The sequence below is a fragment of the Ensifer sp. 22521 genome (genome assembly GCF_052044795.1).
Taxonomy (GTDB): domain Bacteria; phylum Pseudomonadota; class Alphaproteobacteria; order Rhizobiales; family Rhizobiaceae; genus Ensifer.
Genome location: NZ_JBQENM010000018.1, coordinates 1 through 56,192 on the forward strand (window position 1 = coordinate 1; position 56,192 = coordinate 56,192).

At 63.6% G+C, this 56,192-nt stretch carries 53 protein-coding genes; 20 read left to right on the plus strand and 33 right to left on the minus strand.

Annotation, left to right across the window (positions count from 1 at the left end):
- The 5 genes from ACTJKE_RS24340 to ACTJKE_RS24360 form a co-directional block, all read left to right on the plus strand.
- On the plus strand, positions 1-1,974 hold a 1,974-nt coding region (locus ACTJKE_RS24340), incomplete at its 5' end, for an amidohydrolase (RefSeq protein WP_440692136.1).
- Between the two features lie 20 nt (positions 1,975-1,994).
- Complete coding sequence (locus ACTJKE_RS24345; protein ID WP_058327347.1) at positions 1,995-2,207, plus strand: hypothetical protein; 213 nt, start codon at positions 1,995-1,997, stop codon at positions 2,205-2,207.
- A 50-nt stretch (positions 2,208-2,257) separates the two neighbouring features.
- Positions 2,258-2,716, plus strand: a complete 459-nt coding sequence (locus tag ACTJKE_RS24350) for a DoxX family protein (protein WP_082663513.1) — start codon at positions 2,258-2,260, stop codon at positions 2,714-2,716.
- Positions 2,713-4,311 carry an MFS transporter gene (locus ACTJKE_RS24355; RefSeq protein WP_058327346.1) on the plus strand — a complete coding sequence of 533 codons (1,599 nt, stop codon included), beginning with the start codon at positions 2,713-2,715 and terminating at the stop codon, positions 4,309-4,311. Before ACTJKE_RS24350 ends, ACTJKE_RS24355 begins: the two co-directional genes overlap by 4 nt.
- Before the next feature lie 89 nt (positions 4,312-4,400).
- Positions 4,401-5,231, plus strand: a complete 831-nt coding sequence (locus ACTJKE_RS24360) for an alpha/beta fold hydrolase (RefSeq protein ID WP_058327345.1) — start codon at positions 4,401-4,403, stop codon at positions 5,229-5,231.
- Between the two features lie 97 nt (positions 5,232-5,328).
- Here ACTJKE_RS24360 and ACTJKE_RS24365 read toward each other — a convergent pair whose 3' ends face one another.
- Entirely contained in the window at positions 5,329-6,222 is an 894-nt protein-coding gene (locus tag ACTJKE_RS24365; protein WP_058327344.1) for a LysR family transcriptional regulator, read from the minus strand.
- 103 nt (positions 6,223-6,325) lie between these two features.
- On the opposite strand from ACTJKE_RS24365, the gene ACTJKE_RS24370 reads away from it, so the two are divergent.
- Positions 6,326-7,519, plus strand: a complete 1,194-nt coding sequence (locus ACTJKE_RS24370; protein WP_058327343.1) for an MFS transporter — start codon at positions 6,326-6,328, stop codon at positions 7,517-7,519.
- A 9-nt stretch (positions 7,520-7,528) separates the two neighbouring features.
- On the opposite strand, the gene ACTJKE_RS24375 is transcribed toward ACTJKE_RS24370, so the two are convergent.
- Both ACTJKE_RS24375 and ACTJKE_RS24380 read right to left on the minus strand, forming a co-directional pair.
- Positions 7,529-8,173, minus strand: a complete 645-nt coding sequence (locus ACTJKE_RS24375; RefSeq protein ID WP_058327342.1) for a Vgb family protein — start codon at positions 8,171-8,173, stop codon at positions 7,529-7,531.
- A 9-nt stretch (positions 8,174-8,182) separates the two neighbouring features.
- Positions 8,183-9,403 carry a hypothetical protein gene (locus ACTJKE_RS24380; protein WP_058327341.1) on the minus strand — a complete coding sequence of 407 codons (1,221 nt, stop codon included), beginning with the start codon at positions 9,401-9,403 and terminating at the stop codon, positions 8,183-8,185.
- A 325-nt stretch (positions 9,404-9,728) separates the two neighbouring features.
- On the opposite strand from ACTJKE_RS24380, the gene ACTJKE_RS24385 reads away from it, so the two are divergent.
- On the plus strand, positions 9,729-10,943 hold the full coding sequence (locus ACTJKE_RS24385; protein WP_058327340.1) for an MFS transporter: 1,215 nt from the start codon (positions 9,729-9,731) through the stop codon (positions 10,941-10,943).
- 90 nt (positions 10,944-11,033) lie between these two features.
- On the opposite strand, the gene ACTJKE_RS24390 is transcribed toward ACTJKE_RS24385, so the two are convergent.
- The 11 genes from ACTJKE_RS24390 to ACTJKE_RS24440 all read right to left on the minus strand — a co-directional run bounded on the left by ACTJKE_RS24390 (position 11,034) and on the right by ACTJKE_RS24440 (position 25,790).
- The gene (locus ACTJKE_RS24390) at positions 11,034-12,338 is read right to left on the minus strand and encodes a CynX/NimT family MFS transporter (RefSeq protein ID WP_058327339.1); all 1,305 of its coding nucleotides are present in this window, start codon (positions 12,336-12,338) and stop codon (positions 11,034-11,036) included.
- A complete protein-coding gene (locus ACTJKE_RS24395; protein ID WP_058327338.1) occupies positions 12,335-13,012 on the minus strand; it encodes a FadR/GntR family transcriptional regulator in 678 nt (225 codons plus the stop codon). The genes ACTJKE_RS24390 and ACTJKE_RS24395 overlap by 4 nt, the downstream gene beginning before the upstream one ends.
- Before the next feature lie 321 nt (positions 13,013-13,333).
- The gene (locus ACTJKE_RS24400; protein WP_058327337.1) at positions 13,334-13,675 is read right to left on the minus strand and encodes a slr1659 superfamily regulator; all 342 of its coding nucleotides are present in this window, start codon (positions 13,673-13,675) and stop codon (positions 13,334-13,336) included.
- Positions 13,676-13,688: 13 nt separating this feature from the next.
- On the minus strand, positions 13,689-14,249 hold the full coding sequence (locus ACTJKE_RS24405; RefSeq protein ID WP_057255453.1) for a slr1658 superfamily regulator: 561 nt from the start codon (positions 14,247-14,249) through the stop codon (positions 13,689-13,691).
- A 4-nt stretch (positions 14,250-14,253) separates the two neighbouring features.
- On the minus strand, positions 14,254-16,614 hold the full coding sequence (locus ACTJKE_RS24410; RefSeq protein WP_058327336.1) for a SpoIIE family protein phosphatase: 2,361 nt from the start codon (positions 16,612-16,614) through the stop codon (positions 14,254-14,256).
- Positions 16,611-17,786 (minus strand): class I SAM-dependent methyltransferase, encoded by a 1,176-nt coding sequence (locus ACTJKE_RS24415; protein ID WP_057255455.1) that lies wholly within the window; start codon positions 17,784-17,786, stop codon positions 16,611-16,613. The genes ACTJKE_RS24410 and ACTJKE_RS24415 overlap by 4 nt, the downstream gene beginning before the upstream one ends.
- Positions 17,783-18,307: a hypothetical protein gene (locus ACTJKE_RS24420; RefSeq protein ID WP_057255456.1), complete on the minus strand. Its 525-nt coding sequence runs from the start codon at positions 18,305-18,307 to the stop codon at positions 17,783-17,785. Before ACTJKE_RS24420 ends, ACTJKE_RS24415 begins: the two co-directional genes overlap by 4 nt.
- Positions 18,308-18,451: 144 nt before the next feature.
- Entirely contained in the window at positions 18,452-20,128 is a 1,677-nt protein-coding gene (locus ACTJKE_RS24425) for a putative bifunctional diguanylate cyclase/phosphodiesterase (RefSeq protein ID WP_440692683.1), read from the minus strand.
- A gap of 531 nt (positions 20,129-20,659) precedes the next feature.
- Entirely contained in the window at positions 20,660-22,456 is a 1,797-nt protein-coding gene (gene ade / locus ACTJKE_RS24430) for an adenine deaminase (protein ID WP_440638278.1), read from the minus strand.
- A 73-nt stretch (positions 22,457-22,529) separates the two neighbouring features.
- Positions 22,530-23,930, minus strand: a complete 1,401-nt coding sequence (locus ACTJKE_RS24435; protein ID WP_058327334.1) for an NCS2 family permease — start codon at positions 23,928-23,930, stop codon at positions 22,530-22,532.
- 60 nt (positions 23,931-23,990) lie between these two features.
- Positions 23,991-25,790 carry an adenine deaminase gene (locus ACTJKE_RS24440; protein ID WP_058327333.1) on the minus strand — a complete coding sequence of 600 codons (1,800 nt, stop codon included), beginning with the start codon at positions 25,788-25,790 and terminating at the stop codon, positions 23,991-23,993.
- A 111-nt stretch (positions 25,791-25,901) separates the two neighbouring features.
- On the opposite strand from ACTJKE_RS24440, the gene ACTJKE_RS24445 reads away from it, so the two are divergent.
- The gene (locus ACTJKE_RS24445) at positions 25,902-26,843 is read left to right on the plus strand and encodes a LysR substrate-binding domain-containing protein (protein WP_440638281.1); all 942 of its coding nucleotides are present in this window, start codon (positions 25,902-25,904) and stop codon (positions 26,841-26,843) included.
- A 13-nt stretch (positions 26,844-26,856) separates the two neighbouring features.
- Here the strand turns inward: ACTJKE_RS24445 and ACTJKE_RS24450 are convergent, their stop codons facing one another.
- The 7 genes from ACTJKE_RS24450 to ACTJKE_RS24480 all read right to left on the minus strand — a co-directional run bounded on the left by ACTJKE_RS24450 (position 26,857) and on the right by ACTJKE_RS24480 (position 32,273).
- Positions 26,857-27,819, minus strand: a complete 963-nt coding sequence (locus tag ACTJKE_RS24450; RefSeq protein WP_113514791.1) for a pyridoxal-phosphate dependent enzyme — start codon at positions 27,817-27,819, stop codon at positions 26,857-26,859.
- On the minus strand, positions 27,816-28,793 hold the full coding sequence (locus tag ACTJKE_RS24455) for an ornithine cyclodeaminase family protein (protein ID WP_162764808.1): 978 nt from the start codon (positions 28,791-28,793) through the stop codon (positions 27,816-27,818). The genes ACTJKE_RS24450 and ACTJKE_RS24455 overlap by 4 nt, the downstream gene beginning before the upstream one ends.
- Positions 28,790-29,401: a helix-turn-helix transcriptional regulator gene (locus tag ACTJKE_RS24460; RefSeq protein WP_245296101.1), complete on the minus strand. Its 612-nt coding sequence runs from the start codon at positions 29,399-29,401 to the stop codon at positions 28,790-28,792. Before ACTJKE_RS24460 ends, ACTJKE_RS24455 begins: the two co-directional genes overlap by 4 nt.
- A gap of 192 nt (positions 29,402-29,593) precedes the next feature.
- A complete protein-coding gene (locus ACTJKE_RS24465) occupies positions 29,594-30,106 on the minus strand; it encodes a DoxX family protein (protein ID WP_440692685.1) in 513 nt (170 codons plus the stop codon).
- Between the two features lie 7 nt (positions 30,107-30,113).
- A complete protein-coding gene (locus ACTJKE_RS24470; RefSeq protein ID WP_058327328.1) occupies positions 30,114-30,917 on the minus strand; it encodes an HvfC/BufC N-terminal domain-containing protein in 804 nt (267 codons plus the stop codon).
- Entirely contained in the window at positions 30,904-31,830 is a 927-nt protein-coding gene (bufB, locus tag ACTJKE_RS24475; protein WP_058327327.1) for an MNIO family bufferin maturase, read from the minus strand. Before bufB ends, ACTJKE_RS24470 begins: the two co-directional genes overlap by 14 nt.
- A 119-nt stretch (positions 31,831-31,949) precedes the next feature.
- Positions 31,950-32,273, minus strand: coding sequence for a BufA1 family periplasmic bufferin-type metallophore (locus ACTJKE_RS24480; RefSeq protein ID WP_440692687.1), 324 nt, complete (start codon positions 32,271-32,273; stop codon positions 31,950-31,952).
- A 225-nt stretch (positions 32,274-32,498) separates the two neighbouring features.
- Here ACTJKE_RS24480 and ACTJKE_RS24485 point away from each other — a divergent pair, with 225 nt between their 5' ends.
- From ACTJKE_RS24485 to ACTJKE_RS24505, 5 genes are all read left to right on the plus strand, one after another.
- Positions 32,499-33,035, plus strand: coding sequence for a sigma-70 family RNA polymerase sigma factor (locus ACTJKE_RS24485; protein ID WP_058327326.1), 537 nt, complete (start codon positions 32,499-32,501; stop codon positions 33,033-33,035).
- A gap of 1 nt (position 33,036) precedes the next feature.
- Complete coding sequence (locus ACTJKE_RS24490; RefSeq protein ID WP_058327325.1) at positions 33,037-33,675, plus strand: NrsF family protein; 639 nt, start codon at positions 33,037-33,039, stop codon at positions 33,673-33,675.
- Positions 33,676-33,955: 280 nt separating this feature from the next.
- Positions 33,956-34,135 (plus strand): hypothetical protein, encoded by a 180-nt coding sequence (locus ACTJKE_RS24495; protein ID WP_176907510.1) that lies wholly within the window; start codon positions 33,956-33,958, stop codon positions 34,133-34,135.
- 12 nt (positions 34,136-34,147) lie between these two features.
- Positions 34,148-34,270 (plus strand): hypothetical protein, encoded by a 123-nt coding sequence (locus tag ACTJKE_RS24500; RefSeq protein WP_440692689.1) that lies wholly within the window; start codon positions 34,148-34,150, stop codon positions 34,268-34,270.
- A 462-nt stretch (positions 34,271-34,732) separates the two neighbouring features.
- Positions 34,733-36,547, plus strand: a complete 1,815-nt coding sequence (locus ACTJKE_RS24505; RefSeq protein ID WP_058327323.1) for an ABC transporter ATP-binding protein — start codon at positions 34,733-34,735, stop codon at positions 36,545-36,547.
- Between the two features lie 71 nt (positions 36,548-36,618).
- On the opposite strand, the gene ACTJKE_RS24510 is transcribed toward ACTJKE_RS24505, so the two are convergent.
- From ACTJKE_RS24510 to ACTJKE_RS24525, 4 genes are all read right to left on the minus strand, one after another.
- Positions 36,619-37,827: a TIGR03862 family flavoprotein gene (locus ACTJKE_RS24510; RefSeq protein WP_440692691.1), complete on the minus strand. Its 1,209-nt coding sequence runs from the start codon at positions 37,825-37,827 to the stop codon at positions 36,619-36,621.
- An 80-nt stretch (positions 37,828-37,907) separates the two neighbouring features.
- On the minus strand, positions 37,908-38,981 hold the full coding sequence (locus ACTJKE_RS24515) for an amino acid ABC transporter permease (RefSeq protein ID WP_058327321.1): 1,074 nt from the start codon (positions 38,979-38,981) through the stop codon (positions 37,908-37,910).
- Complete coding sequence (locus ACTJKE_RS24520; RefSeq protein WP_058327354.1) at positions 38,978-40,168, minus strand: amino acid ABC transporter permease; 1,191 nt, start codon at positions 40,166-40,168, stop codon at positions 38,978-38,980. The genes ACTJKE_RS24515 and ACTJKE_RS24520 overlap by 4 nt, the downstream gene beginning before the upstream one ends.
- A gap of 20 nt (positions 40,169-40,188) precedes the next feature.
- Positions 40,189-41,232, minus strand: a complete 1,044-nt coding sequence (locus tag ACTJKE_RS24525; RefSeq protein ID WP_058327320.1) for an amino acid ABC transporter substrate-binding protein — start codon at positions 41,230-41,232, stop codon at positions 40,189-40,191.
- Between the two features lie 322 nt (positions 41,233-41,554).
- Between ACTJKE_RS24525 and ACTJKE_RS24530 the strand changes: the two genes are divergently transcribed.
- Complete coding sequence (locus tag ACTJKE_RS24530) at positions 41,555-42,658, plus strand: DUF930 domain-containing protein (protein WP_063893349.1); 1,104 nt, start codon at positions 41,555-41,557, stop codon at positions 42,656-42,658.
- 103 nt (positions 42,659-42,761) lie between these two features.
- Here ACTJKE_RS24530 and ACTJKE_RS24535 read toward each other — a convergent pair whose 3' ends face one another.
- Positions 42,762-43,964, minus strand: coding sequence for an MFS transporter (locus ACTJKE_RS24535; protein ID WP_058327318.1), 1,203 nt, complete (start codon positions 43,962-43,964; stop codon positions 42,762-42,764).
- Between the two features lie 108 nt (positions 43,965-44,072).
- Here ACTJKE_RS24535 and ACTJKE_RS24540 point away from each other — a divergent pair, with 108 nt between their 5' ends.
- The 3 genes from ACTJKE_RS24540 (at position 44,073) to ACTJKE_RS24550 (ending at position 47,214) form a co-directional block, all read left to right on the plus strand.
- Complete coding sequence (locus tag ACTJKE_RS24540) at positions 44,073-45,011, plus strand: AraC family transcriptional regulator (RefSeq protein ID WP_057255476.1); 939 nt, start codon at positions 44,073-44,075, stop codon at positions 45,009-45,011.
- A gap of 204 nt (positions 45,012-45,215) precedes the next feature.
- Positions 45,216-46,274, plus strand: coding sequence for a DmpA family aminopeptidase (locus tag ACTJKE_RS24545; RefSeq protein ID WP_058327317.1), 1,059 nt, complete (start codon positions 45,216-45,218; stop codon positions 46,272-46,274).
- Between the two features lie 73 nt (positions 46,275-46,347).
- Positions 46,348-47,214, plus strand: a complete 867-nt coding sequence (locus tag ACTJKE_RS24550) for a D-amino-acid transaminase (RefSeq protein ID WP_058327316.1) — start codon at positions 46,348-46,350, stop codon at positions 47,212-47,214.
- A gap of 23 nt (positions 47,215-47,237) precedes the next feature.
- On the opposite strand, the gene ACTJKE_RS24555 is transcribed toward ACTJKE_RS24550, so the two are convergent.
- Entirely contained in the window at positions 47,238-48,137 is a 900-nt protein-coding gene (locus ACTJKE_RS24555; RefSeq protein ID WP_058327315.1) for a LysR family transcriptional regulator, read from the minus strand.
- A gap of 88 nt (positions 48,138-48,225) precedes the next feature.
- Positions 48,226-49,746, minus strand: a complete 1,521-nt coding sequence (locus ACTJKE_RS24560) for a serine hydrolase domain-containing protein (RefSeq protein ID WP_058327314.1) — start codon at positions 49,744-49,746, stop codon at positions 48,226-48,228.
- Positions 49,747-49,990: 244 nt separating this feature from the next.
- Between ACTJKE_RS24560 and ACTJKE_RS24565 the strand changes: the two genes are divergently transcribed.
- Positions 49,991-51,031: a dipeptidase gene (locus ACTJKE_RS24565; RefSeq protein ID WP_440692693.1), complete on the plus strand. Its 1,041-nt coding sequence runs from the start codon at positions 49,991-49,993 to the stop codon at positions 51,029-51,031.
- A gap of 53 nt (positions 51,032-51,084) precedes the next feature.
- On the opposite strand, the gene ACTJKE_RS24570 is transcribed toward ACTJKE_RS24565, so the two are convergent.
- Positions 51,085-51,954: a LysR family transcriptional regulator gene (locus tag ACTJKE_RS24570; protein WP_058323140.1), complete on the minus strand. Its 870-nt coding sequence runs from the start codon at positions 51,952-51,954 to the stop codon at positions 51,085-51,087.
- Positions 51,955-52,137: 183 nt separating this feature from the next.
- Between ACTJKE_RS24570 and ACTJKE_RS24575 the strand changes: the two genes are divergently transcribed.
- Positions 52,138-53,109 (plus strand): quinone oxidoreductase family protein, encoded by a 972-nt coding sequence (locus ACTJKE_RS24575; protein WP_440638295.1) that lies wholly within the window; start codon positions 52,138-52,140, stop codon positions 53,107-53,109.
- A 44-nt stretch (positions 53,110-53,153) separates the two neighbouring features.
- Here ACTJKE_RS24575 and ACTJKE_RS24580 read toward each other — a convergent pair whose 3' ends face one another.
- The 4 genes from ACTJKE_RS24580 to ACTJKE_RS24595 form a co-directional block, all read right to left on the minus strand.
- The gene (locus ACTJKE_RS24580; protein ID WP_063893347.1) at positions 53,154-53,831 is read right to left on the minus strand and encodes a helix-turn-helix domain-containing protein; all 678 of its coding nucleotides are present in this window, start codon (positions 53,829-53,831) and stop codon (positions 53,154-53,156) included.
- A gap of 170 nt (positions 53,832-54,001) precedes the next feature.
- The gene (locus tag ACTJKE_RS24585; protein ID WP_058327312.1) at positions 54,002-54,250 is read right to left on the minus strand and encodes a DUF2798 domain-containing protein; all 249 of its coding nucleotides are present in this window, start codon (positions 54,248-54,250) and stop codon (positions 54,002-54,004) included.
- Between the two features lie 58 nt (positions 54,251-54,308).
- A complete protein-coding gene (locus ACTJKE_RS24590) occupies positions 54,309-54,917 on the minus strand; it encodes an NmrA family NAD(P)-binding protein (RefSeq protein ID WP_280938107.1) in 609 nt (202 codons plus the stop codon).
- Positions 54,833-55,171, minus strand: coding sequence for an NmrA family NAD(P)-binding protein (locus ACTJKE_RS24595; RefSeq protein ID WP_280938106.1), 339 nt, complete (start codon positions 55,169-55,171; stop codon positions 54,833-54,835). Before ACTJKE_RS24595 ends, ACTJKE_RS24590 begins: the two co-directional genes overlap by 85 nt.
- Before the next feature lie 113 nt (positions 55,172-55,284).
- Between ACTJKE_RS24595 and ACTJKE_RS24600 the strand changes: the two genes are divergently transcribed.
- Positions 55,285-56,178 (plus strand): LysR family transcriptional regulator, encoded by an 894-nt coding sequence (locus ACTJKE_RS24600; RefSeq protein ID WP_058327311.1) that lies wholly within the window; start codon positions 55,285-55,287, stop codon positions 56,176-56,178.
- Positions 56,179-56,192 lie beyond the last annotated feature (14 nt).

A 56,192-nucleotide genomic window follows, 5' to 3' on the forward strand; every position in this document is an offset into this window, starting at 1 on the left:
ATGCCGACACGACGCTCGTTTCTCGGTGCAACCGCCGCCGCCCTAGCCTTGGGTAGGGCAACCGCGACACACGCCCAACAGACTGGAGACACCTCGATGACGCCCGACCTGATCCTGCACAACGGCCTTGTCACCACGCTCGACCGCGCCAACCCGACGGCAAGCGCCGTTGCCATCAAGGACGGAAAGTTCCTGGCCGTCGGCGACGAGCGGACGATCATGGTGCTGGCCGGCCCGGGCACACAGGTGATCGACCTCAAGGGCAAGCGCGTGCTGCCGGGCCTCAACGACAACCACACCCACGTCGTGCGCGGCGGCCTCAACTTCAACATGGAACTGCGCTGGGACGGCGTGCGTTCGCTCGCCGATGCGATGGCGATGCTGAAGCGCCAGGTGGCGATCACGCCGGCGCCGCAATGGGTGCGCGTCGTCGGCGGCTTTACCGAACACCAGTTTATCGAAAAGCGGCTGCCGACCATCGACGAGATCAATGCGGTCGCCCCGGAGACGCCGGTGTTCCTGTTGCATCTCTATGACCGGGCGCTCTTGAACGGCGCCGCCCTCAGGGCGGTCGGCTATGGCAGGGACACGCCCAACCCGCCGGGCGGCGAGATCACCCGCGATGCCAACGGCAACCCGACCGGGCTGCTGTTGGCCAAGCCCAATGCCGGCATCCTCTATTCGACCTTGGCCAAGGGACCGAAACTGCCCTTCGACTACCAGGTCAACTCCACCCGCCACTTCATGCGCGAGCTCAACCGGCTCGGCGTCACCAGCGTCATCGACGCCGGCGGCGGCTTCCAGAACTATCCGGACGACTACGCCGTCATCCAGAAACTGTCGGACGACGATCAGCTGACCGTTCGCCTGGCCTACAATCTCTTCACCCAGAAACCGAAGGAAGAGAAGCAAGACTTTCTGAACTGGACCTCATCGGTCAAATACAAGCAGGGCAACGACTACTTCCGCCACAATGGCGCCGGCGAGATGCTGGTGTTTTCGGCCGCCGACTTCGAGGACTTCCGCCAGCCGCGCCCGGAGATGGCGCCGGAGATGGAGGGCGAACTCGAAGAGGTCGTGCGGGTGCTGGCCGAGAACCGCTGGCCCTGGCGGCTGCATGCGACCTATGACGAAACCATCAGCCGCGCGCTCGACGTGTTCGAGAAGGTCGACAAGGATATCCCGCTCGACGGCCTGAACTGGTTCTTCGACCATGCCGAGACGATTTCCGACCGGTCGATCGACCGGATCGCCGCGCTTGGCGGCGGCATCGCCACCCAGCACCGCATGGCCTACCAGGGCGAATATTTCGTCGAGCGCTACGGCCACGGCGTGGCCGAAGCGACGCCGCCGATCAGGCGCATGCTGGAGAAGGGCGTCAACGTGTCCGCCGGCACCGATGCCACCCGCGTCGCCTCCTATAACCCTTGGGTCTCGCTGTCGTGGATGGTGACCGGCAAGACCATCGGCGGCCTGCAGCTCTATCCGCGCGCCAACTGCCTCGATCGCGAGACGGCGCTGAGGATGTGGACCGAGAAGGTGCAGTGGTTCTCCAACGAGGAGGGCAAGAAGGGCCGGATCGAGACGGGACAGTTTGCCGACCTGATCGTGCCGAACAAGGATTACTTCACTTGTTCCGAGGACGAGATCTCGTTCCTGACCTCGGAGCTGACGATGGTCGGCGGCAAGGTCGTCTATGCGGCCGGCGACTTCGCTTCCCACGACGAGAATCCGGTGCCGCCGGCGATGCCCGACTGGTCGCCGGTTCGCACCTTCGGCGGCTATGCCGCCTGGGGCGAGCCCGATGGTGCCGGCAAGAACTCGCTCCGCCGCACGGCGATCACCGCGTGCGGCTGCGCCAGCAATTGCGGCGTGCATGGACACGACCATGCCGGCGCCTGGACGTCAAAGCTGCCGATCGCCGATCTCAAGGGCTTCTTCGGCGCACTCGGCTGCTCCTGCTGGGCCGTGTGACGATAGCGGAAGGGCGCAAAATGAAAACGATCGTCGGCGCCGCCGCATTGGCAGCCTCCATCCTGATCACTTCGTCGGCCGCACTCGGCGACGATGGTGCACCCGCAAAGGATAACAAGCGACCCTCCTGGGCGAAGGTCGTGGTGAACCAATCGCCGCCGAAGGCGGGTGCCTATTACAAGGGCATTTCGCGGACCGCGTTCAGTAATTCGAAATGGCCGCAGACCCGATGAAGGCGGCCAAGCCGCCCGTTAAGTCGAAGACCGTCTAACAAGGAAACAAAATGCTGAGCCTGTCTTCTCTCGAAAAACATCTCGCTGCCCGCCTGCGGCCAAGCCACGCCGGGCGATGGATCGTCTTCGTCGGCCTGTTGGCGCTTTGCTCGGCCTATATCCAGGGGCCGCTGACGAAGATCTTCGACTTTCCGGGTGCGCTTGCCGAGATGGATCACTTCGGCCTGCATCCGGCGCCGCTCTTTGCCGTCGGGGTCATCGTTTTCGAGCTTCTGATGTCGGCCCTCATTCTCATAGGTTTCTATCGCTGGGCGGCTGCCAGCGCGCTTGCGGCTTTCACGCTTGCCGCCACCTTCCTCGCGTTTCGCTTCTGGGAATTTCCGCCCGGCATGGAGCGTGCGATGGCGACGAACGGCTTCTTCGAGCATCTCGGCCTCAGCGGTGCCTTCCTGCTCGTCGCCTGCTACGATCTTCGTGAACGGGCATCCGCAGGAAAGGCTGGGCAATGACGGCAGCGAAAGAGGGCGCAGGGACGTTTGCGCCGTTGCGGCAGAAGGTCTTTGCGGTCCTGTGGGTGGCGACGATCATCGGCAATACCGGCAGTTTCATCCGTGATGTCGCCAGCTCCTGGCTCGTTACGGACCTGTCGGCGTCGCCGGCCGCCGTTTCCATGGTCCAGGCGGCGGCGACGCTGCCGATCTTCCTGCTCGCCATTCCTGCAGGGGTTCTCTCGGATATTCTCGATCGGCGCAAATTCCTGATCCTGGTGCAGTTTCTGCTAGCTTTGACGAGCCTCTGCCTGCTGTTTCTCTCCGCCACGGGCCTGCAGTCCGTGAGCTCGCTGATCGCGCTGACCTTCGTCGGCGGCATAGGGGCGGCCCTGGTCGCCCCCACCTGGCAGGCGATCGTGCCAGAGCTCGTCTCGAGGCAGGACGTCAAGGGCGCCGTGGCGCTGAATTCGCTCGGCATCAACATCGCCCGCGCGATCGGTCCGGCGTTTGGCGGCCTGCTGCTCGCCTGGTCCGGAGCAGCCGTCACCTATGGCGTCGATGTCATCAGCTATGTCTTCGTGATCGCGGCGCTCCTGTGGTGGCGGCGCGGTGTATCGGAGGACGATGTTCTCGCGGAACGCTTCTTTGGCGCCTTCCGGGCGGGGTTGCGCTACGCACGCGCCAGTCGCGAGCTGCACGTGGTCTTGCTGCGTGCCGCCGTGTTCTTCGCATTTTCGAGCGCGATCTGGGCCCTGCTGCCGTTGGTCGCCCGCCAGCTTCTCGGCGGTGGCGCCAGCTTCTACGGCATCCTGCTCGGTGCCGTCGGCGCGGGTGCAATCGGCGGCGCGCTGGTGATGCCGCGCCTGCGTGCCCGGATGGATGCCGACGGGCTGCTTTTGCTTTCCGCGGTGCTCACGGCCGCCGTGATGGGCGTGCTCTCCTTCGCGCCGGCGCAATGGGTGGCGGTTGTCGCGTTGCTCGTTTGCGGCGCCGCCTGGATCACCGCACTGACGACGCTCAACAGCACCGCGCAGGCGATCCTGCCGAACTGGGTGCGAGGGCGCACGCTCGCCGTCTATCTTACCGTCTTCAACGGGGCGATGACCGGCGGCAGCCTTGCCTGGGGCGCCATCGGGGAGGCCATCGGCATCCCGTTCACTCTGACGGTGGCGGCTATCGGCCTGCTCTGCGTCGGGCTCGCCTTCCATGCCATGAAACTGCCGAAGGGCGAGGCGGATCTCATCCCTTCCAACCATTGGCCGGAGCCGTTGACCAGCGAGCTCGTCGAACACGACAGAGGCCCCGTCCTCGTGCTGATCGAGTACACGGTCGACAAGGCGGACCGCTCCGAGTTCCTGAAGGCGCTCGCCCGCCTGTCGCATGAGCGCCGCCGTGATGGCGCCTATGGTTGGGGCGTCACCGAGGACGCGGCTGACACCGGCCGCATGGTTGAGTGGTTCATGGTCGAATCCTGGGCCGAACATCTGCGCCAGCACAAGCGCGTGTCCAAAGCCGATGCCGATGTCCAGGAAGATGTTCGTCGTTTTCACAAAGGGCCGGCGGCGCCGGTCGTACACCACCTTCTCGCGATCAACCGGCCGCAGCTCGGTTGACGTGGGTTGCGTTCCATGGCGTCCATCCGGTGCCGCGGAACGTGCCAGGAAGACACAAACACTAGAACCCAAGCAAAGGAACCGTTCCCATGACCGAAAACTTCGTCAGGACTGAAGACGGCGTCGATATCTTCTACAAGGATTGGGGCTCGGGCCAGCCAATCGTCTTTCACCATGGCTGGCCGTTGTCGGCAGACGATTGGGACGCGCAGATGCTCTATTTCGTCAACAAGGGCTATCGCGTCATTGCTCACGACCGCCGCGGTCATGGGCGCTCGGCACAGGTGAGCGAAGGTCATGATATCGCGCACTATGCGAAGGACGTCGCGGCACTGGTCCTCAAGCTCGAACTCAGTGATGCCATCCACATCGGTCACTCCACGGGTGGCGGCGAGGCGGCGGCTTACGTTGCACGCCACGGTGCGGGACGGGTCGCCAAGCTGATCATGGTCGGTGCCGTTCCGCCGATCATGGTGAGGACCGCGAACAATCCCGGTGGCCTGCCGATCGAGGTATTCGATGGCTTCCGTTCCGCGCTTGCCGCCAATCGCGCTCAGTTCTTCCGCGATGTTCCGGCGGGTCCCTTCTACGGATTCAACCGACCGGGGACTGAAACATCCGAAGGCGTCATCCAGAACTGGTGGCGGCAGGGTATGATGGGCAGCGCCAAGGCGCATTACGAGGGCATCAAGGCTTTCTCGGAAACCGACTTCACCGAGGACCTCAAGGCGATCGACGTGCCGACGCTGGTCATGCATGGCGACGACGATCAGATCGTTCCGATCGACGATTCGGCGCGGCTTGCCGTCAAGCTCCTGAAGAACGGCACGCTAAAGGTCTATGAAGGGTATCCACATGGAATGCTGACGACCCATGCCGATGTCATCAATCCTGACCTGCTTGCCTTCATCAAGGCCTAAAGCGCTGGCATGATCCGCGGCGTCTCGGTTACCGCGGACCGTGCCGGGACAAATCTTGGTGCCCGCACCGTGTTGATCGCGGTGCGGGTTCTGTCGTTCAAGCGTTTCCCTTTGCGGTTTTGCCAAGTGCCCCCATCAACCGGTCGATGAAGACGCGTACCTTGGGTGCGACAAGCTTCGTCGTCGGGTAGACGGCCCAGATCGCCAATGTCTCGGGCGCCGCATCTTCGAGGCGAATGCGTATCAGCCGACCTGCATCGAGATCGTCGGCGATATTCCAGTCGGAGAGCAGGGTGATGCCTGCACCGGCGAGGCAGGCCGCATGGCATCCTTCGATGCTTGTCGACGAAAAGCGGCTCTGCAGCCGCACATGCCTCTCGACCCCGGCGCTCAGAAAGGTCCAATGGCTTACACCGTGCAGCGGCAGGCATTGATGATTGATGAGATCGCCACTGGTGCGCGGGCTCCCATGCTTTTCGACATAGGATGGCGAGGCGACGAGGGAACGCGGGTTTTCGGCCAGTTTTTTGGCGATCAAACTGCTATCTTTCAAACGCGCGACGCGGATCGCCAAATCAATGCCCCATGCCACCAGGTCAGGCATTGTGTCGCTCATATCGAGCGAGACCTTGAGCCCCGGGTGATCATCAAGCAGCGAAGGCAGGAGCGGAGCAATCAGCTTGATCGAGAAGGCAACCGGCGCCGAGACGCGCAGGAGACCGGTCGCTCCGTCCCCGTCACCTCTCAGGAGCGTTCGCGCCTGCTGTTCGGTTTCGAGCAGACCCTGGGCATAGGGCAGAAAGGTTTCGCCCTCTGGCGTCAGCGACAGTGAGCGGGTCGTGCGGTGCATCAGCCGGACGCCAAGCACCTGCTCCAAGGAGGCGAGCCGCCGGGTTGCGATCATGGGGGTGATGCCAAGCCGTCGCGCGGCCTCGGCGAGGCTGCCGCCGCTTGCCGCTGCGGTGAAGACGAGGACTTCGTCGAGGTTCATTGTATCGAAATCCGATATTCTGCTATTTATAATTGCGACACTACAGCGAATTTCGATAAGGCGATAGATCAAGCCCATCTCTCCAGTGAGAAGGGCAAGTGAAATGGTTACCCATGAAACGAAGCATTCCGGCCTCGGTCGAACCCGCATCTACGCCATGGCGGTCGCCAGCGGCATCGCGGTTGCAAACATCTACTATAATCAGCCATTGCTGGGGCTCATCGAAGCCGAGTTTCCTGGCGAGGCGGCCGTCGGCCTGCTTCCGACGGCGACGCAACTCGGCTACGCGCTCGGGCTGCTGCTTCTATTGCCGCTCGGCGATATCGTCCGGCGCAGACGGTTGATCGTCGGGCAGTTCCTGGCGATCGCGATAGCAGCGACCGCCGCGGCTTTGGCCCCGTCGCCGTTATTGCTGATCGCCGCCTCGGTGCTGCTTGGGGCAAGCGCCACCGTCGCGCAGCAGATCGTCCCGATCGCTGCGATGCTGTCCACGCCTGACAAACGCGGGGCGGCGATCGGCACGGTCATGGCCGGAGTTTTGACCGGCATCCTGCTCAGCCGCACGGTCTCCGGCTTTGTCGGGGCCCATGCCGGCTGGCGAGAGATGTTCTGGGCAAGTGTGCCTCTCGCACTTGCAGCTTCGTTCCTGATGTTTCGGACCTTGCCGGATCTGCGCCCGGCATCGCGTTTGCCCTATCGCGAAGCCCTGGCCTCGCTCGCCACTCTTTGGCGGCGCGAGCCCGCGCTCCGTCTCGCTTCGATGGTGCAGGCGGCGCTTTTCGCATCCTTTACGGCATTCTGGACCGTGCTCGCGCTTTATCTTGCGACGCCGCGTTTCAATCTGGGCGCCGATGCCGCCGGTCTGTTCGGCATTGTCGGGGCAATCGGCGTCTTTGCGGCACCGGTCGCCGGCAGGATGGCGGATCGGCGAGGTGCTCGGTCCGTCGTCTGGTTCGGGGCGGCTCTGACGCTCGCTGCCTGGGTCGTACTCGGAGCCTGGACCTCGATCGCCGGACTGGTGGTTGGCGTTATCGTGCTTGATATCGGCATCCAGGTCGCGCTGATTGCCAACCAGCACATCATCTATGCGCTCGAGCCCGCGGCGCGCAGCCGTATCAACACAGTCTTCATGACCAGCATGTTTCTTGGGGGAGCGGCGGGTTCGGCCCTGTCCTTCGCCGCCTGGAGCTATGGCTCCTGGCCGGGCGTCAGCGCACTCGGCCTCGCGCTTGCGGCGCTGGCGCTGGCTGCCAAGCTGCTTGCTCGACGAGCGGCCAGGCTGGAGACCTTGCGCTGAGGGTTGAACCTAGGGAGCATGCTTCTTCGGCCGGCGGACGGCCCGGATCGTTCCACTTCCGCCACCGCCACAGTAGAAGCGGTCATCGCCATCGGACTCCAACCCCGAAACACCGGTTCCCGGCGGCATCACGATTCGTTCGAGCACCGATCCCGTCTCGGGGTCGACGCGCCTCAAGTCGCTGTCGTCGCCTTCCCAGGTGCCGTGCCAGAGCTCTCCGTCGACCCAGGTGACGCCCGTCACGACGCGCTTGGATTCGATGGTGCGCAGGATTGCGCCGGTTTCGGGATCGATCTGATGGATCCTCCGCCCTCGGTGCTGCCCGACCCAAAGGGTTCCCTCCGCCCAGGCAAGGCCGGAATCGCCGCCGCCGCCCGGTGCCGGGATCGTTGCCAGCACGCGGCCGCTCTCGGGATCGATCTTCTGGATGCGGTCCTCGGCAATCTGGAACAGATGCTTGCCGTCAAAGGCGGTACCGGCATGCGCCGCGACATCGATCGAGCGCACCGGGTTCCCGCTTTCCGGATCGAGGGCATTGATCTTGTCGCCGGAGGCAAACCAGATGTTCCGGCCGTCGAAGGTGACGCCATGGATGTGGTCGGCTCCAGGGAAGGGGCCATATTCGCGGAGGATTTCGGCTTCGGATCGTTTCATGTCTCAATCCTAATCGCTTGGCAGTGGGCCGGGGAGTAACAAGACTGTCGGGAAAGTCGGCACAGGCGGGATCACCCAGCGTCGCGCCCGCCCGCGGCCGACCGGCAGAACCTTGCCTTCCGAGGAGAGTTCTTCGAGCGCCCGTTGCACCGTGCGCGGGCTGGCGTCGAGCGCGATGGCGAGAGCGGAGCTCGACCATGCCTCGCCGTCGCCAAGAAGCGCCAGCATCGCCGCGTGCCGATCGTCGACCGGCGGCGCAAGCACCACGACCTGGTGGTCGCCACGCGGAGCCAGCCGGAAGCCGTCGCTGGTCGCGCTGATATTCGCGAAAGCGCGGAGTTCGTCGCGAAGCCGGCCGATCTCGACCCTCAATCGTGCCCGGTGGGATTCGTCGACATGTTTCGCGCCGAAGGCACGGACGAGTAAGGCGCGCCGTGAGACGTCGGCCGGCCACGCCTCTCCAAGCGCGCGCGCCAGCGCGAAGAGCACCGGCCGCGTTGCAAGCGAAACGGCGGAGGCTTCGCGCCGGATGATGTTTCGGCACGCATCGACCACCAGGGTATCGGAGTTGAGCAGGGTTTCGACGTCGTCGAGCAGCAGCAGGCGCTCGCCTCCCCTGGTCAGAAGCCGGGCCGCCGGCGTCTTCAGGACAAGCGCCGCGCCTTCGACTTCCGCGACCAGCGCCGCTATGTCGGTTGCTCGCGCCGCTTCAGTTGCCCGGGCGAAGGCGCTGGCCGCCGAAGCGGTTTGTAATCGTCGAACGGCGATGCCGGCAATCGCAAGCTCGTGCGTGGCTCTCGCCGGCGGTGTCAGCCGGCCTGGATCCACACCGGCAAGCATCTGTTCGGCCTCGTCGAGACGGCCGATCAGCAGCAGGCGGCGGGCGCCGAGATTGCGGGCGTGCGCGGCATTGAGGTGGTCGCCATGGGCTTCGAGCGTCGCGCGGGCGGCGTCGAGCGCCTTCATCGGCCATGAGAGATCGCGCGAGACGATGGCGATTTCCGCTTCGGCAACGATGCATCGCGCGCGGGCCACGGCCTCCTTCGGGCCGAAGCCGCGCGCCGCCGCCTTCAACAGCGTCTTGGCGCGGCCGAGATCTCCGAGCTGAGCCATCGCGATGCCGCGGAGCGCCAGCGCCGGCGGGTCGTCGCGCAAGGCGACCCGCTTCAGCACGCCGAGCAGGTCACCAGCGGCCAGCGCCTGGCCTGCCGCGGTAATCAGCGAATCCATCGAAATCCCGTCACACTTGTCACTCCCCCAACGGTGCTTCGGCCTCTACCTATTGCTCGAACGGCACGGGACAACAGAGAGGACCTTCGAAGCACAATCAAGTGGGTTGGATCCAAATGGGTCGAAGGCATGCCGCGAGCGATGCGAGGCGAACCTGCAATAGTTACAAAAATCTGCAACTTTCGGTGTCGGCTTTCCGCTGGCGCCTGCGTCTTACAGGAACCAGCAAGAGGAGGTGCTCTGCACGTCCAAACCTGCTGCGTGATCAGTTTGCACGTTATCGGCGCTGCCGGCCGTCTAACCGGGCGCTGCCAAGGAGATTGCAATGAGCAATTCGATTTATCGTTGGGTGATCGTGGCGGCTGGCGGCCTGCTTGGCTGCTTGGCGATCGGCGCCATGTTCTCACTTCCTGTTTTCCTGCTGCCGATCTCGCGGGATACCGGCTGGTCCGTCACCGGGGTCTCCAGTGCCATGACCATCGGCTTTCTGGCGATGGCTTTCGCCAGCATTGCCTGGGGCAGTCTCTCCGATCGCTGGGGTGCGCGGCCGATCGTGCTCATCGGCTCGGTGCTTCTGGCCGTCAGCCTGTTGGCGGCCAGCTGGGCGACCTCGCTGATCGCCTTCCAGGTCGTCTTCGGCGTCGTCGTCGGCACCGCCACGGCGGCAATCTTCGCGCCGATGATGGCCTGCGTTACCGGCTGGTTCGATACGCACCGGAGCCTTGCGGTTTCGCTCGTTTCGGCCGGCATGGGCATGGCCCCGATGACGATGTCGCCGTTTGCGGCGTGGCTGGTTTCAGGCTACGATTGGAGAACTGCTCTGCAGATCATCGCGGTCGTCGTCGCGGTCATCATGATCCCGGTGTCGCTTCTCGTTCGCCAGGCGCCGGTACTTGCTGTCGGTGCTGCCGCGGCCTCTCCTGAGGAAGAGGCGCAATCGACGATGACGACGAGCCAGGTGCTGAAATCGCCGCTCTTCATTATCCTGCTGCTCACCAACTTCTTCTGCTGCGCAACCCATTCCGGCCCGATCTTTCACACGGTGAGCTACGCCATTACTTGCGGTATCCCCGTGATGGCGGCCGTTTCGATCTACAGTGTCGAGGGGCTCGCTGGCATGGGCGGACGCGTCGTCTTCGGCCTGCTCGGCGACCGCTTCGGTGCAAAGCGCGTGCTGGTTCTCGGGCTGCTGGCGCAGGCTTTTGGGGCACTTGCCTATGTCTTCGCCGCAGGGCTTGGCTCGTTCTACGCCGTCGCCGCCCTGTTCGGCTTCATCTATGCCGGCGTCATGCCGCTCTATGCCGTGCTTGCCCGCGAGAATTTCCCCCTGCGGATGATGGGAACGGTCATTGGCGGAACCGCCATGGCCGGCAGCCTTGGCATGGCGACGGGACCGATTGCCGGCGGCATGATCTATGATGCGATGGCCAGCTATACCTGGCTCTATGTCGGCTCCTGGGGCATCGGTCTCGGGGCGTTCCTGATCGCGCTCACCTTCAGGCCCGCACCGCGCTATCAGCAGGCGGTCGCTGCGGCGTGAAGCAGTGCACTGAGATCGACGCGAAAGGGCTCCACCTGAGAGTGGAGCCCGATCGAACTGAGCTTTCATTTCAAGACGGCAGCGCCCGTCTTAGCGATCGTCGATCCTGACCGTTCGTGCGCCGACATGGAGCGCCCGGCCGGCGCCCATGCCCATGATCGCCACGCCGATGCCAAGGGCGACGAAGAGAATCGAGCTGGCCGCAAAGCTACCGGTCCAGCTGCGGATGAAGCCCACGAGCAGCGGGCCGATGGCGGCGAGCACGTATCCGACGCCCTGGGCCATGCCCGAGAGGTGGGCTGCGACATGGGAATCGGGCGAGCGAAGCACGATGAGCGTCATCGCCGCGGCAATCAGGCCACCCTGGCCGATGCCTTGAAGAATGGCCCAGACGAGCACCGTCGATAGCGGCGCAAAGAGGATGCCGATCAGGGCGATGACCGCAGCAGCCGCGAGCGCCACGCAGACGGCGCGCTGGTCCCGGCGGCGGACGGCAAAAGACGGCACGAGCAGGCAGGTGACGACCTGCATCATGATCGAGGCCGAGACGACCGCGCCGGCGATTGCGGCATCAAGGCCGCGCTCGCGAAGGATCGGCGCCATCCAGCCGAAGACGCAATAGGCCAGTGCCGACTGCAGCCCCATGAACAGAGTTACCTGCCAGGCGAGGCGATCGTGCCAGAGGCCGACGACGCGGAAGCCGCTGTGGCGGGCCTGAGCCTTACCACGCAACGCCTGTGGCGCCCAGATCAGGAGCACCGTCAGGGCTGGCACCGCCCAGGCCGCGAGCGCGCCGGACCAGGAGCCGACGACATGGTGCTCGATCGACAGAGTGAGGCCGGCGGCACTGGCCGCGCCGGCACAGAGCGCCATGGTGTAGAAGCCCGTCATCATCGCGGCCCGGTCGGCAAAGTCACGCTTGACGAGGCCGGGGAGGAGGACGTTGCCGACCGCGATCGCCGCACCGGCGGCAAAGGTCGCGAGGAACAGCAGCGGCACGGATTGAACGCCGCGCAGGCCCGTGCCGAGCGTCAGAAGCAGCAGCACGCCAAGAAGCGTGCGCTCGGCGCCGAAGCGTTGCGCGAGTTTTGGCGCAAGCGGCGCGAAGATGCCGAGGCAGAGCACCGGCAGGGTGGTGAGTACGCTGGCGCCTGCGGTCGACAGGCCGGTTGCCTGCATCACCTCGGGCAGCAGCACTGAGAGGCTCGAAAACAGCGGCCGCAGGTTGAAGGCGATCAGGACGAGGCTCACGCCTAGAAGAACCCGGGCGCTGCGGCTCAAGACAGGCGGTTGCGGCGCCGGTAGGCTGTCAGCCTCGGCATCGATCAGCTGGTCTTCGAAGTCCAGCGGCTCGGCGGCCTCGGCCTTGTGGGGATCACGAAAAGTCTGGTTCATTGGGTGAGAAGCCGATCAAGTTCAGCGAGGACGGGGGCCATGAACGCCCGGACGGAGGCCGCGGCCTGGTCCGGATCACCGGACGAGATCGCTTCGACGATCGCCGCATGCGCCCGGTCGTCCGGCTCGGGCAGGTCGCCGCGAAGGGTCGAGTGGATGGTTTCGAGGATGGCCGAGGTGAAGAAATCATAGAGCGCGACGATCGCCCTGTTGCCCGATGCCTCGACAATCGTTCTGTGGAAGGCGATGTCGCGTTGGCCGAAGGCGTCGCGTCCGCCATCGGCCACCGTGCCGCGGGCGCCAAGCAGCTTGAACATGCGCTCGAGGTCTTCAGGCGTATGACGGAGTGCCGCCAGTCGCGCCGCCTCGACGTCGAGTGCCGCGCGTGCTTCCCACTGGTCGCGCAGACCGGTGCGCTTGACCCGGTCGAGCGCGTCCGAGGTGTCGACGGTCGAGCGGACATAGGTGCCGGAGCCCTGGCGGGCGTCGAGAAGGCCCTTCGAGATCAGGACCCGAACGGCTTCACGCACGGTGCCGCGGCTGACGGCGAGTAGTTCGGTGAGTGCTGTTTCGTTCGGAATGCGCTCGCCGACTGCCCAGCGGCCGCTGAGGATTTCCGTTCGCAGGCTTTCGGCTGCGCTCTCGGTGAGATTGGTACGATTGATCGGCTGCATCGTCTGCTCATCAAGTCATCAGATGATTTGATGCATAGGCCGAGTTGATGCGTGAGTCAACGCGGCCGGGCGGCACCAAGGGGCAGCGAACCGGCTCGAGTCTCTTTTCCTGAAGCGTGCCTCGTCGAGGAGCTGCGAGCCAGCACAACCGGCAGAAGCCGGAAGTGCTGGCTGGAATGTCTAGAGCATCCCGCTCTCAGGTGAAGTCACTGGAGGCGGAAAGATGCGCTAGAGTCAAAGTGCTAGAGCGGCCTTTGTGCGTTCAGTTGACCGCACGGCGCTCTGTCGTTGACCGGCCGCAATACAGCCGGATCGCCGACCTCAGTTGAGCCTGAGATCGAGGCCGGGATGCAGTTTCTTGAGGTTCGGCAAGGATTTTGATTGCCACGGGATTTCGGAGGTCCCGCGCACCGTCAATTGCACGTTCGGCCGGTTGCGCGCCTCGATCGTCAGTTTGGCGAGCAGGTTGATCCCGGACGAGTTCAGAAACTGCAATTCGGTCAAATCGATCGTGACGTGCTCAGGCTCGGTTTCGAGCACGCCCATGACGGTCGAGAAGATCGGGGCATAGGCTTCCGTTCCCGGCAGCCGCATCGTGCCTTCGAAATGGATGTCGTTGCCTTCGGACCAAACGCGATACTCTTCTACGTCCTTGTTTTCCATGTTCACCGGCTCATCAGTTCGAGAGGTCTGGGACCGCAATGGAGGCATAGGTCTCCAAGGAGGTTTCGCCGTCGTCACCCTGGGCGCCAAAAACCCAAGCGAAACGAACACCATAATCGCTCATCAGCGTCAAAAGACCAAGCCCCGAGCCGCTCTTGCCGAGCCCGGTTGCGTTTGCCTCGATACGCTCGATGAGCAAGTCGCCGGGGTCGCCGTCGGCGATCTCGGAAAGCAGTTCCTGGAAGCGGGCGGCCGCTTCGTTGTCGATCACGTTCGACACCTTCGTGCGGAAGCTGTGGCCCTCGAGGGCAGCCTCGACGACGACAGAACCGGAGGCGCGGAACTTCACGGCATTCTCGACCAGTTCGTTGGTCAGGTAGCCGATATTGTGGCGCACTTCCCGATAGGTGTTGCGCGAAGCGCGGTAGCGCAGCGCGGCGAGTTCGGCGACGAAATCCGAAGCCATGGCGCAATGCTTCCAGCTGAGATCGAGCGGCCCGTCGTAGAGACGCAGCCGGGTCATCTTCTGGTGGGCACCGATCGTCAGGTCCGCCAGTCCGTAGAGCGTGGTCATCTGATCACCTGTGTCTCATGACGACGAGCGTGATGTCGTCATATATCTTCTGCTTGCCGATATGCGCCATCAGGTCGTCGATGATGCCCGCTTTGACGTCCTCGGCGCTTTGTCCGTAAAACTTTCCGGCGCTTGCGCACAGCCGCTCGATACCGAACAGTTCGCCCTTCGCGTTCGCCGCCTCGGTCACGCCGTCCGTGTGTAGCACGATCATGTCGCCGCGGCCGAAGGATATCTCGCGGGTGGCGACGAAAGCCGAAATGTCCGATTCGAGACCGATCGGCAGGCCGAGGTCGAGCGTGTCGATCCGCTCGATTTCGGCACCCTTGCGCACCACGATCAGCTCCTCGTGCTGCCCCGACAGCGTCAGGCGGCCGTGGTCGTAGTCGAGGAAGGCCAGCGACAGATGCTTGTCGGTGTTGGTGCGCACGATGTTCTTGTAGATGGCGCGGTTGAGGCGGTTGAGGAACTGCTCCGGGTCCATGTCGCCGGCTTCCTGCAGGGCGCGGGCGACCGACTGCACCATCAGCATCAGCACACCGCTTTCAAGGCCATGACCGGTCACGTCGCCGATGCCGATCTTAAGGCGCTCGCCGTCACGCAGCACGTCGTAGTAGTCGCCTCCCACCTCGTCGGCCGGCCGCATATAGGCGGCGATCTCGAGGTCGGCGATTTCCGCGAGCTCGCCGGCCTTCGGCAGCACCATCATCTGGATCTGCTTGGCGACGGCGAGTTCGGCCCCAAGGCGCAGGTTCTCGCTGCGCAGTTGGGTATTCAGCGTCGAAATCTGGTGGTTGGCGTCCTCGAGCTGCTTGGTGCGTTCGGTCACCAGGTTTTCGAGGTTCTCGGTGTGGTAGCTGATCTCTTCGGCCATGCGGTTGAACGCGATGGCGGCTTCACCGACTTCGTCGCGCGTCGTAATGGGCACACGGACGGAATAGTCCTTCGCTTCGATGCGGGTCGCCGCTCCGGCGAGCGCGCTGATGCCGCGGGTAACGCGCTTGGAAATGCCGAACACGGCGAGCGTGACGAACAGCAGCGAAGCGAGCAGGGCCAGGATCTGATAGATGAGGATGCGGTTTGTCGCTTCAGAGATACTCGCCTGCGCCGCAAACAGTGAGGCATAGATTTCCCGCTCCGGCACGACGATGCCAATCGACATGGTCTCGCGGCGCACCGGACCGGACACCCAGAAGTTCTCTGGCGCGAGCTGCTTCAGGAGAATGAGGTAGGGGACCTTCTCACCGCTCTCGTCGAGTAGTACCCGCTGAATGGCGCCATCGGCGCCAAGCGGCAGCTCTGTGATCGCGGGCTGTACGCTGCGGCGTAGCGAGCGCTCCAACCCGGTGACGCCTTGTCCACCAGTGTCGCTCGACCGCTGCAGGCCGATTACCTTTTCGCCGACCGGATTGATGGCAAGCACATTGCCGTCGGACATCACCAGAAATCCGAAGCCACTGTCGCCGACTTTGACGCTTTCGACAACCTCGGCCAGTTGATCGAGCGTGATATCGGTTCCGGTCGCTCCGGCGACACCCTTGCGATCGGGCGTCCAGAGCGGCTGGAAGAAACTGACGATCAGTTTGCCCGAGGCGGCATCGGTGTAAGGTGCCGTTTGCGTGGTATCGGCTGCAACGGGCCTGAGGTTCGGATGCTTCGCCCATTCCTCCCAGGACTCGTAGAGGCCGGGGAAGAAGAAGCTCCAGAAGTTGGCTTCGTTGTGACCGGGGTAGAGACGGTCGAATGTCTGCGCCTGATCGGCATAGGGCGCCATCCGCAAGATCGGCCGTTCTTTTGGCCCGACATAGTACATCTGCAGTTTGGAGCGGCCGTGCGCAAGCAGGGCGGGAGCAACCAGATCGAGAACGGCGCTGTTCTCGATATCGGTCTGCACCTCGGGCAGCGGCCGGTGGTCGGGGCCAAGGAGATAGCTCCAAACGCTTACGCTCGAGAGCTGTCCTGGAAGGTTCTGCGCCCACCCACCTTTGGGATCGTAGGTGACTGTAACGGATTCCGGTGCGTGCCGGGCAAGTGCCTCCCCCACGTCGGACCTGCGCACGGGGCGGTCGATCTGCGCCTGCAGCACGCCCGCGAGCGTGGCGACGTCGGCGTGAACCTGGCCGAGCAGAAGATTAACCCGCGCGGCCGTCGAAACCGCGTAGGTGCGCATGTAATCTTCGTTGGCCTTTTGCAGGCCCTGTCCGACCTCCGTCGTCGCGTCACGCGACAATCTTTGAACGTTCCAGAGCGCCAGACCGCCTGTTAGCAGGAGGTCGAAGAGCACGGCGCTGCCGACGACCAGTACGAACTTGGCGCGAAAGGATCTCAAACCGAACCGGGGACGTTGGATATTGCTTGCGCTCATAGTGGTTTGCGCCCGGACGCTGCCCAGATCGGCCAGCCTGCATAGCCCTTCGGATGCAATGCAGCGAAGATGTGGTCCCGGAAGCCCTGGCGAAAACGGTCGATGAATTCGGGTGCTTCGCCGTGTCTCGCCGCCATTGCCGCAAACATCTTCTCCCAGCCGGCGATGATGTCGGCGAAATCCTGTGGGTCACCGTCCAGATTTGTGACCATGAAGGATTCAACCAGGATGTCGTCGAAGCCCGCGTCGGCGAGATAGCGCCGGCTCTTCGGCCCGAGCTCCACATCCATCTCGAAATGGCTCAAAAGCCTCGCGAGCTCGTTGTAGGTCCATTGGATGCTTTGCGCCCGCGGCTCGCCGAGGCAGTGCGAGTTCTTCTCGTTGGTGATGTAGACCCGGCCGCCCGGCTTCACGATCCGATAGAGTTCCTTGAGAAGCAGCTCCGGCTGATTGAAGATCTGCAGCGAGTGGCGGCAGGCCACGAAGTCGAACTGGTTGTCCTCCAGTAGCATCTCCGACGCATCGCCATAGGTATATTCGATACCCGTCACGCCGAACTCCGCCGCCACCGTGCGGGCATAGGCGAGGCTCGGCTTCGAGTGGTCGAGGGCGACGATCCGCGCCGGCTGAAACTCCTTCTGCGCGAGCACGGCGAAATCGCCGATGCCGCAGCAGATGTCGGCCACGGCGATTCCGGGCCGCATGCCGTGGCGCGGCAGGATGGTGCGCTCGTGGCGCCAGGTCAATTTCGTCTGCGCGCGGAGGATTGGAATGAAGCTCGTATCCTCGAAGTAGTCCTGGCCGGGATAGAACATCGAATCATAGACCTCGACGGAGATCTGCGGCTCGATCGTGCTCAGGTGCCGGAACATGCGCGTCGTCCAGCTGACGACGCTGGACGTGACGATGACCAGACGCAGGTCCGATCGCTCGCGGCAGGCGTCGAGGGCGACCCGGATGAAGGCCTGGAAGGCCGTGTTGTTCATCTGGATGAGGCGCTTCACATCAATATAGAGAACGCCGCGCACCGCATCGATCGCTTCTCTCAGCGCATGGATGCTCTCGGCGATTTCATCGATCGAACGCGGCCGAATCGTTCCAGCAAGCGAGAAGATCTGGCTGTTCGGGTCAAAACCGACCTTGAAACGCTGAGGAAGACCCGCCGCGATCAACTCACCATTCCTTCACCTTCAAGAGGAAGATCCACGATCAGGGTGATGGCCGGAGCCGCATCCTCGTCAAGCCGGAGGCGGGCGTCGTAGTTCACAGCGAGGTCCAGAAGCACCGATTCCCGGCTGGGGGCAAGGTCGTTGGAAATGGCGTCGAGGTAGCGGGCCTGGGCATCGCTCTCACGGGTTTTCGATACCGCTTCACGATAGAAGCGCGCCTGGCCCGGCGGGCAGGGGAAGCTCAGCTGAACCCGCTCCGTGGCGCCTTGGCGATAGATCGACAACCCGATCTTGCCGTCGGTGGTGCCGCCGCGAAATGAAACCTCGAGAAGCTCGTTGAGCGCGGAGGAAAAGAAGTTCGAATGCCGTACCGGATCGGTCCGGTTGTGGCTGATCATACGCGCGAGGTAGCTCGAAACATGATCGCAATGGTGCCAGTCCGAGAGGAAATCTTCCATCTCCATATCGAACTGAAGCAAGGGCTCGAAAGCCGTCTCCGTGGTCTTGTTGACACTAGCACCCATGCAGCAATGTCCTCCGCACCCCGAACTCTGCCACGGCCATACGGCACTTTCTATAATGATTTCTAACCACGCAACCCCCGGATTTTGCACGTAAACAACCCAGGTGATGCGCCGCGCATCCCGCCGCGCAACGCACGGATGCGCCTAGAGCGTTGCCATTGCCGACGAGCGGCGAAGATAGGCGCCAATGGCGTCCGCCGGCATCGGCATGCCCAGGAAGTAACCCTGCAGCCGGTCGCATCCCTCTTTCCGCAGCCAGACCGCCTGTCCAACCGTTTCCACGCCTTCGGCGGTCACGCGCATACCAAGACCGTGGGCAAGGCCGATGATCGACCGGACGATCGTCTGGCTCTTTTCGTCGCTCTCCAGATCCTTGATGAAGTAGCGGTCGATCTTGATCGTATCGAAGGGGAAGTTCTTGAGGTAGCTGAGCGACGAATAGAAGGTGCCGAAATCGTCGAGGGAGATCTGGATACCGAGCACGTTGAGCGTGTTCAGCGTGTCGAGGTTGTTGGTCGTGCGTTCAAGCAGCACCGATTCTGTGACCTCGAGCTCAAGCCGGTCGGCCCTCAAACCTGCCATGTCGATCGCCTGGGCGATCCGGTCTGTCAGGCCCTCGCGCAGGAACTCCGCCGGCGACAGGTTGACGGCGACGGTGAAGTGCGACGGCCAGGTGGCAGCCTGCCGGCAGGCCTCCTCCAGCACCCATTGGCCGATCTCGTTCATCAGGCCGTCGGCTTCCGCCATCGGGATGAAGACGTTGGGCGGGATCGTGCCGACCAGCGGATGGTGCCAGCGCACAAGCGCCTCGAAGCCGACGATCGAAAATGGCGGCTCGACGAGCGGCTGGTACTCGATCGAAAACTGCTTGTCCTGCAGCGCGGTGCGCAGACTGCGGCGCAGCATCTCGCGCTGTTCGAGCACGATCAGCATGGAGCGGCTGAAGGTCTTTGCCCGGCCCCGTCCGTCCTTCTTGGCGGCATAAAGCGCAATGTCCGCCGCCTTCATCAGTTGCTCGATGTCGTTTCCGTCATTCGGCGCAATGGCAATGCCGATGCTGGCGCCGACGAAGACGGAGATGCCGTCGATCGTGAAAGGTTCGCCGAACGCCTGGATCAGGGTTTCGGCGAGATACTCGGCGTCTGCCGGCTGGTCGCTGTGGCGCTGGATGACGGCGAACTCGTCGCCGGCGAGGCGATAGGCGACTTCGCCGTCGCGAAGGGTGCCGCGGATGCGCTCGGCGGCCATTTTCAAGACCGCGTCGCCGGCGCCGTGGCCGAGCGTGTCGTTGACCGGCTTGAAATCGTCGAGGTCGATCTGCATCAGCGCCAGCTTCTCGCCCGGCGTCGGCAGGATGCTTTGCAGATCGTCGCTGAACTGCCGCCGGTTGGGCAGGCCGGTCAGCACGTCGTGGGTCGCCTGGTGCAGAAGCAGCGCGCGCTCGCTTTCGCCATGGCTGCCCACCTCGCGGCGGGTCGAGCGGCCGCTCGTTTCGAGCACGCCGATGCCACGCATGGCGCGGAAGACGAGCAGCGTGCGCCGTGATTTGGTGGTGGCGTCGACGACTTCGACGCTGCGCGGCACGCCGTGAGCGATGACGGATTCAACCGCGGCCTTCGACACCGGCGCAAGCAACTCGGGATAGAGATGCCACAAGGTGGCATCGACGAGCGTGCCGACTTCGTAAGTTTCCTGCAGCGCCGGCGAGGCGCCGGTCAGATGAAAGGCTTCGTCATAGAACGAGAGGACTTCGTCCAGATGGGCCGCAACGGGATCTTGCACTGAAGCTGAAGCAGACAAGGTTGCGTCAGTGTCCGGCATGCTTGCCTTTCCCTCTCTATTTCGAACGCGCCGGAAGAATGTAAAAGCCCGCTCCAACGGCGCTCCGGTTCGGCTCGTCCTTCTGCAAAGCTACCGCGTCGCCCGCCCGGGTCAATGCCAATAGGCTGCTTGCGATCTTACCTGTGGAAACCTCGCTTCGGAGCATGGCGAGCGCTGCTCGATATCCTTTGCCCCACACGGTTGTATATAAGCTTCATCTTGTATCATTTGCCATCATTGCATGCAATTTGGGGCGGAACAGCTGTGGGCGTTTCGGTTCCGCCTGCACGCATGTTCCATTGTGGGACGCCATATCAACAGGGGGTTCGGGTGTCTACTGCGGCCGGTCGCGGTTAAGCAAACGGCAGATACGCCCGGGCAACGGGGCCGTCGGGCTCCGTTTAAGTATCGGTTAACCATAAAGGAAGTTTTCAGGGGATTATGTGGCTTCACCCATCCCGCGATCACCCGGAATTAAGAACCACGGGCGAGTTGGCCACCGGGTTGCCGGCGGCCAATCGCTATTTAGGCTCAGTGCGTGCTCAAGATCACGTCGATCTTCTGGAAGGTCCGGACGTCGATCAAGCCCTTGTCCGAAATCCTGAGTTCCGGAATGACGACGAGGGCCAGCAGCGAGTGCTGCATGTAGGCGTTGTTCAACCGGCAGCCGCAGGCGCGCATCGCCTCGACGATGGCCGCGGCCTTCTCGGCAACGATCTCCGCCCGCTGATCCGACATCAGGCCGGCAACGGGAAGTTCGACCAGAGCCAGCTCGCGGCCTTGCTTGATGACGACGATGCCGCCGCCGACCTCGTGCAGTCGGTTGGCGGCCTTGGCCATGTCCGCCTTGTTCGTGCCGACGACGATCATGTGGTGGCTATCATGCGCGACCGTGCTGGCGATCGCGCAATCGCTGCCGTAGCCGAAGCCGGAGACGAAGGCGTTGACGACGTCGCCGGTGCCGCGGTGGCGTTCGACGAGCGCGATCTGGCAGATATCGTTGGCCCTATCCATCTGCACGAAGCCGTTTTCGATTGCGACCTCGGCCTCGAGCGCGCGCGTCGGCGCCTGGTTTTCGACGACGCCGATCACGTTCACCCGCGCCCTTGTAGCGCGTGCATTGGACGGAATGTCGAAATCCGCGGCGGTCAGCATCCGGCCAAGATGGACGGTGTTGCGGGCGCTTTCCGGATAGACATAGGCCGGGATGTCGCGCACCAGCGTCCCGCCTTCGGCCATGAGTTCGCCGCGGGCAAACACCATCTCGATCGGCAGCGCCGCGAGATCCGAGGTGACGATCAGGTCCGCCCGCCGGCCGGGCGCTATCGATCCGAGCTCGCGCTCCAGGCCGAAATGCTGGGCGGTGTTGAGCGTCGCCATCTGGATGGCGGTAATCGGTTTCAGCCCCTGTGCGATCGCATGGCGCACCACGCGGTTCATGTGTCCGTCATGAACCAGCGTGCCGGAATGGCTGTCGTCGGTGCAGAGCAGGAAATTGCGCGGATCGAGGCCGGATTCGGTGACGGCCTTGATCTGTGCGGCAACATCGTACCAGGCGGAGCCAAGGCGCAGCATGGCGCGCATGCCCTGGCGAACGCGGGCGATCGCGTCCTCTACGGTGGTCCCCTCGTGGTCGTCGGTCGGGCCGCCGGCGGCATAGGCATGGAATTCGCGGCCGAGATGCGGCGAGGCATAGTGCCCACCGACGGTCAGCCGCGCATCCTGGGTCGCAGCGATCTCGGCCATCATCTTCGGGTCGTTGGCAGCGACACCGGGGAAATTCATCATCTCGCCGAGACCGATGACGTTCGGCCAGGCGAGCGCCTCGGCGACATCTTGAGCGGAAAGCTCGGCGCCGGCGGTCTCAAGGCCCGGTGCGCTCGGCACGCAGCTCGGCACCTGGACGAGCACGTTGACCGGCAGGCTCTGCGCTTCCTCGTTCATCAGCCGGACGCCATCGAGGCCGAGCACGTTGGCGATCTCGTGCGGGTCGATGAACATGGTGGTGGTTCCGTGCGGGATCACCGCGCGGGCAAATTCGGTGACGGTGACGAGACCACTCTCGACATGCATGTGCGCGTCGCAAAGGCCGGGCACGAGATAGCGGCCGGCCGCATCGACGACCTTGGTATCGGCGCCGATCGTGTGGCCGGCGTCCGGGCCGACATAAGCGAAACGGCCGGCTTTGACGGCGATATCGGTCCCGGGAATGATCTCGCCAGAATAGACGTTGACCCATTTGCCGTTGCGGATCACGAGATCGGCCGGCTTGCGGCCCATGGCGACGTCGACCAGTTCGGGTGCGGTTCTCGACCAGGATTGAAGCATGTTTGTTTCCTTCGGATGGGCGATGTCGGCGCCCTTCCATAAAAAGGAGGGCGCCGAAGGATTTGCTGGTGGTCTATTGAGTCTGGGCGACGAGGGCTGCGGCAAGCAGCGCGACGAACCACATGACCGGTCTTACATCGCGCGCCCGGCCGCAGACCAGTTTGATCAGCACATAGGCGATGATCGCCAGCGACAGGCCGAGCGTGATCGAGAAGGTGAGCGGGATCAAGACGATCGCGAGGAACGCGGGGATCGCCTCGTCGAGCGCGCTCCAGCGGATGTTGCTGATCGGCTCGGACATGAAGAGACCGGTGAGGATCAGCACCGGCGCAGTGGCCACCGCCGGCACCAGCGAGAGCAACGGCGACAGGAACAGGAAGGGCAGGAAGAGCAGGCCGGCGATAAGTGCCACCAGACCGGTCCGGCCTCCTTGCTGGATGCCGGCGCCGGATTCGAGATAGACGGTCGCGGGGCTGGTGCCGAGCGGGGCCGAGATCAGTGCGGCGATCGCATCGACATGCATCGATTCGCGGATATTGCGCGGCATGCCGGTCTCATCCTTGAGGTCGGCCGCTTCAGCAAGGCCAAGGAATGTGGAAAGCGCCTCGATGAAGTTGGTGAACAGGAAGACGAAGATGAAGGGCAGATAGATCAGGTTGAGCGCGCCCAGGAGATCGATCTGACCAACGAAGCTGAAATCCGGTGCGGCGGAGAAACCGCTCCAGTTGACCAGCGTGTGCACGTCGGGCGTCTCCGGCCAGAACGCGCTGCCGTCGCCCCACCAGCGGCCGATCGGGATCGCAAGGATGGTGGTGAGGATCATGCCGGCCATCATTGCGCCGGGAACGCGCCGCACCACCAGCGCCACCGTCAGCACGAAGCCGGCGATGAAGGTGAGCGTCACCGGGTTGAACTGGGTCAGCCCGACGATGGTGTCGGGATTGGCAACGATGAACTTGGCGTTTTCCAGGCCGATCAGCGCGATGAAGAGGCCGATGCCGCAGGCGATGCCGTAGCGCAGATCGACCGGGATTGCCTCGATGATCGTCTGGCGCAGGTTGAAGAACGCCATGATGGTGAAGAGCACGCCGGCCCAGAAGACGCAGCCGAGCGCGACCTCGAGCGGAACCTTGGCGCCGACCACCATCGTGTAGGCAAAGAGCGCATTGATGCCCATGCCCGGCGCCACCAATATGGGGCTGCGCGCATAAAGCCCCATGGCGCAGCTGCCGATGAAGCTGACGAGCACCGTCGCCGTCACGCCTGCCGAAAACGGGATGCCGGCATGCGCCAGGATCGAGGGGTTGACGACGATGACGTAGGAGGCCGCGAGAAAGGTCGTGAGGCCGGCCAGGATTTCGGTGCGGACGGTGGAGCCGAACCGCGAGATCTGGAAGTAGCGATCAAGAAGGGCGTGAAGCCAGGATGTCTCCGGGCTAGGTGCCGCCTCCACGGTCTTGTTCTGAATGTTCATTTTGTTCCCCTTTTTTGAAACGGCAGAGGGGGCCGGCATGACCGGTCCCCTCCTGGAGCATTATTCTGCGGCTTCGGCGCGCTCGTCTCCTCGAGCGGGCGAAAACGGCGAGATCACCTTGAGCCCGACACAATCGACGACGCCGAGGTCGGTGATCGCATATTCCGGGATCGCCGTGATCTGCAGCACGAACATGTACATGAAGGGCCAGGGAAGCGGGCAACCGAGGGCTCGGGCCGCATCGTCGAGTTGGTCTTCCAGCGCCGCCATCTCGGCCGGTTCGATGTCGGAGACGATGCCGCCGATCGGCAGGTGCAAGAAGGCTTCAACCTTGCCGTTCCTGACCACGACCTGGCCGCCATTGTGGGCGATCAGGTGGTTGATGGCGATGCGCATGTCTTCGAGGTCGGCGCCTATGCAGATGATGTTGTTGTCATCGGGCGCGGTCGAGCTGGCCATCGCGCCTTCGCGCAAGCCGAAGCCGGAGGTGAAGGCGACCGGGCGGTTGCGGGTCTTGCCGTAGCGCTCGACGACCGTGATGTATTGCACGTCCCTGGCGGGATCGGCGAAGACCTGGCCGTCCTTGACGGCAAGGGTCACGTCGCGACGGGTGCGCACGAAGATCTTTTCCGGCGTGACGGCGATCGCCAACGCCTCGGCCGTGTCGCCGGCGCCGTCATAGGCGACCTTGAGGTCGCCGGGCTCAAGCTGTGCGACCTTGACGGAGTTGCGCAGGGCAACGCTGCGCACCGGCGGCGTCAACTCGATCGCCATCTTGCCATCGCGGGCGACCACTTCGCCCTTGGCGACGACGGTCTCGATGTTGAAATCGCGCAGGTTGTTGACGAGCAGGATGTCGGCGGCGCGGCCGGGCGAGATCGAGCCGACCTTGTCGTCGATCCTCAGCGCATCGGCGCCGTTGATCGTCGCCATCTGGATCGCCGCCATCGGCGAAATGCCTATGGCGATCGCCATGCGCACCATGTTGTCGAGATGGCCGCGCTTCAGGATGTCGCTCGCGACCACGTCGTCGGTGCAGAAGCTGATGCGGCGGAGCGCCTTCACGCCCATTTCCGTCACGATGCGCAGGTTGTCCGCAAGGAAATGCGAGATCGAGGATTCACGCACCACGACATGCATGCCGGCGCGCAGCTTTTCGAGCATCTCTTCCGGCGTGTAGCTCTCGTGGTCGGCGCGAACGCCCGATTGCTGGTAGCCGTTAAGCCGTGCGCCGCGGGTCATCGGGCAGCAGCCAAGCACCGGCAGTCGGCTCTTTTCGGCGAGTTCAAGCGCCGCCAGCACGTCGGCGTCTTCCTCCTGGATGAATTCGCGGACCGTTTCCCAGATGCCGACGCATTCCGGCCAGTTGTGTGTCGCCTGGTGGTCGGCCGGGCTGAAGTAGTGGCCGACGGTCGAGCGCGGCATGGTGTAGGGCGTCTTGCAGGGGGCTCCCCAGAAGACTTTCAGCGGCGTCTGCTTGGCTTCATCGAGGAACTCGCGTGCTGCAGCCGGCCCGCCGACGACGATGATCTGGTCGAGGCCGGTGACGATCGAGGTCGTGCCGAGCGGAACGACGGCCTTGGCAAAGCTCGTCAAAGACATCTTCGAGCACTCGACATGCAGATGCCCGTCGATCATGCCCGGTGCGAGATATTTGCCCGTGGCGTCGACGATCTTGGTCTCAGGGCCGATATAGTCGGAGATGTCGCCGACGGCGATGATGCGTTCGCCATAAATGGCGACGTCGGCCTGATAGATTTCCTCCGAGACGACATTGACGAGGCGACCGCCCCGGATCGCCAGCGTTGCCTTGCCGCCGGTGCCTGATGCGGCGCGAATGAATTCTCTGATATCGCTCACTGGAACCTCTTCTCCCTTAGCTCCAGTGAACATTCCCAATTCCCATGCGTTTGCACAATGGGCCGAAACAGGCTATTTTCTGAACATATCATCCAAGATTTTGGACGAAATATGGATCTCTCGCTTATCGACTGCTTCGTGAAAGTTGCCGATTCCCGTTCTATTTCAGCGGCTTCCAGGCGGTATCGGCTGCCTAAGTCGACACTCAGCCACAAGATCCGCCAGTTGGAGGACGAGTTCGGCATCGAGCTCTTCGTGCGGGAAGGTCACCAGCTTCATGTGACCGATGCGGGCGCGGAATTCCTGCGCTATGCGCGGCTCATCCAGTCGAATTGCGACGATGCGGCAACCGCAATGGCCGAGATGCGCCAGGAGGTCGTGGGCACGCTGCGGGTGGGTTCGACCGGCGAGTTCGGCACGACCATCACGTCCGAGCTGCTCTACGCCTTTCGCCAGCAGTATCCGCAGGTCAATCTCGACGTCGTCTTTCTCCCCTCGCGTCAGCCGTTTTCCGATGTCACCGAACAGGCGCTCGACGGTATCTTCCACTGGGGCGAGCCGTCGGATGTGGATTACATCAGCCGGCGGCTTTCGGTCTCGTCCTACGGTCTTTTCGCCAGTCCGCAATACATCGCCCGCCACGGACAGCCGGAAAATCCGGACGAACTTGCCGGCCATCGCGGCCTCGTCTTCCGCCAGCCGACGCGGCTGCAATCCTGGTACCTGACGCAAGCCGGCGAGGACGAGGTGGACCTGCTGCCGGCTGCGACCTGCACCACCAACGACTACTGGACGATCAAGTATTTCGCGGTGGCAGGCGAGGGCATCGCCTACCTGCCTGACTTCTTCGTCGAGACCGAGCGGCAGGCCGGCCTGCTGGAACCGGTGCTTTGCGACTGGCGCTCACCGCAGACGGCGATCAACCTCATCTATTCGCGCCGCCGGCACGTGTCGAAACGCTTCAAGGCCTTCGTCGATTTCTGCATCGACTTCTATCGCGATCGGGATCGGGTGAAGATCCCGCGCTATTACGTCGAGCGGGTCAGCCTTTGACGCTGGTCGTCGCCTAGCGAAGCAATGTAGGCAGCATGCTCGCGCCATCGACATTGCCGCCGCAGAGCAGCACGACATTGGTCTGGCCGGCGTATTTTTCGGCGACCTGGCGGAAGCCGGCGAGCGCGAGGGCTGCAGCCCCTTCGACCAGCATATGCTCGTCAAGAAGCAGCTCGCGCATCGACGCTTCGATTTCCGCCTCCGTGCACGTAACCACCTCGTCGATGACGGCCATAGCCAGCGCGAGCGTGACACTGTCTTCATCCAGGCCACCGGCGACCGCCTCGGCGAGTGTATCGAGATGTTCCGTCTCGACGACGCGACCCGCGTTTATCGAAGCGGCAAGTGCTGCGGAATTGGCGGCGGAAACGCCGATGACGCGAGTGTGCGGGCTGAAACTCTTCAGCACCGAGCCGATGCCGCTGATCAGCCCGCCGCCGCCCATGGCGACGAAGACATTGTCGATGCGTTCGGTCTGTTCCAGCAGTTCGAGCCCAATGGTTCCCTGTCCGGCGATGATCTCACGATCGCTGTAAGGCGAGACGTAGACACGCTTGTCCGATGCGGCCAGCCGCTGGGCTTCCTGTTCGGCGAGCCCTGTTTCGCCGCCGTGGAGAATGACGTCGACGCCATAGGAGCGGATGCGTTCGAGCTTCGCCGCCTTGACGATCTCGGGCAAGACGACGGTCAGTTTCTGGCCGATCGCGCTTGCCGCATGGGCAGCACCGATGCCATGGTTGCCGGAGGAGGCGGTAATCACCCGCTGATCCCGCGGCAGCGACGTCATCTTGCTGGCGGCACCTCGGATCTTGAAGGAACCAGTCAACTGCAGGTTCTCCGCCTTGAACAGCACAGTCGAAGACGTTTGCCGTCCGATTGCGCGGGAGGGGATCAGCGGCGTCTCATAGATGAACGGACGGATACGCTGGCGCGCCTGTACGGAGCGTGCTGCTGTTTCGAAAATGTCTTTGTTCATGATCGTGCTCCTTCAGCGCGCCCAAGCAGACCGAGCGCAGCGAGCGCGGCACGGGTGATGGCGATATCCTGTGTCGCGATCCCCGTCAGGTCGGCGATGGTGATGTCTCCGTCCGAGCGCCGACCCTTGGTCGCACCGGAAAGAACCGCTCCGAGCGCAACGCAGCGCCCTTCGCCGATCGATCCTGCCCGCGCAGCGGCGGAGAATTCGCCGTGATCTAGGCATTGCTCGGAGAGATCGACGAAAAGCCGATCGGCGCGGGCAACGAGCGCGATGTCGAGCTCCTGCTTGCCCGGCGCATCCGCACCCATGGCGGTGATGTGCGTGCCGGGAGCGATCCAGTCCGACCGGATCAGCGGCTCTTTCGAGGGTGTCGTCGCCACGATCGCATCGGATTGGCGGCACAGCGCTTCCAAGTCGGTTGTCGCCTCGATGGCAAGCTCAAGGTCTGCAAGATCGGCAAGCACAGCGGCTACTTTTTCCGGCGACCGTCCCCAGACCGAGAAATGAAGCTTTCGATCCGAGAGCGCGGCGAGCGCGCGGATCTGGACGCGCGCCTGCGTACCGGTGCCGACGATGCCGACCGAGCGGGTGTCGCTGCGCCACAAGGCCATGGTCGCGATGGCACCGCCGATGCCGGTGCGCAGATCGGTCAGCATCCCTTTATCGTCGAGCACCGCGACCACGTCTCCAGTCTCGGCGGAGACCGCAACCATCATGCCGTTGCTGGATGGCAGCCCCCTGGCCGGGTTGTCATAGAAACCGGACGCGATCTTCACGACGAAGATCGGATCGCCTTCGATGTAGCCATATTTGATGTGGCAATCGGCATTGCGGCCGATGAGCGGCAGGTAGCCGACCGGCGGCAGGTTGGCGCGGCCATCGGTCACAGCAATATAGGCGTCGCGGATCGCCGGGGCCGCGAGTGTCAGCAGGGGCAAGGATGCAAGTTTTTCGCGGTCGATGACGATCACGGCGCGCTGCCCTGGCTCAGGTATTTGTAGACGGTCGCCCGGCCCATGCCGAGGATGCGGGAGATGTAGGAGGCGGCGTTCTTGCCGCCGAAGGCACCATCGGAGGAAAGGGCGATCACCAGCGCCTGCTTGTCGGTCCGGCTCATCGTCGAGATCGTCAGCGCGCGGGCCGTCGTCCATTGCTGGACATACTCGTTGACGCGCTCGTGCCAGTCTTCCTTGAACAGGCTCTCCGGCTTGTCGCTGCTTGCAGGCACGCGGACAAGCGCGTTGAGGGTCCTGAGTGCGGCGTGAAAGTCCGAGACATCGGCGTTGATGCAGAGCACGCCGATCGCCTTGCCGTCTGTACCTCGCAGCACAGCGCTGATCGCTTTGATCGAGCGGCCGTCCCAATTGACCTTCTCGTAGGGACCGATGACCCCGTCCGCTTCCTTGAAACCGATTTCGCTGAGCAGCGAGGGTTCGCCGATTTCCCGCTTGGAAAAATTACCGGCGATGTGGATCACGGTTTCGGTTGCGAGATCGTGCAGCACGACTTCGGCATAGGGCTGGAACAGCAAGGCGATCGCGTCGCAGACCAGCATATGCGGGCGGAGTTCGGGATTCACGGCCTTTCCTTTCTTCAGGAACCGTCCTTAAATCACCCGTGGACTAAAATGTCCATATTGGATTTTACGTCCGCACATTTCAAAAACCGCGACAGCGGCGTGCGAGATTTTCGCACGCTGCTATTGGAACTGCCGATGGGAGAGTGGGGATCAGGGTTGGCGCACGCAGGTAATGCGGGCGCCGGAATGGGCTCAGCCCTTGTTGGGGCCGCCGCGCCAGGTGCACAGCAGATGATCGAGCGACAGCTTGCCGGGACCGGAAGCCATGAGGCCGAGTGCCATTGCCGCCCAGGTGATGTGGATGGGCCAGCCGTCCGGAACGGTCAGTTGCACGACTGCGGTCATCACCAGCAGCCCGAGCGCGGCAAAGCGGGTTGCCAGACCGAACACCAGCAGGATCGGCAGAAGGATCTCGGCCGAGCCCGCGGCAAAGGCCATGACCGCCGGTGCGGGATAGGGATAAGGACCGCCGGGAAGATGCAACTGAAACTCCGAACTGAAGAGCAGCACCGCGACATCGTTCAACTGTAGGAAACCGTCCCATTTGCTCATGCCGGACCGGAAGAACGGCACGGCCAGCCCAAAGCGCAGGACGAGTTGCGCGAGCCAGAGGGGAGCGAGCGCGCCGACCGCCCGGTTCGCGCGGCGGGCCCAGTGCGACAGGTCGGTGGCATTGACGCTGTTTCGGGAGCTGGATGCGGACATCATGGTTTCATCCTCCGTAATGAATGGCCGAGAAGGCGCCGGCCTCGAGCGCCGTTGCGATGGCGGTGGCGAGGTCGAGCGAGGGATATTGGCTTGCTGCTTCCGTTGCCGCCGTGGCCAGGGGAACACCTGACAGCAGGCGGTCGAGCAGAATGTCCGCTCCGGGTGTGAGGTTGCGGACAGCCACCTCCAGTTCCGGGCGGGTGATCAGCGCGCTTTCCGGCGCCAAGGACTCGATTCGGTCGACGGGTCCGCTCGCCCGGTTGACGGCAAAGATCGTCACAGCGGGATAGTCGGATGGGACGATCCGGGTCGCCGGGTGCGCCTCGAAGACGGCGTCGCCGAGCCGGTCCGGCGGAACGGCGGCGAGTGCATCTGGCGTCAGCGCCGACTTATCGGCGGCGTGATAGGCATCGAGCCAGGCGCGTTCGATCCGCGCCACATCGGCAAGCCAGGGCATCGCTTGGGCGTACTCGTAGCGCGCGATGAAGTTGGGAAAGTCCCGGCCGTATTCGAAAAGCAGCGGCGAGGTCGGGGGCGTTTCCCGCACGTGAAAGCGGGCCATGGCACGAAAGAAGGTTTCGCCGGTGATGCGCTCAGTCGCCGGGAAGGTCGCCGCCAGCGCCTCGATCAGGCTGACGGTGACGTTGTTGCGGTAGACGTTGAAGCGCTTGACGGCCGCCTTGCCATTCGGGCCGGAGACCAGCGTCGGCGTCTGCCGTTCCGGATCAAGAAGCGGCGGCACGAAGCCGGCGACATAACTGCCGGCGGCGCCAACGCGCGCGGTGGGTAGTCTGCTAGGCGCTTGCACGGAACTTCTCCCGTGACGCCACCTGCGCATGGCGGTCAAGGATCCGTTGTGCGGCCGTCGCCTCGCGCTTCAGCACCGGCCAGTCGGGAATGGCGCTGTCCCATTCGATCAGAGTCGGGATGGGGCCGGTCCGAGCGATGACCATTTCGTAGAGTTTCCAGACGGCATCGGCGACCGGCCCGTCGTGGCTGTCGACCAGCAGCAGTTCGCCCTCGTCGTCCTGCTGTTCCGCGTGCCCGGCAAGATGGATCTCGCCCACATGCTCCAGCGGAAAGTCGCCGAGATAGTCGAGCGCGGAATAGCCGTGGTTGGTGGCCGAGACGAAGACGTTGTTGACGTCGAGCAGCAGTCCGCAGCCGGTGCGTTTTACCAGTTCGCGAATGAACGCCGTTTCGCTCATCGTCGATTCCCGGAAGGTGACATAGGTCGAGGGATTTTCGAGCAGCAGCCGGCGGCCGATCATCTCCTGGACCTCGTCGATATGATCGGCGACGCGAGCGGCGGTCGCCTCGGTGTAGGGCAGCGGCAAGAGGTCGTTGTAGAAGGTGGTTTCGTGGGTCGACCAGGCGAGATGCTCGGAGACAAGGGCCGGTTCATAGCGGTCGACCAGATCCTTGAATCGGGCGAGATGCGTCTTGTCCAGCGGTTGTGGCCCGCCAATCGACATGCAGACGCCATGCAGTGAGACCGGAAAGTCCTCGCGGATGCGGGTAAGTGCTGCATGCGGCGGACCGCCGGCGCCCATGTAGTTTTCCGCATGAACCTCGAAGAAGCCGCCCGGCGTATCATCGGCGAGGATTGCCGGCAGGTGCTGGTGCTTGAAGCTGGTTCCCGCCAGCCCGGCGATTTCATGTTTCGGCAGACGCTGGCTCACCAAGGCAAACCGGCCGCCGTATCCTGTCGAAGTGCTCATCGCCAATCCCGTTCAGTATTCGAGTGCTTTTCAGTGGCGGGCTGAAGCGCCACCGTTTGGTGAAAGCCTGTGCGGAACGGGACGCGATTGCCCCGCATCCCGTTCCGCTCTGTGGTGGATCAGGAAGGCATGTCGCGGGCCAGCGGCTGCGGCGAGCCCTTGCGACCGTCGGGCAGTTCCATGGTCGTGCAGGTGCCGCCATCGACAAACTTCCAGGCGTTGCCCTGATAGTCGACCGTGGACGTGGCCTGGCAGGTCGTGCCCGGTCCGGCGGCGCAATCGTTGTGACCCTTGAGGGCGACGCCGAAGCACTTTTCCTTGCCCGCATCCACCGCGCTTTTGACCTGTGCTTCGGTGAGCGGCGCTGCGGTCGCGAGCGTCGACAGGGCGGCCGCAACCGCGCTTGCGAGCATTGCGCTGCTGATTGTGGACTTCATGGACATCATTCTATCTCCGTGTTGAACTCATCCCGTGCGTCCTGTCTCAGGCGCACATCAGGTCTTTCGTCGCGGAGACAGGGGGCGTTACATAACGTTGGCAACACGCTTTCGTGATGCGTTCGCGAGCGGTCACGATGATGTCAGCCGGCTTGACAGCGCTGCCCATGCGAATTTGGGATGAGTGTGTAACAAACGCCTGGAATCAGCGAATGGGGAGGAAAGGCGCGAGTGAGCGGCGCGGAGGACGAACATCTCGCAAGTTTGCTTCGCCAGGCCTTGGCCGGTGACGAGAAAGCCTATGGCGACTTCCTGCGTGATGCTGCGCTCGTAATCCGCGGTTGGGCGAGGCGGTGGACCGCGGGCGGCGGCGTCGATGCGGAGGATATCGTCCAGGAGGCGTTGCTGGCGGTGCACGTCAAGCGTCATACCTGGCGAGGCGATGCGCCTGTTATCCCTTGGCTCCATGCGATCGCCAGGCACAAATTCGTCGATGCCGTCCGGCGGCAGGCCCGCCGCCCGACGGTGGGCATCGACGAATATGAAGAAACTCTTGCGAGCGCCGAATCCGAAAAGGCCCGCGATTGGGAGATCGGCCGGGCGCTGGAGGGCCTCGCGCCCGGGCAACGGGCAGTCGTCAACGCGATCTCGATCGAAGGCTGCACGATCGCCGAAACGGCGCAGAGACTGGATATGAACGAAACGGCGGTTCGCGTGGCGCTTCACCGCGGCCTGGCTGCAATCGCCCGCCGATTTGGACGAAACTGACATGGACACGAACGATCTCATCAAAGCTCTTGCAGCGGATATCCGGCGGCCCGGATTGTCTATGAATACTGTGTGGCTGGGCGCCGCAAGCGGGGCGCTCATGCTCGCCGGGCTCGTCTTCTTCATGATGCTTGGGCCGAGGCCGGATATCGCCGCCGCTGTTGAGACGCTGCGCTTCCTGTTCAAGTTCGTGGTCACCGGTGCCCTCGCGGCGGCAGCCTTCGCAGCCATGCGCGTTGCGGCCTGGCCCGAAGCCGAGTTGCGCAAGCTGCTGCCCTATCTCTGCGTCGCGCCGTTGCTGGTGCTCGTTGGTGTCGCGCTGGAACTGATCGCCCTGCCGTCTGATACCTGGGCTGCAAAACTGATCGGCACCAACAGCGTGCTTTGCCTGACCTTCATTCCTCTGATCGGCTTGGCGCCGCTTGCGCTCTTCCTGCTGGCGCTGCGCCACGGCGCGCCATCGCGGCCGGCGCTTTCCGGTGCGCTGGCGGGGCTTGCCGCAGGTGGCATCGCTGCGACCTTCTATGCCGCCCACTGCCCCGACGACTCGCCGCTCTTCGTCGCGACCTGGTACACGATCGCGGTCTTTGGCCTGACGCTGCTTGGAGCCATTGGCGCGCGTTTGGCCGTCCGCTGGTAGCAGCGCCGGCCAGCCTCCGATCGGATTGAAGCGGTGGTGAAAACAAAAAAGGCCGGCAAGGCCGACCTTTTCCCGTTCGCTGCGTCACACTGCCAGTACATCCGTGGTCAGGGTTTCCGCGCGAACTTCGCCCGGAGCCTTCGGATGAATTCCGGCGGGCTCCACGGGCAATTCGATGATGCCTATGTGTGGTGCCCGGCTACGGTTTTCAAGCCTTTGGTCCAAAAACGCGGTGGCACCTTCGTTTCCGGTACTTCCACTAGCAATGGATGCTGACGCCATGTTCGTGCAGGAGCGCAACGAGGTGCTCGTCCGGCAGCCTGTCGGTGACCAGCGCATCGATGTCGGCAAGCGACGCAAGCCGGACGAGCGCCCGCCGGCCAAATTGCTGCTGTCGACTGCGAGAATGACGCGCTCGGCCTGGCGCATGGCGGCCGAGACGGCGGCGACTTCGGCGTGATCGTCGTCGCCGATGTCGGCGCTGGTCGAAGCGGGCATCGACTTCAACATCGCGCCGGACGCGACCTTTGGCGTCAACTACACCGGGCAGATTGCGTCGGGCGTCTCCGACCACGGCGTCAAGGTGAGCTTCTAAGGCTCACGCCGAGCAGCAGAGCATTGCAAGGGCTGACCTTGCTCGAGGATTGGAACGCCGCGCGGTAATGCGCGGCGTTCTCGACGTTCGCGATCTGCGTCCAGCGACTGTTGCAAACCGGCCGCAGCCGCGACGATTGGCGCCATGGCAAGATTTCTGCACTTGGCGGTTGCGCCCGATTCGCCTATAGGTCGTCATCCGGCAACCAATCAGGGAGGTTTTAAAAGATGCCAGCTTTTTCTTTCTCCCTACGGGGCGGCGTACAGTTCTGAGCTGGACGCAGAAGGGCACTTTCGCCTTTCCGTCTTTTCCAGGTCGGAGTTCGTCTCGCTGACCTTGGCCCTTCCTCCCCGGAGGACGCTGCCAAACCAATGATGCCGCATCGGAAGCTGGGTTCCTTTTTTCGGCATACTCCGTTTTGAATCAGTTTTGAGGCCGATGCATGGGCATCGGGCAATCGTTATGGCTTTTACTCGTTTCGATCTGCGCGGCGGTGCGTTCCGCAGCGTTCTTGGTTTCACTTGGGTCCATTGGAAGCGGCAGCCGCTGCGGATCAGTGTCATCCTTGGCATGGTTCTGCTGTCAACGCTCGCCGACGTCCTGACGCCGCTCTATTCCGGCCGGCTTGTCGACGCCGTCGTCTCCGGTGCGGCAGCCGATCAGCTTGCCTGGAATGCGGCACTTGCTGCCTTCTGGATGCTGATGGCGCTCTCGCTCGGCGCGATCATACTCAGGCACTTCACCTTCCTGGGCGTCACCGATCTGACGCTCAAGATGATGGCCGACATCGCGTCTGCCGCCTTCTACCGCATCCAGCGCTTCTCGACCGACTGGCACGCCAACAGCTTTGCCGGTTCGACGGTGCGCAAGGTGACGCGCGGCATGTGGGCGCTCGATCTGTTGAACGACACCTTGCTTGTGGCCCTGTTCCCGTCCGTCGTAATGCTCGTCGGCTCGACGGTGCTGATGTCGTTCTACTGGCCGATGATGGGTGTCATCATCGGTATCGGTTCGATCGTCTTCATCGTCGTGACGATCCTCCTGTCGCTCGGCTATGTCGCGCCGATGGCAAGCCTTGCCAACCGATGGGACACGAAGCTCGGCGGTGCGCTCGCGGATGCAGTCAGCTGCAACATCGTCGTCAAGGGTTTCGGTGCCGAAGGCCGGGAGGATGCCCGCCTCGCCAAGGTTCTTGCCAAGTGGCGGGACCGCACGCGCAGAACCTGGATACGCGGCACGACCAACGGCACGACACAGGGAGCCATGCTGCTCGTCTTGCGCGCGGCGGTGATCGGCTTTGCGCTCCTGTTGTGGTCGCGCGGGCAGGCAACGGCCGGTGACATCACCTTCGTGCTCACCTCGTTCTTCATCCTGCAGGGCTACCTGCGTGAAGTCGGGCAGCACATCCGCAACTTGCAGCGCTCGATCAACGACATGGAGGAGCTCGTCGACATCCATGGCCAGCCGCTCGGTATCGAGGACAAGGCGGACGCCAAGCCGATCCGGATCACCGATGGCCGCATCGAGTTCAAGGATGTGACGTTCCACTACGGTGCGCACCGCAAGCCGCTCTACGACCGGTTCTCGGTGACGATCCGGGAGGGCGAACGTGTCGGTCTCGTCGGGCATTCGGGCTCGGGCAAGACGACCTTCGTCAAGCTGATCCAGCGTCTGCACGACCTGAAATCCGGGCAGATCCGGATCGACGGTCAGGACATCGCTTCGGTGGCGCAGACGTCGCTGCGTCAGCAGATCGCGATCGTCCAGCAGGAGCCAATCCTGTTCCATCGCTCTCTGGCGGAGAATATCGCCTATGCGCGACCGGACGCCACGCAGAGCGAGATCGAGAAGGCGGCGAAGCTCGCGAGCGCCCACGACTTCATCACGTCCCTGCCGAAGGGCTACGGCACGTTGGTGGGCGAACGCGGGGTAAAGCTCTCGGGGGGCGAGCGGCAGCGCATCGCCATCGCCCGTGCGTTCCTGGCGGATGCACCGATCCTGATCCTGGACGAGGCGACCTCGAGCCTTGATTCGGAATCGGAGGTCTTGATCCAGCAGGCGATGGAGCGGCTGATGCTCGGGCGCACGACTTTGGTGATCGCGCACCGCCTGTCGACGGTGCGGGCGCTCGACCGGCTGCTGGTGTTCGATCATGGTCGGATCGCCGAAGAGGGCACGCATGACGCGCTGATCCGTCTCGACGGCGGCATCTACCGCGGTCTCTTCGAGCGCCAGGCGCTGGAACTGACCAAGGGTCTGGTGTTGAACGACCAGTAAGCCGCCTCTTTTGGAGGCACCTCCAAGTCCTTTCGCCGCGCCTTTGCCGGGTGCGGCGAAAATCTATCGATCTATCGGCTGAGCCAGCGGTCGATGCCGCGGGCGGCGGCACGGCCGGTGGCGAAGCAGGCGGTCAGCAAATAGCCCCCGGTCGGCGCTTCCCAGTCGATCATCTCTCCCGCAACGAAGGTGCCGGGCAGTGCCTTCAGCATGTAGCTTTCGTCGATCGAATCCCACTGAACTCCGCCTGCCGAAGAGATAGCTTCGGCGATCGGCCGCGGGCGCAACAGCGGTATCGGCAGCGCCCTGATCAAGGCAGCGAGATCAGGTGGACCCATCCGGGCGGCTCCGGGCGCCAGTTCGCGCAACAGGGAGGCCTTCACGCCTTCGAGCCCGGCTCCCTTGCGCAGGCGGTTTGAGAAGCTGGTCTTGCTGTCGAGGCGGCCAAGGTCCTTTTCCAGTCTCGCAACGCTTCTCCCCGGCGTGAGATCGACCACCAGGTCGGCCTCTTCGCCGCGCGCCAGCCGATCTCTGAGGGCGGCCGCATGGGCGTAGACAAGGCTGCCTTCGATGCCGTTCCTCGAAACGACGAATTCACCAGGAACCGTCCCGGCCGCGGATGTGGCGGTGACACCCTTGAGGGCGGCACCCGAGAAGCGGTCGCGGAAGGTTTCGCTCCAGTCGACGTCGAAGCCGCTATTGGCGGGTTGGAAACTGGCGACGGCCACGTCCCGCACGTCCAACCAGGGAACCCAGGCGGCATCAGATCCGAGGCGGGGATAGCTCGCGCCGCCGAGTGCGAGCAATGTCGCATCGGCACTCACAAGCTTTTTGCCATCAGGTGTGTCGAAGGCGAGTTCGTTGCCCTCAAAGCCTGTCCAACGATGTCGGGTCAGGGTCCGGACCCCACGACCTTCCAGCGATTTCAACCAGGCGCGCAGCAACGGCGACGCCTTCATGACCTCGGGAAAGACACGTCCCGACGAGCCGACGAAGGTCGCGGTTCCCAGCACCGCCGCCCATCGCCTGATATCATCGGGCGTGAAGGCATCAAGCGCCGCGCGCAGCCGCGGCGACGCGTCACCGAAACGTTCGGCAAAGACGGCGTAGGGTTCGGCATGGGTAATGTTCAGGCCCGACTTGCCGGCGAGCAGGAACTTGCGCGCGACGGTCGGCATGCTGTCGTAGACGGTGATCGCGTGGCCGCGCTCCGCCAACACCTCCGCCGCCATCAGCCCGCTTGGCCCGCCGCCCACAATGGCGATGTTCTTTTGTCCCATGCGCTTGCCCGGTCACAGATTCCATGTCGCCGCACTCTTGGCCCGGCGGCGCGCGGCGCGCAACCCCGCGCGACGTGCGCTCAGCGGCGATTGGAACCGTTGAGCTTCCGCTCGAGCCAGAGGCTGTAGCGCGAACCGGTGAAGCAGATTGCGAAATAGACCAGCGCCGCAAAGATATAGGCCTCGCTGTAGAAGCCGAGCCAGGTCGGGTCGGTCGCCGAAGTCTTGGCCGCGTTCAGCAGATCGTAGATGCCGATGACGGCGAGCAGCGAGGTGTTGAGCACGATGCCGATCGAGAGGTTGACGATTGCCGGGATGACGGCAGTGAGCGCCTGCGGCAGCACGACCAGCCGCAGCATCTGGATCCGGCTGAGGCCAAGGGATAAGGCCGCCTCCTTCTGCCCGGAGGGGATCACCTGCAGGCCGGCGCGGATGACTTCGGCGAGATAAGCCGAGAAGAACAGGGTAACGCCGATCTGGGCGCGCAGCAGCTTGTCGATGGCAGCACCGCTTGGCAGCGCCATCGGCACGATCAGCATGGCCACATAGAGAACGGCGATCATCGGCACGCCGCGTAGCACCTCGATGAAGGCAATTGCCAGGCACCGCACGATGCCCATGTCCGATTGGCGGGCAAGCGCCAGCAGCAGCGCGATCGGGAAGGCGAAGGCGAGGCCGGCGATCGAGACGGTGAGCGTGATCGGCAATCCGCCCCAATGATTGGTCGACACCGGTTCCATGCCGGCTGTGCCCGCCATCAGCAGCCAGATCACGACAAGGGCCAGCAGCCAGACCGGTACCAGGCGGAAGCTCCAGAAGCGGGGAAGGGCAGAGACCGTGAGCAGCGCCGTGATGAGAGTGAGCACCAACGCCGGTCGCCATTGCAGCGGGGGCGGAAAGAAGGCGAAGAGCATGAATCGAAACTTGGCACCGACGAAGGCCCAGCAGGCGCCGGCCGTCTCTGTTGCGCAATCGGCCGACGTGCCGGACCACACGGCATCGACGACGGCCCAGCGGAAAAAGGGAAGTGCGAGCCAGAGCATCGCCGCGAGCGTGGCAAGCGTGACGAGGCCATTGGCCCAGCCGCTGAAGAGGCCGTCGCGCCAACGGTGCCAGTCGGGCGCGACGGGCGGCGCAAGTTCGATCTGGCTCATCGCTTTCCTTCCTCGCGCAGAACCACGCGGCGGTTGTAGAGGTTCATGACGGCCGAAACCGCAAGGCTGATGGTCAGGTAGACGGCGGCGATGATAATGATCGCCTCCAGCGCCTGTCCTGTCGTATTCGCCGTCGTGTTGGCGACGCTGACGAGGTCCGGGTAGCCGATCGCGACCGCGAGGCTTGAATTCTTGGTCAGATCCAGGAAGCTGGAAATCATTAGCGGCGTAATCACCCGAAGCGCCTGCGGCAGCACGACGAGGCGCAGGATCTGAGCGGGTTTCAGCCCGAGCGCTCGGGCCGCCTCCCATTGACCCGATTTTACCGACTGGATGCCGCTGCGCACGATCTCGGAGATCGAGGCCGAGGCATTGACGACGAGGCCGATCAGCAGGGCTGCGAACTCGGGTGTCAGCGACAGGCCGCCGCGAATGTTGAAGCCGCCCTTGGCGGGGATTTCGACAGAGGCCGCGAAACCTAGGGAGGTGAGGGTGAGGTAGCAGAGGGCAAGCGCCCCGAGCGCAGCACCGGCCGACTTCGGCAGATAGAAGGCTGAGCCTGCAAACAGGCGACGGCACAGGACGAGCGCGGCGAGGACAGCCAGCACCACCACCGAAAGCCAGACCACCGCTGGCAAGCCTTCGACCGAGAGCGAGGGAAGATAGACGCCACGATTGCTGAGATAGATGCTGCCGAGGAAAGAATAGGCGCCGCGCGGCGGCGGCAGCGCGTGGATGATGGCGCTCCACAGGAAGAGTTGTAGCAACAACGGCGTGTTGCGCAAAAGCTCGACATAGGAGTGAACGAAGCTGGCCAGCAGCAGGTTGCCCGAGAGTCGCGCGATGCCGAGCGCAACGCCGAGCACGGTTGCAAGCAGGCAGCCGACGACCGCGACCTTGATCGTGTTGGCAATGCCGGCGCCAAGCGCGCGGGCATAGCTGTCGCCGGCGGAATAGGAGAGCAGACTCTCGCCGATCTCGAAGTTCGCCTGGTGAGAGAGAAAGGCGAAGCCCGGCGTCAGCCCCATGCGGTGCATGCTGTCGGCGGTGTTCTGGCCCAGGAATGCGAAGAGCAGGAGCACGACGACGAAAAGCAGGCCTTGCAGCAGTGGCAGCGGCCCGATCCAGGTGCGCAGCCGCGAGACAGGTCCGGGCCCCGAAGGGCCCGGTCGGCTATGGCGTGTCATGGGAAAAACCATGAAGCGGCTCAGCGGAACGGCGGCGAGTAGAGGAGGCCGCCCGCGGTCCAAGGCTGGTTGTAGCCGCGTTCGAAGTTAAGGGCCGTGCCCTTGCCGACGTTGCGCTCGAAGATTTCGCCGTAATTGCCGACGGTCTTGATGATGTTGTAGGCGAACTTCGGATCAAGGCCGATCGCTTCCCCAAGCGAGGGATCGACGCCGAGGAAGCGCTTGATCGCGGGGTCTTCGCTCTTCAGGAACGTGTCGACGTTGTCCTTGGTGATGCCGAATTCCTCGGCCTGGATCGTCGCATAGACGGTCCAGTTGACGATTTCGAGCCACTGGTCGTCACCGGCGCGAATTGCCGGCGCCAGCGGTTCCTTCGACAGACGCTCCGGCAGAAGCACGTAATCGTCGGGCTTCGAAAGCTGCGTGCGCTTAGCGGCAAGGTCGGTCGCGTCCTGGGTGAGCGCATCGACACGGCCGCTGTCGAGCGCCTTCAGGAACTCGCCGGTTTCTTCGATCGTGACCGGCGTGAAGGCCTTGCCCGTCTTGCGGAAGAAGTCGGCGATGTTGAGCTCGCCGGTCGTGCCGCTCTGGACGCCGATGGTCGCGCCGTCGAGTTCCTCGCCCTTGCTGACGCCAAGATCCTTGCGAACCAGCAGGCCCTGGCCATCGTAGAAAACGACGGGACCGAAATGGAAGCCAAGCTTGAAGGCGCGGCTGACGGTCTGGGTCACGCCCGAAAGCAGGATGTCGAACTCTCCGGACTGCAGCGCCGGCAGGCGCTGCTGCGGCGAGGAGTTGGTGAACTCGACCTTTTCGGCGTCGTTGAAGACGGTGATCGCGATGGCGCGGCCGAAATCGACGAAGAAGCCCTGCCAGCGGCCGCTGCTATCGGGCGAGAAGAAACCCGGCGTGGTACCGACGCCGACCTTGATCACGCCGCGCGCCTTGATCTGGTCGAGCGTTTCGCCGGCAAGCGCTGACGTGGCGATGAGGCCGGCCGCCAGCGCTGCCGTCGCGGCAAAGGCTTTTGTGAAAAGTTTTCGGTGAGTGAAATGTCGCTGCATGAAGGCCCCCAAGCCATAAAGGAATGTCACTGCGCATCCACGGCAGAAGCGCCCGATGCATGCTGAAATAATTAAATCTATAGAAATTATATAATAGGTATTTTTGTGCGAAATTGACGCGCGGCCCGAAACAAATTTCGCCGCCTCGTTTTCGCCGGGAACGTTTTTGACAAGCGGGTGGTTGGCTTGCGCGCGTGGCGGCGCGGTCCGCTCGCCTGAAGCTGCGCGACCGGGCCTCCCGGTGCACTCCAGGGCTGTACCTCTTGTTGAGATCAGCGGAAGTTCCTAGGTTCCGCCGATCGATTGGTTTATCTCGTTGGCGATGCGGCTCTTTGCGGAAAAATGGTGGAAACGGGTAGGATGGGGCGCGCCGACATCGGTCGCCCTGCATCTCATCGTCGTTTTTCTGCTGTTGTTCGATCTGCCGCTCGAACTGCCGAAACCTCCGAAAGAGCAGACCGTCAACGTTGAGCTCGTTCCTCCCCCTGAGGCGAAGGAGGAGAAAAAGGCCGAACAGAAGAAGGCAGGGACGAAAAAGGGCGAAGAGAAGAAGGCCGAGCAACCGAAGCCGCAAGCCAAGCCCAAGCCCCAACCGAAGCCAGAGCCGAAGTCGAAGCCGGAACCCAGGCCGGCGCAGCAGTTGCCGCAGTCCTTCGCCTCCGCCATGGCCAAAACCAAGCAGGACAACAAGGAGGCCGAGCTGCCGCCGGCTGCACGGGACACGGTAAAAAAGACCGAAACGTCCGAGCCGGCAAAGGCTGTGGACGACAAGGCAAAGCCAGCGGACGAGCCGCCAAAGGTGCCCCCGGCGGAGAAGAAGGAACCGGTGAAAGAGCCGAAACCCCTGTCGGCTCTGGCTGTGCCCGCAAAGTCATCCGAGAACGCCACACAGAAGGCGGATGAAAAAGCCGCCTCGACGGTGGCCGAGGCGAAGCCTGAGCCAAAAGAAACGCCTCAGGCCAAGCCGCAGGAGGTCAAGTCGGAACAGGAGACCGCAAAGGCAAAGCCGGCCGATGCTGCGGCAAAGGTCGAACTCAAGCCGGTTCCGAGCAAGATGACCGAAGCAAAAGAACTGTACTCGGCAAAGTCGATTGCTGACCCGCGGGTGAAACAGGCGCTGATCAACCTGCCGGTCAAGAGGCGCATCCTGCAACTGTGCAATCTCGAGGCGCTGGAGCAGATCCGCAGCCAACGACCGGATACCCCGCCGGAAGGGCTGGTGCCCTTCGGACCGAAAGGCGGCTTCATCTCGAAGAACCGGATGGACGCGAGCGGCGGAGCCTATCAGAGCAAAGCGAATTGGTACGACGTCGATTTCAAATGCGTCGTCAATGAAGAGGCGACGGAAGTGACCTCCTTCAGCATCGCCATTGGCGACGCGGTGCCGAAGACAAGCTGGAGGGAGCGTCGTCTTCCCGGGAACTGATACTCCAGAGCGGATCCGGATGTTGACTTTTCTTGCCTGCCGAACCCCTTAAGGCCCGGCAGGCGCAGGTGCGAGTTGCCACTCCCGCCCTGATCTTGGTCGGCTACTCCGCAGCCTGCAGCGTCCGTTCGCGATAGACGGAGACCAGCGACGTGCCGAGCATTGCTGCGACCGCGGCGAAAAGGAAGACGCCTGCGGGTCCCTGAAGTTCGACGAGAAGGCCGCCGAGGATCGCGCCTGTGGAAATGGCGATCTGGAACGTCGTGAGCGTTGCTGCTCCCGCACCTTCGGCCTCGTCGCCGGCGGCGCGGCTCAGGAACGATTGCACACTGACCGGCAGCGCGCCGAACGCGAAGCCCCAGGCGGCCGTGGCAACAATGGCGACGGCGGGCAGTACGCCGGCAAGCGCCAGCGTCAGAGTGGTGACAGCGACGCCGGCTGCGGCCGACATCATCGACAGCCGCGTGCTGCGCTCGGCCAGGAACCCGCCGGCAATATTGCCGAAGAATCCGCCGATACCGAAGGCGAGCAGGATCGCCGTGATCGCCTCGACACCGAACTGCGGCACCTGCTCAAGGAACGGGCGAACATAGGTGAAGCCGGCAAAGTGACCCGTGACGACCAAGAGGATCGTCGCAAGGCCGAGCCGGATCGCCGGACGCTTCAGTACGTTGAGGATCGTGTTGAGGCCGGTCGTCCCGACAGGCGGAAGGCGGGGAACCGTCAGCGCCTGCACGATGAACGTAACGATGCCGACGGCGGCAGCGAGCAGGAAGGCATAACGCCAGCCGAGCGTCGCGCCGATCCAGGCGCCGACCGGGGCCGCGCAGACCGTCGCGATCGACACACCCGACATGATGATCGCCATCGCCCGCGGCATCAGCCGGGCGGGAACGAGCCGCATGGCGAGCGCCAGCGACAGCGCCCAGAAGCCGCCGAGCCCGATGCCGAGCAGCAAGCGCGCGACAAGCAGCATCGGAAGACTTGAGGCAAAACCAGCGATCAGGCTCGAAATCACCAGAAGGGCGGTCAGGGTCAGAAGGACGTTCCGCCGGTCGAAGCGCCCGGTGTAGACGACGATCGCCGGACCGGCGATGGCCGCGACGACGGCCGTGGTGGTGACTGACTGACCGGCCGCGCCGACGGTGACGCCGAGATCGGCGGACATCGGCGTCAGAAGACTTGCCGGCAGAAATTCCGCCGTGACCAAGCCAAAAACCCCAAGCGACAGGGACACGACGGCCGCCCACAAGGGCTTTTCTCGCTCATCCGCATGTCCCGTGGGCTTGGCGACATTACCATCCATGACTTTCATCTCCATTGCATGTGGCGATGAAAATATGCATGGCGTGTTGGAGTTTCTATGCTAGAAAATCCAAAACACTGTGCCGATTATCCAAAGATGGGATGAGAGATGAGCGATGCGCTAACCGAGATTCTGCGCGGCCTGAGGCTCGACGGAGTGGAATATGGGCGTTGCCAGCCCTGTGCGCCATGGGCAACCTCCTATCCCGCGCAGGAACCTGCGCGTTTTCATTTTCTCGCATCCGGTTCCGCCCATCTGCAAACGCCCGACGGCGCCTGGATGGAGCTGACGCCGGGCGATGCCGTGTTGCTGCCGCGGGGCGACGCGCATGTGCTTGCCAGCAAGCCGGGGCTGCCGGCGATCTCGATCCGCGATCTGCCGAAACGGCAGCTTTGCGACGGCATCGTCGATGTGCAATGTCCCAATTCGGACAGCCAGAACCTTCTGTTCTTCGCGGTCATGCAGTTCAACGTCGACCGACTGCATCCTCTCCTCCAGCTGATGCCGTCCGTCATGCGCACGAGCGATCTCGCGTCGAGCGAACCGTCGATCCCATCGCTGCTCGACACCATGACGCGCGAGGCGGCGATGCAGCGCGTAGGTTCCGGCGGCATCCTGGCGCGGCTTGCCGACGTGCTGACCGCAACGATCATCCGTGCTTGGGTAGAACATGGCTGCGGCACCGCGACCGGCTGGCTGGCCGCGGTCCGCCATCCGGAGGTCGGTCGCGTTCTTGCCGCCATCCATCTCGATCCGACCAAGGACTGGTCGGTGCCGGAACTGGCAAAGCTCATGGGCGCATCGCGCTCGGGTTTTGCCCAGCGCTTTGCCGATACGGTCGGCGAGACGCCCGCCCGTTATGTGGCGCGCATGCGCATGCACCAGGCGCATCAGTGGCTGCGCGAAGGAAAGCGCGTGGCTCATGTCGCCAACCGGCTCGGCTATGATTCCGAGGCCTCGTTCAGCCGCGCCTTCCGCAAGATCATGGGTGCGCCGCCAAGTCATTCCCGGAGCCTGACGTCGCCTCCGGATCATCTGGCGTCCTGACCTGCCGGGCTGCATTGTCTCAGAACTTGACGGCGCGATCGGCCCTTGCGCCATGATCCCGTCGATGTATCCGCCGGCGTTGCAGGCTACTCATGAAACTATTCCATTTTTGAGATGCCGTTTTGCCAACGATAAAGGTAGGGTGCCCCGCGACGAAACGTCTGTTTCGCGATCGGGTCGACGGGCAAGGAAATGACGGGAAAAATGGTAGATATCAAATGCTTGCGACTTCGGGACCTCGGCTTCCGGCCGGGCGTCTATGAACCCGGCCCGTTGAATGCCATTACCGATGTCGAGGGCGTCGCGGTCGGTCATGCCACCGTGGTCGAGGGGGATCGCATCCGCACCGGCGCGACCGCCATCCTGCCGCATGGCGGCAACCTGTTTCAGGACAAGGTGCCCGCAGCGCTTGCGGTGCTCAACGGCTTTGGCAAGTTCGCAGGATCCACCCAGGTCGAGGAGCTCGGTGAGCTGGAAACGCCCGTCGTTCTCACCAATACGCTCGCGACCGGCCGGGCCATCGAGGCAATCAACCGCTGGACCCTGGCGCAACCCGGCAACGAGAAGGTCGTGTCGCTGAACGCTGTCGTCGGCGAGACCAACGATTCCCGTCTCAACGACATTCGCGCCGGCCGCCCGACCATCGACGAGATCGGTGCAGCCCTCGCCGCCGCGAAGACTGGTGCCGTGGAGGAGGGGGCTGTCGGCGCCGGTGCCGGCACGGTGGCCTTTGGCCTCAAGGGTGGCATCGGGACCAGTTCGCGCCGCGTCAAGGCGGCCGGGGAAATCTTCACGCTCGGGGTGCTCGTTCAATCCAACTATGGCGGGCGGCTCACCGTCTGCGGTCGTGCCTATGATGCGCCGGCGGCACACGACCGGGATGGGTCCATCGTCATCGTAATCGCCACCGACGCGCCGCTCTCCGCGCGCAATCTCAAGCGTCTCGCCGAGCGCGGCTTTGGCGGCCTTGCCCGCACTGGGGCAGCACTCAGCAACGGCTCCGGCGACTATGCGCTTGCCTTCTCGACGGCGCCATCCGTTCGTCGAACGAAGGCACGGCGGGCAGCGATTGCGGATTACCCGGACCTTCCGAACGACCTGATGTCGCCGCTCTTCGAGGCGGCCATCGGGGCAACCGAGGAGGCAATCCTCAATTCGCTGACCATGGCGCGAACGACGCACGGCTTCAACGCCGCGAACGGCAAGCCAAGCACGGTCGAAGCGATCTCGCTCGAGAGGCTTCGCGACTTGAGAGAGCAGTGATCATTGCGCCATGGATCGCGAGTGGTGTGGCGATCCAGGGCTGCACACCAAACCTAATATTTATGGAGCCCACATGTCCCAGCCGCCCATTCGCACAGTCTATCTCAACGGCGAGTTTCTGCCGGAGAACGAGGCGCGCCTCTCGATCTTCGATCGCGGCTTCCTCTTCGGCGATGGCATCTATGAGGTGACCGCTGTTCTTGACGGCAAGCTGATCGACAGCGCGCCGCATATGGCCCGGTTGGAACGTTCGGCGCGTGAAATCGACGTGCTGCTGCCGGTGTCGACCGAGGAGATCGTCGCGATTGAAAAGCGGCTGGTGCGAGACAACGACCTTGTCGAAGGCATCGTCTATCTCCAGCTCACCCGCGGCGCCGAAGACCGGAACTTCCTGTTCTCGGAGGATATCAAGCCGACGCTTCTGCTCTTCACCCAGGAGAAGACGCTGGTGGGCGTCGCTGCGACGGAGAAAGGCCTTTCGATCAAGACTGTGCCCGACCAGCGCTGGGCACGCCGCGACATCAAGAGCGTGTGCCTGCTGCCGCAGGTGATCGCCAAGCGCATCGCCAAGGCCGAAGGCTGCGACGAGGCCTGGATGATCGAAGACGGCTTTGTCACCGAAGGCGCTTCCTCCACCGCCTATATCATCACCGAGGACAATCGCATCGTCACCCGCGGCAACAGCCAGGCGACCTTGCCCGGTTGCACGCGGCTTGCCGCACTGGCGCTGGCGCGCGAGCAGGGGCTGACGCTAGAAGAACGGCCCTTCACGCTCGACGAGGCGCTGAGCGCCCGCGAAGCCTGCCTGACCAGCGCCTCGAATTTCGTCGCACCGATCACCCGGATCGACGGCAAGCCTGTTGGCTCCGGCGCACCGGGCCCGATCGTCAAGCGCTTGCGTGAACTCTATCTGGAACACGCACGGCGGACGGCGATCTAGGTGGCGCGGTTCTGGGCTATCGCCTAGGCGATGGCCTCAAGGCTCTGCCAGACACGCCCGACGATCGGGCGGCGGTTCTCCCTGGCGCGATAGAGGCGGATTTCGACGCTGACGTCCCAGCGAGGCTCGGCTGCCCGGACCAGGGAGCCGCTTGCCAATTCGTCCGTCATCAGGCTCTCGGGAACCCAGGCGATGCCCCAGCCGGCTTCGGCCATGGCCTTCAATCCCACGGACATGCTGCCTTCGTGCACCCTTTGCGCCGGCGGCAAATTGGGACTGATCAGCTCGTCGAGGAGTTGGCCGAAGAAGGACGACTTCTCGTAGCTCAGATGCGGGAAGGGTTTCGCCCCGCCTTCGAGCAGGTGCTTTGGCGCACCTGTTTTGTTTGCGGCCGAGACGGGAAGGATGCGCTCGTGTCCCAGCACACGATGCTCGAAGGCCTGTGGGTCGAGCAGGTGCGGAACCTGGGTGTGGGCGTAGGTGAGCAGGAAGTCGCATTCGCCGTCGACGAGCGAGTTGAGGTTTTCCTCCATGCTGCCGGAATCCGGACGAAGCCGCGAAAACAGCGGTCCGACCCTGGCATTGATGGGGGTCATCCACTGCGGAAAGAAGGTGAAGGAGAGCGTGTGCAACGCCGTCAGCGTAATCGTTCGGGCGTCGGACCCTTCCTCTAACCGCAGGTCGCGGCGGGTCTGGTAGAGTTGCTTCAGCGTCGCCTGTGCCACGGGAACGAATTTCGCACCCGCCTCGGTCAAACGCGAAGGATAGGTCGCCCGATCGACCAGCGTTGCCCCCAGCCACGCTTCCAATTGTCTTATGCGGCGGCTGAAGGCCGACTGCGTCACGTGGCGCTCGTCCGCCGCCTTGGAAAAATTCAGCGTGTTGGCGAGCGCCAGAAAGTCCTCAAGCCATTTGATTTCCACTGACGCGCTCCCGTAAAGCTCGGCTCCCGCCGTCATCTGCGGCGAGAAAGCCTCCTTTTAGGCGGTGCGGCAGCGCCATCAAGAAAAATCAGCCGCGCCGATGGTACTCGATCATCCGGGCGCGGCTTGTCACCAGTTCGAGACGGTCAGGCCCAAGCAGATGCAGGCAGATGCGCTTCACCCATGGACCGTCGTTCAATGTGAACAGGAAGCGGTCGTTTCCGAGTGCGGTCAGTGCAAGGGCCTGACGCGTCGGACCGATGCCCATCAACACCGTACCTTTATCGACCGTGAATTCCGCGTCTTCGTTCGAGCGCCAGACGCCGCAGAGCGAGGCGGGAACGGGCCCTTCGGTCTTTGCCGGGAGGAAACGTCTAGCAGCATGACCGACCTCGCTGACTAGAGTGGCACCATCACGGTGAAGCCTTAGGGGCGACGAGGCGGAGCGCGATGAGACCCAGCCTTCGCCGTCGTCATAGAGCGTCTCGTCGGCATCGAGATAGGTGCAGGTGCTGCCCTTGATCTCGATCCACCAGGGGCCGGTTTCCGTCACATAGAGACCGTCGCCGAGATCGGTCACGGGAGCCGGTAGTGCGAGCCCGGTGAGCGCTGCCATGCTTTCGAGCGCGATCTTGTAACCGTTGGTATCTTCGCGATTGGAAACGATGACGAAGCCGGCGCGCGTTTCGGGATCGAGCAGGAAATAGGTCTTGTAGCCGGGGTGTGAGCCGCCGTGGCCGACGAATTCACGCGGGCCGAGCCAGGACTTGCGCAGGCCCAGGCCGTAACCCGTCGGTCGCCCGTCGGCAAGAAACCGGGTCGCCTGCAATTTCTGCAGAAGACCGGCGAAGCGACCTTCGTCGCCGAGCAGGGCCTGTAGCCAGGTGGCGAGCGCCCGGGCGCTGCCGGTCAGGCTGCCCGACGCGGAAATGTGCAGACCGGCGGCGGAAAGCTGCCAGCTTTTGCCCGAATGCCAATAGCCGGGAACGAGGTCCTCCACCGGGTCGTTCCAGACGTCCGACGCCTTCAGCGCGATGCCGAGCGGCGTTGAGATCTCGCGCTGGACGAAATCGTCGAAACCGAATCCCTTGCGCCCCAACGCCGCTTCGACGAGGCGGTAGCCGGTGTTCGAATAGGAGACCTCGGTGCCTGCCGCGAAGTTCAGCCGCTCAAGGCGCGAAATGTAATCGAGCAGCGCTCCGGCCTTGGTTTCCGTGTAGACGGAAAGGCCAAGCAACGACAGGCATTCGCGGGTATCCGGCAGGCCGCCGCTCATGTCGAGCGCCTGTCCAACCGTCACTTCGGCAAGCGGCGAACGCAATTCCGGAAGGTGTTGGCCGAGCGGATCGTCGAGGCCTATCAGATCGCTGTGCGCGAGCACCATTGCCGAAAAGACGTGTTTGGTGAGGGATGCATAACGCACGACGCTGTCGACCGCGAACGGCGCAAACGTGGCGAGGCTCTCGACGCCGGCCGCATGCGAAAAGCAGATTCCGGATCCGTCGAAACCGATGACGGCGCCGCCCGGCTCGTCCGCCGCCCATTGTGCGCTCAGGCGTCTCGCTGTTGCTTCGGCGGCTTGCCAATCCAGCGATGCCGGCTTCGTCATGTCCATTCTCCGTCCTGTTCGCGGGGTGTTGCCGCGCGCGTTTTCTGACTAAGCACGACAGCCGCATGCGCTGCCAATTCCGATTCCGGCAGGGCCTATGCACGGTTTGCATTTGCCTGGCATGGCTGCATTGGGTTAGGGCGGCAGGGAAAAATGGTGCGGTTCCCGCACCCAATGTCTATGGTCCGTCCGCGACTATCTATGAGTCGCGCACAGGACAACAGGTTGAGAAGGCGATCCAGAATTGGCGACCCAAGCGAAAATCCCGGTCTTTGACGGACATAACGACGTGCTGTCGCGGCTTTGGCGTTCGCCGGGCGGTGCGCCGGAACGCCGCTTTCTCGACGGCGCCGATACCGGACACATCGATCTCGACAAGGCGGAGACGGGTGGCCTTGCCGGCGGTCTCTGTGCCGTCTACGTGGCTTCGCCGGGCCTGGCCAAGGACGGCAGCGGCGACTTTGCGACGCCCGATCAGCAAACCGCTCTCGAAGCTACTCTCGGTATGGCGAGCCTGTTGATGCGGATCGAGCGGCAATCCGAGGGACGGCTGAAGATTTGCCGCAGTGCTGGCGATATCCGCGATGCCATGGCCAAGGGCCCCTTTGCTGCGGTATTGCATATCGAAGGCATCGAGGCTGTCGGCGCCGATCTCGACGCGCTCTATGTGCTCCATGCCGCCGGCCTGCGCACGCTTGGTCCCGTCTGGAGCCGGCCGAACATCTTTGCCTATGGCGTCCCTTTCCGTTTTCCCTCTTCGCCCGATATCGGTCCGGGCCTCAGCGAGGCCGGCAAGGATCTGGTGCGCGCCAGCAACGAGCTGAAGATCATGCTCGATCTTTCGCACATGAACGAGCAGGGCTTCTGGGATATCGCCGCGCTGTCGCAGGCGCCCCTGGTGGCGTCGCATTCCAACGTTCATGCGCTCTGCCCGCACAGCCGCAACCTGACGGACCGTCAGCTCGACGCGATCAAGGATACCGGCGGGCTCGCGGGTATCAATTTCGGCGTGCTGTTCCTGCGCGCCGACGGGACCAGGAACACGGACACGCCGCTCTCGCTCCTTGTCGACCACATCGACTACATCGTCGAGCGTATCGGTATTGACCATGTGGCACTCGGCTCTGACTTCGACGGTACGGCCATCCCTGCTGCGATGCGTAGCGCAGCCGACCTGCCTCTGCTTGTCGACCTTCTGCGGACACGCGGCTATGACGAGGCGGCGCTCGCCAAGATCTGCCACGGCAACTGGCTCCGCGTGCTGGAGACGACCTGGGGCGCGTGAGTTCCATTCGGAGCCACGTGTTCTCAAGCGGCCGAGCGTTTCAACGAAGGTCGCTAGGTTCTTGACGCTGCCGGCAGGGCTTCGAGCAGCACGCCGATCGCCGCATCGACGACGGCTGTGCGGCGATCCCTGGCGAAAAGCCCGTATTGGACGGCAAGCGGCTTCGGAACGCCTGACGAAGCGGGGAGCGCCCGCATCGTGCTCGCGCGCACGGCTTCTGGCGGAAGCAATCCAATGCCGAGCCCGTTCTCGATTGCGGCTTGAAGCGCCGTGATGCTCTGGCTCGTAAAGGTGATGCGGTGTTCCCGGCCCTGGTCCGCCAGCGTCTCGATCATGCGCCGGCGCCAGAGACAGGGCGCTGCGAATGCGACGAGGTCGACCGGTCGTGTCTCGTCGAACGCATAGTCCGTGGCGCAGACCCATTGCAGTTCGACGTTCCAGGTGGTGAGGGCGTCAGCCGTGACGACAGAGGTCGGCACGACCATGATGTCGAGTTCACCTTCGGGCCAGGTCCTTCCGAGCGCCACGCACTGCTCCACCACCACGTCGAGCCGGATCTCCGAATAGCCGCGCCGCAGCCGCCCGAGAGCCTCGGGCAGCGCCGTCGTCGCCACTTCCTCGGCAAGCCCGACCCGCACGCCACCGCTGAGATCGGCCTGTCGCAGCCGCGCGGCGGCTTCGTCGCCGAGCGCCAGCATGCGGGTCGCATATCCCAGGAACAGTTCGCCCTCGGGCGTCGGCACGACGCCGCGACCGGTGCGGTTGAAGAGTTGGCGGCCAAGCAGATCTTCGAGCCGGCGCATCTGCATGCTGAGCGCCGATTGGGTGCGGCCGGTCTGGGTAGCGACGCGGTTCAAGCTGCCTTGTCGACAGACCGCCACAAAGGCGCGCAGCAGGTCGATGCCGATCTGATCAGATATCATAATCTTTGAACTCTGTTGTCATCGATATCAGTCTACACGGGGAACTGCCGTGTGGCTATCTATCAGGTGTGAGAACAAAGGAGCGCTCGATCCGCATGCCCAAGACGAGCATGCCGGCACCCACCATCGACTAGGCACTGCCACGGCCCTGCGGCCACGATTCCCAACCCGAGGAGCAAATCCATGAAAGCAATCCGCGTGCATCAGCACGGCGGGCCTGACGTGCTCGCCTATGAAAACGTCGAACTCGGCGAGCCTGGCCCCGGCGAGGTCCGGGTGCGCAACCGGGCGATCGGCGTCAACTTTGTCGACGTCTACCTGCGCCGCGGCTCCTACCCGCCACCGCAACTGCCGTTCATCCCCGGAAAGGAAGGGGCGGGTGAGGTGATCTCGATCGGGCCTGATGTCGAAGGCTTCAAGCCCGGCGATCGGGTCGCCTATGCCGAGGCGCTCGGCGCCTACGCGCAAGAGCACAATGTGCCGGCCCATTTCCTCGTGCATCTGCCTGACGATATCGACTTCGAGACCGGTGCGGCGATGATGCTGAAGGGCCTGACGGCGCAATATCTCCTGCGCCGCACCTTCCGTGTCGAAGCTGGCCACACCGTCCTCGTCCATGCCGCCGCCGGCGGCGTCGGCCTTATCCTAACGCAATGGGCGAAGCACCTCGGTGCCACGGTCATCGGCACCGTCGGCTCACCTGAAAAGGCCAGGCTGGCGCGGGCGAATGGCGCAGACCACGTGATCGACTACAGCAGTTCGGGTTTCGCCGACCATGTCCGCGAGATCACCAAAGGCGAGGGCGTCGATGTCGTCTACGACGGCATCGGCAAGGCGACATACGAAGGTTCGCTCGACAGCCTGCGCACCTTCGGTCACTTCGTCAGTTTCGGTGCCGCCTCCGGCCCGATCCCGCCGTTCGAGATCACGACGCTGGCGATAAAAGGATCGCTTTACGCCACGTGGCCGCTGCTGCCGGAGCACCTGGCACGCCGCGAGGACGTGCTTGCGATGAGCAAGGATCTCTTCGACGTCGTCGCGAGCGGCGCGGTCAAGATCCCCGTCCACGCGCGTCTGCCGCTTTCGGAGGCGGCCGAGGCGCATCGCCGGCTCGAGGGACGCGGGACGACGGGTGCCATGGTGCTGTTGCCTTAGCGTTTGGTGGCTCGACCTATCGGGGGCCCAGACGCTACTAAAGGTCACGTCTTGCTGGTGGCAGTCAGCCGGTTGTCGGCCCGCGTCACCGCAAGGCTGTCGGCAGAGTTTCCCGACGGATCTCCGTCGCCGAACACATCCATGGTGCAGGTGTGCAGAATGGTGGTGGGCTCTTTCGTGTGGTTCCACATCGTGTGAGTGCGCAGCGAAGGGAAGTGGGCGGAATCGCCGGCTTCCAGCACCATGCGCTCGCCGTCCACCTCCAGCGTCAAGGCCCCCTGGAGAATGAAGAAGATCTCTTCGCCCTCGTGCGACATCGGCTCACTGCGGTGGCCCGGCGGTTCGTGGATGATGGTGCTTCTCAGTACATTGCCGGGGAAAGACGCGGAGAGGCGTTCGTAGGAGACCGCGTTGCCGCGTTCTCCGCCGAGCCCATAGATCGGCCGGTGTTCACGGCGGGTGAACGGCGTCGCCACCTTCGGCGGGTTGAGGAAGCTGCCGGCCTCGACCTTCAGGGTCCGGCAGACGGCAATCAGCGAGGTCAGTGACGGGACGGTGATGCCACGTTCGATCTGCGAAATGAAACCAACGGAAAAGCCTGCCTCGTCGGCGACCTCCTGAAGGGTCATCTTCAGCGTCTTGCGCCGTTGGCGCAGGCGATCGCCGAGCGACGGCGCCTCTGCCTCGCCGGTAGATGCGCCGCTGGCATGGTCCGTCGTCACTGTCTGTCCCCTTCTCGTCTCTCCTCAAGCTAGGGTGCGGCCCGATTTCCTGTCAATCGATTTTAGATATCCTAAAAATCATCCGCCGCAGCAGGAGGCCGGGAACGGCAAAAGGCAAACTCCTCGTAAATGGTCGCCGAGGGCGCGAGGGGAGGGTTGCGCTGCGCGCCTCAAGGGCTGCTGCGCGGTTGCTCCACCGTCGCCGCCACGATCCGGCGCACCACCGGAAGAACCACGAGCAGACTCGGGAACGCGACCAGCCAGGAGAAGGCCCAGGCCTTGAGCCATAGCGTGAAGAGATCCGGCTGCAGGCCGCTGCCGCTGGCCGTCGAGACAAAGGAGACGATGGCGGACATCAGCACGGAAAGGACCAGCGGCATGACGATCGCCTGGTATCGATGTGGAAGCTTCTTTGACATAGGGGATGACTCCAGGAATTCGAAAAAGAAGGGGGACGGCGCCGGACAGTCCTTGTTGCTAGGCTTGCGCCAACTCACGGATGAAGCCTTCGAGGCTGCGGGGGGCACGCTGAAGGGCAGCCCGAAGCGTCAGGCTGTTTCCACCGAGGCCCACCTCGGTATAGTGGGCATGCACCTTGGCCAGTAGTTCCAACTGGTGGTCGGTGTATGTCGCGGCGATCGGCTTTGCCCATTCGTGAAATCCGATGTCTCCGGCAACGATCGGCCGCCCGAGCGCTTCGCTCATCATGCGGGCGATTTCCTCACGGTTGTGCCGTCCTTCGGCGCAGAGCTCGAGCGTTGCATAGGCGAGGCGATCCTCGGTCAGCGCAATTGCCGCGACCTCGGCGACGTCCCGGTAGTCGACCCGGGCGATGCGCGTCGTCGCAGGGAAAGGCTCGGCGAAGGTGCCGGTTGCCAGCATCGTTGCCCACACCGAGCGCAGGTTCTGCATGAAGTTCGCCGGATGCAGGATGGTGTAATCGAGCGGTGACGAATAAAGCGCGTCCTCCACCGGGATCTTCGCCGCATGGTTCTTCAGCCTTATATGGGTCGGCTGGATGACCGACGAAAAGACGAACTTCCTAACACCGGCACGCACGGCGGCTTCGACCATCGACACGCCCATCGCCGCTTCATCCGGCGCGAAGGCAGGTGGAAGACGCCGGCAGCGCCTTCGAGTGCCCGATCGAGGCTTCCGCGCTCACGCAGATCGCCGATCGCGATTTCGGATGCGCCCAACGATTTCGCCAGCGCGCCATGCGTCTCGTCGCGAATCAGGGCGCGAACCTTGGCGCCGCGCCGCGCAAGTTCCGGAACGACGAGATCGGCAAAGCGACCGGTGGCGCCGACAACGAGGATCGTATTGGAGCGCTGGTTCATCTGGGTCTGCCTTTCGTGCCGCCGAGAAGTGATGACCTCAAGCTAATGAGGCATAAGGATGCAGACAATCGATGTGAAATGTGATTTATTCTCCCAGAAAACGGGATTATCTTATGAGCCGCATCGAAGACCTGGAAGCCTTTATGGCCATTGTCGAAGAGGGTAGCCTGACGGCGGCTGCGAAACGGCTGGGGCGCCCGCTCCAGACCGTCAGCCGATCGCTCGCCATGCTTGAGGCTGATGTTGATGTGGAGCTGGTGCATCGCACGACCCGCCGCTCGATGCCGAGCCAGGCGGGCGAGAGCTTTTATCAGCGCATCAAGCCGGCGGTGGAGGAGATCCACGAGGCGCGCGAGGAGGCGGCGCAGCGCCGGTCCGAGCCGTCAGGCGTGCTGCGCCTCGGGGCGCCCAATCTGTTTGCGCCGCGGTTCCTGATGCCAATCATCGCCGAATACATGGCGAAGTATCCTGCGGTCGAGGTGGACCTCGACCTTTCCGATGCGTTCGTCGACCTCGCCGGAAGCGGGCTCGACCTGGTGGTGCGGATCGGGGATCTCGCGGATTCGGGACTGACAGGCAAACGCCTGGGTGCGCTTCGCCGGGTCGTCTTCGGTTCGCCCTCCTATTTCGCGCGCTTCGGTCGGCCTTCACATCCGCTGGAATTGGCCGAGCATCGTTGTGTCACGCGCACGGGCGACGAGCGACCTGGCGCCTGGATGTTCACCATCGACGGTCGGGCTCGTGCGGTCAAAGTCACCGGCGCGTTTCGCACGAATTCGATGAACACGATCTACTCGGCGGTGGAGGTAGGTCTCGGCCTTGGCTACTCTCCGCTCTGGCAGATCAAGCACCTGATCGACGCGGGCAAGGTCGAGGTCGTCCTTGAAGACTTTGAGCCCGCTCCGGTGCCGATCCACGCGCTCTGGCTCGAGGGGCGGAGCCCTTCGGCAAAGATCCGCTACTTTCTCGATCTGCTCGGCGAGCGGCTGAAGCTCGACCGCCTTTAGAGCGGGCGAGGCCG

Excerpts from the sequence above, each read along its gene's own strand:
- ACTJKE_RS24425 (WP_440692683.1), bottom strand. The coding sequence starts at position 20,128 with ATGCCGGACACTGACGCAACCTTGTCTGCTTCAGCTTCAGTGCAAGAT.
- ACTJKE_RS24465 (WP_440692685.1), bottom strand. The coding sequence starts at position 30,106 with ATGTCCGCATCCAGCTCCCGAAACAGCGTCAATGCCACCGACCTGTCG.
- ACTJKE_RS24505 (WP_058327323.1), top strand. The coding sequence starts at position 34,733 with ATGGCTTTTACTCGTTTCGATCTGCGCGGCGGTGCGTTCCGCAGCGTT.
- ACTJKE_RS24355 (WP_058327346.1), top strand. The coding sequence starts at position 2,713 with ATGACGGCAGCGAAAGAGGGCGCAGGGACGTTTGCGCCGTTGCGGCAG.
- ACTJKE_RS24395 (WP_058327338.1), bottom strand. The coding sequence starts at position 13,012 with ATGCAGCCGATCAATCGTACCAATCTCACCGAGAGCGCAGCCGAAAGC.
- ACTJKE_RS24345 (WP_058327347.1), top strand. The coding sequence starts at position 1,995 with ATGAAAACGATCGTCGGCGCCGCCGCATTGGCAGCCTCCATCCTGATC.
- ade (WP_440638278.1), bottom strand. The coding sequence starts at position 22,456 with ATGCTTCAATCCTGGTCGAGAACCGCACCCGAACTGGTCGACGTCGCC.
- ACTJKE_RS24350 (WP_082663513.1), top strand. The coding sequence starts at position 2,258 with ATGCTGAGCCTGTCTTCTCTCGAAAAACATCTCGCTGCCCGCCTGCGG.
- ACTJKE_RS24535 (WP_058327318.1), bottom strand. The coding sequence starts at position 43,964 with ATGGATGGTAATGTCGCCAAGCCCACGGGACATGCGGATGAGCGAGAA.
- ACTJKE_RS24365 (WP_058327344.1), bottom strand. The coding sequence starts at position 6,222 with ATGAACCTCGACGAAGTCCTCGTCTTCACCGCAGCGGCAAGCGGCGGC.
- ACTJKE_RS24385 (WP_058327340.1), top strand. The coding sequence starts at position 9,729 with ATGAGCAATTCGATTTATCGTTGGGTGATCGTGGCGGCTGGCGGCCTG.
- ACTJKE_RS24575 (WP_440638295.1), top strand. The coding sequence starts at position 52,138 with ATGAAAGCAATCCGCGTGCATCAGCACGGCGGGCCTGACGTGCTCGCC.
- ACTJKE_RS24545 (WP_058327317.1), top strand. The coding sequence starts at position 45,216 with ATGGTAGATATCAAATGCTTGCGACTTCGGGACCTCGGCTTCCGGCCG.
- ACTJKE_RS24490 (WP_058327325.1), top strand. The coding sequence starts at position 33,037 with ATGGACACGAACGATCTCATCAAAGCTCTTGCAGCGGATATCCGGCGG.
- ACTJKE_RS24495 (WP_176907510.1), top strand. The coding sequence starts at position 33,956 with ATGTTCGTGCAGGAGCGCAACGAGGTGCTCGTCCGGCAGCCTGTCGGT.
- ACTJKE_RS24390 (WP_058327339.1), bottom strand. The coding sequence starts at position 12,338 with ATGAACCAGACTTTTCGTGATCCCCACAAGGCCGAGGCCGCCGAGCCG.
- ACTJKE_RS24435 (WP_058327334.1), bottom strand. The coding sequence starts at position 23,930 with ATGAACATTCAGAACAAGACCGTGGAGGCGGCACCTAGCCCGGAGACA.
- ACTJKE_RS24595 (WP_280938106.1), bottom strand. The coding sequence starts at position 55,171 with ATGAACCAGCGCTCCAATACGATCCTCGTTGTCGGCGCCACCGGTCGC.
- ACTJKE_RS24540 (WP_057255476.1), top strand. The coding sequence starts at position 44,073 with ATGAGCGATGCGCTAACCGAGATTCTGCGCGGCCTGAGGCTCGACGGA.
- ACTJKE_RS24445 (WP_440638281.1), top strand. The coding sequence starts at position 25,902 with ATGGATCTCTCGCTTATCGACTGCTTCGTGAAAGTTGCCGATTCCCGT.
- ACTJKE_RS24370 (WP_058327343.1), top strand. The coding sequence starts at position 6,326 with ATGGTTACCCATGAAACGAAGCATTCCGGCCTCGGTCGAACCCGCATC.
- ACTJKE_RS24500 (WP_440692689.1), top strand. The coding sequence starts at position 34,148 with ATGTCGGCGCTGGTCGAAGCGGGCATCGACTTCAACATCGCGCCGGAC.
- ACTJKE_RS24530 (WP_063893349.1), top strand. The coding sequence starts at position 41,555 with ATGCGGCTCTTTGCGGAAAAATGGTGGAAACGGGTAGGATGGGGCGCG.
- ACTJKE_RS24380 (WP_058327341.1), bottom strand. The coding sequence starts at position 9,403 with ATGGATTCGCTGATTACCGCGGCAGGCCAGGCGCTGGCCGCTGGTGAC.
- ACTJKE_RS24520 (WP_058327354.1), bottom strand. The coding sequence starts at position 40,168 with ATGACACGCCATAGCCGACCGGGCCCTTCGGGGCCCGGACCTGTCTCG.
- ACTJKE_RS24480 (WP_440692687.1), bottom strand. The coding sequence starts at position 32,273 with ATGTCCATGAAGTCCACAATCAGCAGCGCAATGCTCGCAAGCGCGGTT.
- ACTJKE_RS24590 (WP_280938107.1), bottom strand. The coding sequence starts at position 54,917 with ATGGGCGTGTCGATGGTCGAAGCCGCCGTGCGTGCCGGTGTTAGGAAG.
- ACTJKE_RS24450 (WP_113514791.1), bottom strand. The coding sequence starts at position 27,819 with ATGAACAAAGACATTTTCGAAACAGCAGCACGCTCCGTACAGGCGCGC.
- bufB (WP_058327327.1), bottom strand. The coding sequence starts at position 31,830 with ATGAGCACTTCGACAGGATACGGCGGCCGGTTTGCCTTGGTGAGCCAG.
- ACTJKE_RS24405 (WP_057255453.1), bottom strand. The coding sequence starts at position 14,249 with ATGACCACGCTCTACGGACTGGCGGACCTGACGATCGGTGCCCACCAG.
- ACTJKE_RS24550 (WP_058327316.1), top strand. The coding sequence starts at position 46,348 with ATGTCCCAGCCGCCCATTCGCACAGTCTATCTCAACGGCGAGTTTCTG.
- ACTJKE_RS24525 (WP_058327320.1), bottom strand. The coding sequence starts at position 41,232 with ATGCAGCGACATTTCACTCACCGAAAACTTTTCACAAAAGCCTTTGCC.
- ACTJKE_RS24560 (WP_058327314.1), bottom strand. The coding sequence starts at position 49,746 with ATGACGAAGCCGGCATCGCTGGATTGGCAAGCCGCCGAAGCAACAGCG.
- ACTJKE_RS24375 (WP_058327342.1), bottom strand. The coding sequence starts at position 8,173 with ATGAAACGATCCGAAGCCGAAATCCTCCGCGAATATGGCCCCTTCCCT.
- ACTJKE_RS24360 (WP_058327345.1), top strand. The coding sequence starts at position 4,401 with ATGACCGAAAACTTCGTCAGGACTGAAGACGGCGTCGATATCTTCTAC.
- ACTJKE_RS24420 (WP_057255456.1), bottom strand. The coding sequence starts at position 18,307 with ATGGGTGCTAGTGTCAACAAGACCACGGAGACGGCTTTCGAGCCCTTG.
- ACTJKE_RS24600 (WP_058327311.1), top strand. The coding sequence starts at position 55,285 with ATGAGCCGCATCGAAGACCTGGAAGCCTTTATGGCCATTGTCGAAGAG.
- ACTJKE_RS24400 (WP_058327337.1), bottom strand. The coding sequence starts at position 13,675 with ATGGAAAACAAGGACGTAGAAGAGTATCGCGTTTGGTCCGAAGGCAAC.
- ACTJKE_RS24570 (WP_058323140.1), bottom strand. The coding sequence starts at position 51,954 with ATGATATCTGATCAGATCGGCATCGACCTGCTGCGCGCCTTTGTGGCG.
- ACTJKE_RS24510 (WP_440692691.1), bottom strand. The coding sequence starts at position 37,827 with ATGGGACAAAAGAACATCGCCATTGTGGGCGGCGGGCCAAGCGGGCTG.
- ACTJKE_RS24515 (WP_058327321.1), bottom strand. The coding sequence starts at position 38,981 with ATGAGCCAGATCGAACTTGCGCCGCCCGTCGCGCCCGACTGGCACCGT.
- ACTJKE_RS24410 (WP_058327336.1), bottom strand. The coding sequence starts at position 16,614 with ATGAGCGCAAGCAATATCCAACGTCCCCGGTTCGGTTTGAGATCCTTT.
- ACTJKE_RS24585 (WP_058327312.1), bottom strand. The coding sequence starts at position 54,250 with ATGTCAAAGAAGCTTCCACATCGATACCAGGCGATCGTCATGCCGCTG.